Source organism: Streptomyces sp. NPDC094147, from assembly GCF_044764265.1.
In the GTDB taxonomy this organism is placed as follows: Bacteria; Actinomycetota; Actinomycetes; order Streptomycetales; family Streptomycetaceae; genus Streptomyces.
In genome coordinates, this window is the sequence record NZ_JBIWHT010000011.1 from 113761 (window position 1) to 171431 (window position 57671).

At 69.5% G+C, this 57671-nt stretch carries 42 protein-coding genes and 2 pseudogenes (2 of these 44 only partly in view); 23 read left to right on the forward strand and 21 right to left on the reverse strand.

All coding sequences use genetic code 11. The features are described from left to right. Both ACIQ8J_RS18785 and ACIQ8J_RS18790 read right to left on the reverse strand, forming a co-directional pair. Positions 1–6355: the 5' portion of a LamG-like jellyroll fold domain-containing protein gene (locus tag ACIQ8J_RS18785; protein ID WP_403273199.1), read on the reverse strand. 1280 nt of this gene lie to the left of the window's left edge; 6355 of the gene's 7635 nt are visible here — the first part of the coding sequence; the start codon lies at positions 6353–6355; the stop codon falls past the left edge of the window. A gap of 360 nt (positions 6356–6715) precedes the next feature. Continuing rightward, a complete protein-coding gene (locus tag ACIQ8J_RS18790) occupies positions 6716–8101 on the reverse strand; it encodes a cytochrome P450 (protein WP_403273198.1) in 1386 nt (461 codons plus the stop codon). Between the two features lie 349 nt (positions 8102–8450). Here ACIQ8J_RS18790 and ACIQ8J_RS18795 point away from each other — a divergent pair, with 349 nt between their 5' ends. From ACIQ8J_RS18795 to ACIQ8J_RS18805, 3 genes are all read left to right on the forward strand, one after another. Then, positions 8451–8942: a hypothetical protein gene (locus ACIQ8J_RS18795; RefSeq protein ID WP_403273196.1), complete on the forward strand. Its 492-nt coding sequence runs from the start codon at positions 8451–8453 to the stop codon at positions 8940–8942. Beyond that, the gene (locus ACIQ8J_RS18800) at positions 8936–10009 is read left to right on the forward strand and encodes a hypothetical protein (protein ID WP_403273195.1); all 1074 of its coding nucleotides are present in this window, start codon (positions 8936–8938) and stop codon (positions 10007–10009) included. The genes ACIQ8J_RS18795 and ACIQ8J_RS18800 overlap by 7 nt, the downstream gene beginning before the upstream one ends. 76 nt (positions 10010–10085) lie before the next feature. Next, on the forward strand, positions 10086–10517 hold the full coding sequence (locus tag ACIQ8J_RS18805) for a hypothetical protein (RefSeq protein WP_403273193.1): 432 nt from the start codon (positions 10086–10088) through the stop codon (positions 10515–10517). Between the two features lie 487 nt (positions 10518–11004). On the opposite strand, the gene ACIQ8J_RS18810 is transcribed toward ACIQ8J_RS18805, so the two are convergent. Further along, positions 11005–11394, reverse strand: coding sequence for a hypothetical protein (locus tag ACIQ8J_RS18810; RefSeq protein ID WP_403273191.1), 390 nt, complete (start codon positions 11392–11394; stop codon positions 11005–11007). Positions 11395–12109: 715 nt separating this feature from the next. Here ACIQ8J_RS18810 and ACIQ8J_RS18815 point away from each other — a divergent pair. Together ACIQ8J_RS18815 and ACIQ8J_RS18820 are read left to right on the forward strand one after the other, a co-directional pair. Beyond that, entirely contained in the window at positions 12110–12952 is an 843-nt protein-coding gene (locus ACIQ8J_RS18815; RefSeq protein WP_403273190.1) for a class I SAM-dependent methyltransferase, read from the forward strand. Positions 12953–12992: 40 nt separating this feature from the next. Continuing rightward, positions 12993–13145: pseudogene (locus ACIQ8J_RS18820) on the forward strand (IS5/IS1182 family transposase); the annotation flags it as partial. A gap of 54 nt (positions 13146–13199) precedes the next feature. Here the strand turns inward: ACIQ8J_RS18820 and ACIQ8J_RS18825 are convergent. Both ACIQ8J_RS18825 and ACIQ8J_RS18830 read right to left on the reverse strand, forming a co-directional pair. Next, positions 13200–14357: an SMP-30/gluconolactonase/LRE family protein gene (locus ACIQ8J_RS18825; RefSeq protein WP_403273189.1), complete on the reverse strand. Its 1158-nt coding sequence runs from the start codon at positions 14355–14357 to the stop codon at positions 13200–13202. 19 nt (positions 14358–14376) lie between these two features. Then, positions 14377–15441: a gluconolaconase gene (locus ACIQ8J_RS18830; RefSeq protein WP_403273188.1), complete on the reverse strand. Its 1065-nt coding sequence runs from the start codon at positions 15439–15441 to the stop codon at positions 14377–14379. Positions 15442–16197: 756 nt separating this feature from the next. On the opposite strand from ACIQ8J_RS18830, the pseudogene ACIQ8J_RS18835 reads away from it, so the two are divergent. Beyond that, a pseudogene (locus ACIQ8J_RS18835) lies at positions 16198–16341 on the forward strand (IS5/IS1182 family transposase); the annotation flags it as partial. 157 nt (positions 16342–16498) lie between these two features. Here ACIQ8J_RS18835 and ACIQ8J_RS18840 read toward each other — a convergent pair. Beyond that, positions 16499–17587, reverse strand: a complete 1089-nt coding sequence (locus ACIQ8J_RS18840) for an amidohydrolase family protein (RefSeq protein WP_403273187.1) — start codon at positions 17585–17587, stop codon at positions 16499–16501. A 717-nt stretch (positions 17588–18304) separates the two neighbouring features. Between ACIQ8J_RS18840 and ACIQ8J_RS18845 the strand changes: the two genes are divergently transcribed. From ACIQ8J_RS18845 to ACIQ8J_RS18890, 10 genes are all read left to right on the forward strand, one after another. Beyond that, positions 18305–18496, forward strand: coding sequence for a phosphopantetheine-binding protein (locus ACIQ8J_RS18845; RefSeq protein WP_403273185.1), 192 nt, complete (start codon positions 18305–18307; stop codon positions 18494–18496). After that, entirely contained in the window at positions 18493–19683 is a 1191-nt protein-coding gene (locus ACIQ8J_RS18850; protein ID WP_403273184.1) for an enoyl-[acyl-carrier-protein] reductase FabV, read from the forward strand. Before ACIQ8J_RS18845 ends, ACIQ8J_RS18850 begins: the two co-directional genes overlap by 4 nt. A gap of 124 nt (positions 19684–19807) precedes the next feature. After that, entirely contained in the window at positions 19808–19939 is a 132-nt protein-coding gene (locus tag ACIQ8J_RS18855) for a hypothetical protein (protein WP_403273183.1), read from the forward strand. 176 nt (positions 19940–20115) lie between these two features. Further along, complete coding sequence (locus ACIQ8J_RS18860; protein ID WP_403273182.1) at positions 20116–20811, forward strand: hypothetical protein; 696 nt, start codon at positions 20116–20118, stop codon at positions 20809–20811. A gap of 772 nt (positions 20812–21583) precedes the next feature. Next, positions 21584–22969, forward strand: coding sequence for a (2,3-dihydroxybenzoyl)adenylate synthase (locus ACIQ8J_RS18865; protein ID WP_403273181.1), 1386 nt, complete (start codon positions 21584–21586; stop codon positions 22967–22969). 840 nt (positions 22970–23809) lie between these two features. After that, entirely contained in the window at positions 23810–24298 is a 489-nt protein-coding gene (locus tag ACIQ8J_RS18870) for a pyridoxamine 5'-phosphate oxidase family protein (protein ID WP_403273180.1), read from the forward strand. Between the two features lie 62 nt (positions 24299–24360). Further along, on the forward strand, positions 24361–27435 hold the full coding sequence (locus ACIQ8J_RS18875; protein WP_403273179.1) for an amino acid adenylation domain-containing protein: 3075 nt from the start codon (positions 24361–24363) through the stop codon (positions 27433–27435). Continuing rightward, entirely contained in the window at positions 27432–28646 is a 1215-nt protein-coding gene (locus ACIQ8J_RS18880) for a cytochrome P450 (protein ID WP_403273178.1), read from the forward strand. The genes ACIQ8J_RS18875 and ACIQ8J_RS18880 overlap by 4 nt, the downstream gene beginning before the upstream one ends. Before the next feature lie 47 nt (positions 28647–28693). After that, positions 28694–29920, forward strand: a complete 1227-nt coding sequence (locus tag ACIQ8J_RS18885; RefSeq protein ID WP_403273176.1) for a cytochrome P450 — start codon at positions 28694–28696, stop codon at positions 29918–29920. 324 nt (positions 29921–30244) lie between these two features. Then, entirely contained in the window at positions 30245–30802 is a 558-nt protein-coding gene (locus ACIQ8J_RS18890) for a hypothetical protein (RefSeq protein ID WP_403273174.1), read from the forward strand. Between the two features lie 118 nt (positions 30803–30920). Here the strand turns inward: ACIQ8J_RS18890 and ACIQ8J_RS18895 are convergent, their stop codons facing one another. Together ACIQ8J_RS18895 and ACIQ8J_RS18900 are read right to left on the reverse strand one after the other, a co-directional pair. After that, positions 30921–31043 (reverse strand): hypothetical protein, encoded by a 123-nt coding sequence (locus ACIQ8J_RS18895; protein ID WP_403273173.1) that lies wholly within the window; start codon positions 31041–31043, stop codon positions 30921–30923. Further along, positions 31036–31455, reverse strand: a complete 420-nt coding sequence (locus ACIQ8J_RS18900; protein ID WP_403607869.1) for a VOC family protein — start codon at positions 31453–31455, stop codon at positions 31036–31038. Before ACIQ8J_RS18900 ends, ACIQ8J_RS18895 begins: the two co-directional genes overlap by 8 nt. 55 nt (positions 31456–31510) lie before the next feature. On the opposite strand from ACIQ8J_RS18900, the gene ACIQ8J_RS18905 reads away from it, so the two are divergent. Further along, a complete protein-coding gene (locus ACIQ8J_RS18905) occupies positions 31511–32119 on the forward strand; it encodes a TetR/AcrR family transcriptional regulator (protein WP_403273172.1) in 609 nt (202 codons plus the stop codon). Positions 32120–32210: 91 nt separating this feature from the next. On the opposite strand, the gene ACIQ8J_RS18910 is transcribed toward ACIQ8J_RS18905, so the two are convergent. The 6 genes from ACIQ8J_RS18910 to ACIQ8J_RS18935 form a co-directional block, all read right to left on the reverse strand. Further along, on the reverse strand, positions 32211–33383 hold the full coding sequence (locus tag ACIQ8J_RS18910; protein ID WP_403273170.1) for an MFS transporter: 1173 nt from the start codon (positions 33381–33383) through the stop codon (positions 32211–32213). A 44-nt stretch (positions 33384–33427) separates the two neighbouring features. Continuing rightward, positions 33428–34048, reverse strand: a complete 621-nt coding sequence (locus ACIQ8J_RS18915) for an HAD family hydrolase (RefSeq protein WP_403273168.1) — start codon at positions 34046–34048, stop codon at positions 33428–33430. Between the two features lie 56 nt (positions 34049–34104). Further along, on the reverse strand, positions 34105–35868 hold the full coding sequence (locus tag ACIQ8J_RS18920) for a 1-deoxy-D-xylulose-5-phosphate synthase (RefSeq protein WP_403273167.1): 1764 nt from the start codon (positions 35866–35868) through the stop codon (positions 34105–34107). Positions 35869–35872: 4 nt separating this feature from the next. Further along, on the reverse strand, positions 35873–36532 hold the full coding sequence (locus ACIQ8J_RS18925; protein ID WP_403273165.1) for a transaldolase family protein: 660 nt from the start codon (positions 36530–36532) through the stop codon (positions 35873–35875). Position 36533: 1 nt separating this feature from the next. After that, entirely contained in the window at positions 36534–38618 is a 2085-nt protein-coding gene (locus ACIQ8J_RS18930) for a thiamine pyrophosphate-binding protein (RefSeq protein ID WP_403607871.1), read from the reverse strand. 154 nt (positions 38619–38772) lie between these two features. Then, positions 38773–39582: an inositol monophosphatase family protein gene (locus ACIQ8J_RS18935; RefSeq protein WP_403273162.1), complete on the reverse strand. Its 810-nt coding sequence runs from the start codon at positions 39580–39582 to the stop codon at positions 38773–38775. Positions 39583–40125: 543 nt separating this feature from the next. On the opposite strand from ACIQ8J_RS18935, the gene ACIQ8J_RS18940 reads away from it, so the two are divergent. After that, positions 40126–41376 (forward strand): alpha/beta hydrolase family protein, encoded by a 1251-nt coding sequence (locus ACIQ8J_RS18940; protein WP_403273161.1) that lies wholly within the window; start codon positions 40126–40128, stop codon positions 41374–41376. Between the two features lie 70 nt (positions 41377–41446). Here ACIQ8J_RS18940 and ACIQ8J_RS18945 read toward each other — a convergent pair whose 3' ends face one another. Further along, positions 41447–42613 (reverse strand): GNAT family N-acetyltransferase, encoded by a 1167-nt coding sequence (locus ACIQ8J_RS18945; protein ID WP_403273159.1) that lies wholly within the window; start codon positions 42611–42613, stop codon positions 41447–41449. A gap of 715 nt (positions 42614–43328) precedes the next feature. On the opposite strand from ACIQ8J_RS18945, the gene ACIQ8J_RS18950 reads away from it, so the two are divergent. From ACIQ8J_RS18950 to ACIQ8J_RS18960, 3 genes are read left to right on the forward strand one after another with little or no spacing between them, the layout of a single operon-like run. Next, a complete protein-coding gene (locus ACIQ8J_RS18950) occupies positions 43329–45698 on the forward strand; it encodes a lantibiotic dehydratase (protein WP_403273158.1) in 2370 nt (789 codons plus the stop codon). Further along, on the forward strand, positions 45698–47080 hold the full coding sequence (locus ACIQ8J_RS18955) for an MFS transporter (RefSeq protein ID WP_403273156.1): 1383 nt from the start codon (positions 45698–45700) through the stop codon (positions 47078–47080). The genes ACIQ8J_RS18950 and ACIQ8J_RS18955 overlap by 1 nt, the downstream gene beginning before the upstream one ends. 49 nt (positions 47081–47129) lie before the next feature. Next, a complete protein-coding gene (locus ACIQ8J_RS18960) occupies positions 47130–48437 on the forward strand; it encodes a peptide ligase PGM1-related protein (RefSeq protein ID WP_403273155.1) in 1308 nt (435 codons plus the stop codon). A gap of 28 nt (positions 48438–48465) precedes the next feature. Here the strand turns inward: ACIQ8J_RS18960 and ACIQ8J_RS18965 are convergent, their stop codons facing one another. Genes ACIQ8J_RS18965 through ACIQ8J_RS18990 form a run of 6 tightly spaced genes read right to left on the reverse strand, consistent with a single transcriptional unit; the run spans position 48466 to position 55296 of the window. Beyond that, complete coding sequence (locus ACIQ8J_RS18965) at positions 48466–49665, reverse strand: cytochrome P450 (RefSeq protein WP_403273153.1); 1200 nt, start codon at positions 49663–49665, stop codon at positions 48466–48468. Then, on the reverse strand, positions 49662–50957 hold the full coding sequence (locus ACIQ8J_RS18970; RefSeq protein ID WP_403273286.1) for a PLP-dependent aminotransferase family protein: 1296 nt from the start codon (positions 50955–50957) through the stop codon (positions 49662–49664). The genes ACIQ8J_RS18965 and ACIQ8J_RS18970 overlap by 4 nt, the downstream gene beginning before the upstream one ends. A gap of 20 nt (positions 50958–50977) precedes the next feature. Further along, a complete protein-coding gene (gene dpgC, locus ACIQ8J_RS18975; protein WP_403273152.1) occupies positions 50978–52318 on the reverse strand; it encodes a (3,5-dihydroxyphenyl)acetyl-CoA 1,2-dioxygenase DpgC in 1341 nt (446 codons plus the stop codon). After that, entirely contained in the window at positions 52315–53031 is a 717-nt protein-coding gene (gene dpgB / locus ACIQ8J_RS18980; RefSeq protein ID WP_403273150.1) for an enoyl-CoA-hydratase DpgB, read from the reverse strand. The genes dpgC and dpgB overlap by 4 nt, the downstream gene beginning before the upstream one ends. Positions 53032–53053: 22 nt before the next feature. After that, positions 53054–54112: a 3,5-dihydroxyphenylacetyl-CoA synthase DpgA gene (gene dpgA, locus ACIQ8J_RS18985; RefSeq protein WP_403273148.1), complete on the reverse strand. Its 1059-nt coding sequence runs from the start codon at positions 54110–54112 to the stop codon at positions 53054–53056. Positions 54113–54138: 26 nt separating this feature from the next. After that, positions 54139–55296 carry a glycine amidinotransferase gene (locus ACIQ8J_RS18990; protein WP_403273146.1) on the reverse strand — a complete coding sequence of 386 codons (1158 nt, stop codon included), beginning with the start codon at positions 55294–55296 and terminating at the stop codon, positions 54139–54141. 693 nt (positions 55297–55989) lie between these two features. Here ACIQ8J_RS18990 and ACIQ8J_RS18995 point away from each other — a divergent pair. Continuing rightward, positions 55990–56889, forward strand: a complete 900-nt coding sequence (locus ACIQ8J_RS18995; protein WP_403273145.1) for a 2-oxoglutarate and iron-dependent oxygenase domain-containing protein — start codon at positions 55990–55992, stop codon at positions 56887–56889. A gap of 164 nt (positions 56890–57053) precedes the next feature. Next, positions 57054–57671 carry the start of a DUF6002 family protein gene (locus tag ACIQ8J_RS19000; RefSeq protein ID WP_403273143.1) on the forward strand. It continues 735 nt past the right edge of the window, so only the first 618 of its 1353 coding nucleotides appear in the window; it begins with the start codon at positions 57054–57056; the stop codon falls past the right edge of the window.

A 57671-nucleotide genomic window follows, 5' to 3' on the forward strand; every position in this document is an offset into this window, starting at 1 on the left:
CGAGGGCGGGGTTGAGCGGCTTGAGCGGGTCCTCCCAACTGCCCGAGAGGTCGACCTTCATGGCGCGGGTGGTGTTCTCGCCCTGCGAGACGGCCGTTTCCTCGGCCCAGCTGTTGGAGAACTCCAGGCTGCCCCGGACCCCCACCGACACCTTCGCCTTCGCCATGGACTTGGCGATGCCGAAGCCGAGCGGCGCCGTGATCATCCAGACGTCGACGTCGATCTCGTTCGACAGGGCGAAGCCGAACGCCGCGTCGACGCTCCGCTCCTTGGCCGAGGACAGTGAGTGGACGACCTCCTCGGCCTGGGTGAGCTCCACCGACGCGATGCCGTCGTAGGTGGAGCGCTCCGGGTCGACGGTGTTGGGGGTGAGGTTCTCCGAGGGCACGGGCGGCGCGCCCTCCACGTAACCGATCAGCTGCGGGTCGAACTGCACCTGGCTGACCCACTCGCTGACCAGGTCGCCGACCTTGTAGCCGGTCACCAGGTGCCAGCGGCCGTCCCGCAGGTATCCGTACGCCCGCTTCAATACGCCGAACGCCTCGCCCTTCGCGGAGTACTGCATGTCCGCGTACTCCGCGACGGCCGGCGAACCGGTGACCGTCTCATGGAAGGGGGTGCGCATCGCGGCCAGCGCCGAACGCACCTGGGCGGTGTCACTGGAGACGGGCGCGGTGGACAGGACGGCGGCGGGGCGGGCGGTGCCGTCGGGCAGCGCGAGGTGGTTGCCGCGCAGCCCCTCGTCCCGTACGGAGGAAGCCGTCGCGTCGGTGGAGTCGCGGTCGAACGGCCAGTAGGCGACCAGGTCTTCCTTCTCGCCCTTGAGCCGCGTGAAGAGGTTGTCGAGGATCTGCTCCTGGGTGCGGGCGGTGCGCCAGATCCGTACTTCCTCCAGCGTTCCGTGGAACGTCTGGCCGGGCCGACCGTCCTTCAGTCGGGCGCCGAGGGTGAGTTGGGCGTCGCCCTGGTCGGCGAAACCGGCCGAGTCGAGCGGGTCGCAGGCCACGGACACGCCGTTGCGGTAGATCCGCAGGGAGCTGCCTCGCGGGTCGGGGTTGCGCGTCCAACGGGCGCCGCGCAGCCGGGCGGTGTGCGTTCCGGTGGCGTCGGCGGCGGTGTTGCCCGCGTTCTCCTCGAACCTCCAGTGCGCGACCAGCCCGCGGTCGCGCACCGATACGGGCGTGCCGAGCTGCGCGGCGTCGCGCGCGGCGCCCCACAGCCGGACCTCCGCGATGACACCGGTGGCGACGTACGTCTCCAGGCCCTCCCGCGCCCGCCCGATGTCGAGGGTGCCGGTGTTGCCCTTGGGGCCGGGCCCCTCGTAGCGGGCGGTGCCCGCCTCACGCCCGTCGACGTAGAAGCGGATCTCCTGCCACTCCTGCACGTCGACGGACTCGACGAGCTCCACGGTCTGCTTGGCCGGCTTGCCGTCCGCGCCCGTGGCGGTGATCTCCTTGGAGCCCTTGCGCTCCTGCATCGACCTGCCGCCCTTGCGGACGACACCGATCCGGTGGAACGCCCCGGCGCTCAGGGCCTCGGTGGAGGTGAGGCGTACGAGCCTGCCGTCCGGCTCCTCGAAGGCGAACTCCAGCTTGCCGTCGGGCAGGACGAGCAGCCGGTACGGGACGCTGTCGCCGGATCCGTCGGCGGCGCGGCCCTTGGAGAGCAGACCCTGCTTCTCCCCGAGGGCGTCGACGCGGCAGAAGACCTCGATCGTGAGGTCGTCGGGGATGTCGAGGGCGTCGTTGTCGGGGGCCTCCAGATAGGCGCCGTCGGTGAGTTCGACGGCCCACGACTGCTCGTACGCGGCCGCGATATGGGACCACTCGTGCAGGGGGAACGTGGCACGGGTGGCGACGAGGCCGTGGCCGGCTCCGGCGACGACGCGGTACGTGGCCTCCGCGGCCTGGTCGAGGGCGGCGGGCGCGGCCGTGGTGGTGACGCCGCCGCGCAGGTACACGTGCCGGCCCTGACCCGAGCGGTCCAGGACGCCCGGCTTGCCGCCGACCCGGGCGGCCGGGTCGGTGTACGGCCAGTAGCCCATGAGCCCGGACTCCTTGCCGGTCAGCCGGCGGTTCTTCAGCTCCCGGACTTCGGCGGCGGCGCGGGCGGTGCCCCAGAGACGGACCTCGTCCATCTCCACCGCGGCGTAGTCGGGCACCCAACTGGCGAAGTGGCTGCCGAAGCTGAAGAGGCCGTCCCCGTTGTAGGTGCCCGACGCGACGCGCCTGGCCTCCTCGGCGCCGTCCCGGTAGATCACCTGCTCCCGGGTGGCGGCGTTGAACACACAGGCCCAGTGGTGCCAATCGGTGTCCACATAACCGTAGTTGGTGCTGAGGTCGTCGCCGTAGAACGCGAACGTGAAGGACCCGGTGTCACGGAAGCCGATGTGCAGGGCGTTCCGCGTACTGCCCTGCGATGCCCCGTGGCCGACGACGTAGTGCGCGCGGTGCGCCTGCCATCCCACCTTCCGCCGGGCCCAGAACTCCACCGTGAAGCTCTTGTCGGCGAGGCTGAAGCCGCTCTCGGTCATGGCCACGCCGCTCTTGCCGTCGAAGTCCAGCGCGGGCACGACGGGGGCGGCCGGGGCGAGGAGGCCGAGCGTGTACGGGGCCTCCGCCGTGCCGGCGTGCACGATCCTGGCCTCGCCGGACACCCGCTCGGGGTTGATCCACGCCTCCAGGGTGAGGTCCCGGGTGGCGGCCACGCGGTCGAGCCGGTCGGCGGGCAGGGTGAGGTGGTGCTGCTCCCCGTCGAAGGCGTACGCCCGGCCGGGCTTGTCGGCGCGCCAGCGGCAACCGTGCCCGGAGACCAGGTCCGGGGCGTCGCCCAGCGGGACCTCCCCGGCCGTGCCGGGCTCGGCGAACACCAGCCGGGATCCGTTGGACAGCGTCGCCCCGGTGGGTTCGGAGCGGGACCGGCGGTGGTCGTGACGCAGCCGCTGGACCGCGTCGCCCGGCTGCGGCTGCGGGCCGCCCTCGCCGTCCGTCAGCCTGAGCCTGGTGGCGCCGGACGCGTGATCGCCGTCGACGAGGTAGAGGTGACCGCCGACGGTGACGGGGGTGCCGCCGGGCAGCGGGGCCGGGGCGGCCTCGGCGAGCCGGAGGACGCCGCCGACGATGTCTCCGGCCTTGCCGCCGGACAGGAGTCTCGCGGTGGCGTCGAAGTCCTTGACCGCACCCACCGCGGCGGGTTGCTCCGGGGCGCCGTTGACGATGGCGGCGAAGTCGGCGGCCCGGCGCGGCAGCCGTTCCCAGGTCTCGCTCTCCTCGCCCCGCCGGACGGTGAGGTTGCACAGGCCGGGGCCGTCGCCCGCCGTGACCTGGATCCGTACGTCACACAGGTCGGTGCCCGCGTCCCGGGCGGTGAAGGTGAGGGCCTTGCCGTCGCCCGCCGTCAGCCGCCGGGACGAGCGGACCACCGAGGTGTCGTAGTACGAGGCGAAGAACTGGCCGTCGGTGCCCCGGAAGTAGAGCACGACGTTCCCGGTGGCACTGTCCAGCAGATACGGCCGGTCCGCCGAGCGGGCGAAGGCCAGCAGGGCGCCCGAGCAGCTCAGGCCGGTGGGGTCGACGGACAACTGCGGTACGGGCAGCGCGATGTCGTCGGCGCCCTTGAGACCGCCGGTGAGCCGGGCGAGGTCGTCGCGCTTGGCCGCCAGCTCGACCTGATGGTCGGTGATCTCCCGCTGCCGACGCTCCAACAACTCGCGCTGGGGCCGGAGTTCGGCGAGCTGGGCGTCGAGCTTCTCCACCCGCTGACCCGCGTCGCGGATGTCGGAGTGACCGAGGTCGTGGAGGGCGACCCGCTCGAAGGCGATCAGCGCTTCGCCGCTCTCGGTCACCACGGCGGTGTCGTACTGCACCACGCGGTCGCCGAGCCGGTCGGGGGCGCAGACGGCCTTCTCGCTGTACCGGTTGACCAGGGTGGAGTAGCCGTCACCGCGTTCGTAGATGCCGAACAGCGTGTTCCACGCGCCGGACTTCCTCGGGTAGACGATGAGATCGGCGTCGTTGTCCCGGCTCTCACCCGAGACGTTCATGTCCCTGCCGGTGTGCAGATTCTGCAGGTGGTAGAGCATGGAGCCGTTCCAGGAAGACCCGGGCGGCATCACGACGGCCCACAGCGCCGACTTCGCGTCCTTGTCGGCGGTCCGGATCAGCATGGGCCAATCGCCCTGCCCCTGGCCGTCTCCCTTCACCGCGAGGTACTGCGGCTTGCCGTCCCGGGGGTTCTTCAGGCGCAGTCGGCACGCCCAGCCGGTGATGTCCTGCGACCTGTAGTAGAAGCCCTCGCGGAGGCGCTCAAGCTCCGGAATGTCGGCGGTCTTCCGGGTGAGGTCGGCGATCTCGGCCTCCTTGGCCGTGATCTCCCCGACCAACTCCCGGATCCGGCCGTCCAGTTCGCTGATCGCCTCGACGTCCGCACTGCCCTCCGGTGCGGTGAGCACCGGCAGCGCCAGCTCGTCCGGGATCTGGGCGAGGCGTCCGTCGCGGCCCACGCCGAGGTCGAGCGTGGCGAGGTAGGACTCCGCGGTGGCCGCGCCGGTCTTCGGGTCGGGGCCACCGGTCGCGTACGACAGCAGCACACGGGCCTGGCGTTTGGCGGGTTTCGGCTCCTGCCCGTAGCCCGTGCCGGTGTCCTCCTGCTGGTGGTAGAGCACGGCGGAGAGCCCGGAGGCGGTCGTCCGGCCGGTCACCGCGAAGCTGTCGCGGCGCACGCCGGGGTGGTCGCCGACGGGTGCCTCGGAGACCACCCACTTCGGTGCGCCGACGAGGTCGCCGTGCAGCGCGCTGTCGGTCTGGTCGTACAGGCGAGTGCCGGAGCCCTCGTCGAAGCGGTAGTAGGCGACGAGACCGGGGTCGTTGCCGATGAGGCGGATGCCCTTGTCCCGCTCGATCTCGCCCGCGGTGCGGGCGCGGTTCCAGATCCGTACCTCGTCCAGTTCGGCGCGGGCACCCTGGCCGAGGGCGCGGCCCAGCAGCAGGGGGCCGGCGCCGGTGTAGTCGCCGCCGGTGGTGCGGGTGCCGACGGACTCGCCGTCGCGGTAGACGGTCTGGCGGCGGGCCGCGTGGTCGTGGACGCAGGCCCAGTGGTGCCACCCGGTGTCCGCGGTCGTGACGTCGGAGTTGAGGTCGTCGGCGTAGAACGCGAAGGTGAAGCGGTCGTCCTCGCGGAAGCCGATGTGCAGGGACTTGAGGGCGCTGCCGCTCTGGTCACCGTGGCCGACGAGGAACTCCTGACGGCCCGTTCCCGTGCGCCGCGCCCAGAACTCGACGGTGAAGTCGCTGCCCGCGAGTGCCGGTCCCTCGGCGACGCGCACATGCGAGTCTCCCTCGCCGAACGCCAGCGCCGTCTCCGCGTACCCACTGGTGCTGACCACCGGTACGAGCGGCTGTCCGGTGAACGGGCAGGTGCCCGGCCCGCTCTCGTACACCGCGTCGCGGTAGGCCGGGTCCGGGCTCGTCCACGCCTGTGTGCCCTGGAGGTTGAACAGCCCGTCGCGGCCCTGCTCCATGTTGAAGGAGTCGATCCGGCCGGTGGCGTCGTTGTGCGCGAAGATCTGCCAGCGCTGCTGCCCGTGTACGGCGGTGGGCACGAGCAGGGCGGTGAACCGCCCGCCCGACAGGTGCCGCACGAACGCCAACTCCTGCGTCGGTTCGTGGAAGGGGCGCCCTTCCATGTCCGTCGTGCCGAGGCTGTCCTTGGCCGAGTCGGGGCGGGTCCGGTGCCGGCTGCGGCGGTAGCGGGCCTCCAGTACGGGTTTCAGCTCCCCGCCGACCAGCAGGAACCGGTCGCACAACAGCGTGTCCGCGACCAGCGGCACCTTGGCGCCGGAACGGTCCTTGACGTAGTCCGCGCGGTCCGGGTCGCCGGAGGAGCCGCCGCTCGCCAACGTGTGGACGGCGTCCGGGTGGTCCGCGCCCAGCGACTGGCGCAGCACCACGATGTGGGTGCCGTCGGACAGCGCGTGGAAGGGCGCCTCGGCCGTGAGCCGGGCCGTGGTGGACAGGAAGGGGTCCACCTCCTCGTCGTCCAGGCGCTCACCGGGCGCGGCCTCGACCCTGCCGCCGCGTTTGACGACCGGCAGCGCGGTGGCGCCGACGGCTCCGTACCCCACGTCGGACAACTCACCCGGGAAGCGCAACGGCAGCGGATTCTCCGACCAATAGGCCGCGTCCAGCTCGCCCTTGGCCTCGTCGTGCCGCGCGAGGTCGAGCACGGTGTAGACCAGCCGCCGCTGATCGTCCATGGCGAGCGCCACGGTCGTGCCCTGATGGCGCACCGTGGTGGTGTGAACGTAGGCGCGGTCGCTGTAGACCTTTAAGAGGTGCTGCTCGGCGGAGCTGGGCAAGACGTCTCCTCAAGAGAACGACGGGGGCGGGCACGGCGGCCGAACGGCCGCGCTGACCTGCGCCGCTCTCCTGGTGAGCGCGGCCATCACACGATTTACCGGTGCGAAGGCGTCGTCAAGGAGCGGTTTTCGGCACGGCCGGAACGGGTCTGGTCCACGCCGTCGGCCATCACCACCGCCCGTAACCCGGCACCGGATCCCAGGTCTTGACGTCCAGTCGGCAGACATACTGCGGACGGTCCTTGACCACTCTCAGCGCGCTGGGGAACAAGGGCGGCCGCCTCGCCCGGAGAGCACCGGCCCCGCAACACCCCACCCACACAAGGGAAATGCCCCGAACCAGGGCTTCTGCAACACCCTTCAGTTGTCACCTGGACGGTCCGTCGCGGCGCTCCTTCTGCGCAGGGTCGCGTGGAGTGGGGTGGCGGGTTGCAGGAGCAGTCCGGCGCGTGGTGCCACCTCGGTGCCGGGCAGGTCGAGACGGAAGCGCTGGGCGAGGGTGGCGAGTACGAGGACGGCCTCGACTTGGGCGAAGCGCGCACCGAGGCACGTGCGCTGGCCGCCGCCGAAGGGGTACCAGGCGTGGTCGGGTACCGCGTCCGGGGCGTCGGCCGCCCAGCGCTCGGGACGGAATTGTTCGGGGCCGGGGAACCAGCGGGGGTCTCGGTGGGTGGTCCACTGGCTGCACCAGACGATGGTTCCGGCCGGGATGCGGGTGCCGCCCAGCGTGGCGCCTTCGCGGGCGACCGCGGGGATGAGCCACACGGGCGGGTAGAGGCGCATGGCCTCTTTGACGATCTGCTGGGTCCAGGTGAGGCGCTCGTAGTCGTCGATGGTGGGCGGTCGGCCGGCCAGCACGTGCTCCAACTCCGCTTCGAGCCGCGCGCGGGCCTCGGGTGCGCGGGAGAGCAGGTACACGGCCCAGGTCAAGGCCGTGGAGGTGGTTTCGTGGCCGGCGGCCCAAAGGGTGACGGCTTCGTCGCGCACCTCCCTGGGCGAGAGCGGACGGCCCTCTTCGTCGCGGGCCGCGAGGAGCCTGTCGAGCAGGTCGTCGCGCTCTTCGGCGGCGTGGGCCGGGTCTCGCCGTTCCTTGATGAGCCGGTGTACTTCGCCGTCGATCGTGGCAACGGCCGCCAGCAGGCGTCGCCGGGACGGGGTCCGTACCCAGGCGGGCAGAAAGAGGCCGATGCCGCGCAGCTCCGCCCCCACCGCGCGCTCCGCGACGTCCATCGCATCACCCAGGGCCTTCGTCTGTCGCCCGAGGTCGCTGCCGAACAGGGTGCGCAGGACGATCCGCTGGGTGATCAGCGCCATCTCCTGGCGGACGTCGACCCGCGCACCGTCGCGCCATCCGTCGGCCGCCGCTCCGGCGGAGTCGACCATGGCCTCGGCGTACGTGCGGACCTGGCGCGGGCGGACGGTGGGCTGGACCAGGGAGCGTTTGCGCCGCCAGTCGCCGCCCTTGCTGAGAATGACGCTCTGCCCCGTGATCTGTTTGAGCGCCCAGCCGATTTCGAGGATCTCGTAGGTGTTCTCCCGCGCCGCGAGCAGTTCCATGATGTGCCGGGGCTGGGAGATGAACAGGCTGCGCCGGGGGCCCAGGGACCAGGTCACGGCGTCGCCGAAGTCGTCGCGCAGGCGCGTCAGAAAACTCAGGGGGTCCTTCCCGAAAGCGAGGAGGTTACCCAGTGGCGGCAAGCCGCGCGGGCCGTGGACGGGGTTGAGCGGCAGCGTGGATACGGGCATCGGAACTCCCCGGGTATGCCTGTTGGGGCCCAACATAACGGCTCTCTACCCACCGCTCCGGCGCGACAGGCAACCGGCTGGGGCCAGTGCCCGGCGGCTGCGAGCACGGAAGGCCGTGTGGTCCACGCCCCGCGCGGCGCGGCGCTGGCACACCCACCTGAACGCCCCCGCCCTCGCCCCGAAACGGATGCCGAACAACCGGAGCCGGGCCGTAGGGAAGCATGAGTCGCAACCAAAGATCACGAACTCCTGACTTTCGTCCCTGTGGTTCACATGAACACTCGTCCATGACCCTTTGAGCGCCCTGGGCAACTCCCCCTGGCCGTCGACGGAACGACGGAGTGACAGCATGCGAATGACGAAGGCCAGACCGGTTCTGGCCACCCTGGCAGCGGCGTCGGCCCTGACCCTCGCTGCCGGAACGGCGCAGGCCACCCCGGCGAAGGCCGACGGGAATGTGGAGACACGCAACGACGCCAATGTGTCGGCGTACCAGTGCTCCACGGGCAACACGTTCAAGTTCCGGCTGTTCTACAACTCCGGACAGAAGAACGCCTGGATTCGGTTCGGGTACTCCGAGCAGAACTTCGGCGCAGGTGACGGGTCGTCCGGTTACCTCATCTACCACTACTGCAAGGACACCGGTGACGGCTCGGGCCAGAAGGTGAAGAACAATGCCGCGTCCGCCCGGAACTACAAGACCAGCCAGTGCTGGGCCTACACCTACTACAACAGCTGGTACCAGGGCCCGGCCGACCTGATCGACACCAACACCGGACGCAACCTCTACAACACCTACAACGAGAACGCCTCGTTCCAGTGGCAGGGGGCGGGATGCTGACCGACGATGCGAAGAAGGTCGCCCGCGCGGCCGGACGGCGCCTCAAGCGCCCCGCGGTGCGCCGGATGGGCATCACCGTGGCGGTCGCCGCGGCCACGGGCGCGGTGGTGTGGTCCCTCACGCAGGGCCAGCCCGTTCCGGACGGACAGGCCATCGCCCGTGGTGCTGCGGCGGTGACGGGCAAGGACGCCTGGAAGGTGCCCGAAGTGCGATACGTCGCCCACGATCCGTCGACCTGGACGCTGCCGATGGACCCCTACCAGATCTCTGGCACACAGCCCTCGGGGATCCTGGCCCAGGCCGCCATCGACAAGAAGGCCGCCGCGTGCGTCAAGGACCTCGGGCTGAACTACCCGCACCACGTGGCCACTTCCTGGGAAGAGGCCCGCACGAAGCCGACCACCGGACCCAGGAACGCGATGGACGGCCGCCATGGCATCCACGACGCCATGAAGGCCGCGACCTACGGCTACGGCCGGCCCGGCAGCGACCAAAGCAGCGGCGAACGGCGAGTGCTGCGCGAGGAAGCCGACATCACCCCGGAAGTCCAGGCTGCGCTCACCGGCTGGAAGGACCCGGTCACCGGCGAGGCCCTGGCGGCAGCCCCGCGCACCCTCAGCGGCAAGACCGTCCCGGAGTACGGCTGCCTGGGCCAGGCACAGCAGGAGATCCGCGAATACAACGGTGCCGGCACCGACATGACCCAGGACGCGATCTCGCGTCTGGCGGCCGAGGGCTGGAAGAGGTCCCAGGCCGACCCCCGGGTGACGGCCGCCTGGGGCGCATGGTCGGTGTGTATGAAGGGCAAGGGCTACAACTACGCCGATCCCTGGGCCGCCAACAACGACCCCAAGTGGACAGCGTCGGCGGGCCGGTCCAAGGCGGCCATCGCCACCGCCACCGCGGATGTCGCCTGCCGTACGGAGCACAAGGTGGCCGAAACCATGCACCAGGTCGAAGTCGACTGGCAGAACAAGCTCATCGCCCAGAACCCGAAGGCCATCACCGAAGCCAAGGCATTCACCGACCGCGTCACTGAGCGCGTGAACACCACGCTCGGACGCTGACACAGCTGTGGGCGGGCCGCCGTTGACGACTTCCGGCCGCCCGCCCACCCCCAAAGAAGGAGGCAGACGCAGCCGCATGCGCACTCGCCGCATCCTGGGTTACACCACCGTGCTGGTCACCCTCGCCGCCGTGCTCTACCTGGCCCAGCAGGCCACCACGCCCGCCCACACACCGCCCGACTACACCGGCCAGCAGTTGTGCGGCAAGGACTACCCCGTTGTCGACCAACACCGGATCAAAACGGGAGACACCTCAGCCACCGTCTACCTCGGCTACAGCAGCGCCAGTAGGTCCTACTGCGCCGTCACCGTGCGCGCCGACCACAGCGCTGCCGCCCCCATGAGTGTCTTCCTGCAAACCGGGGACCATCCCCAGGACACCGGAACGAGCGCCACCGCCGACCACGCCGGCCCGGTATTCACCTACGCCAAGACCCAGTGCGTCACGTGGGGCGGCCGACTCCAGAACACCGGATGGACCGGCCCGCACCGACACTGCGCCCCCTAGCCGGACCGGCCCCCGGAGTCGGCGGCGCGTCATCCGGTTCAGGCTCCGTGCCCCGTACACGCCGAAGGGACCCAACTCACCGGACCGAGCGGCACCCAGAACCGGGGTGTTGCCCTCACCGTGGTGACGTCCGTAGATCACGTCGTCACCTACCTTCGGAATGTCACGCCGCAGCCTGCGATTGTGCACCGCTTTCCGCCGATGCCCCTCATCGCCGGTGAAACTGGCCCCCCATGGCCCATGGCCAATACCCACCGGCCGCGATTCCGTGACCCAGCGGGCCAACGGCTCGCCTCCCGCGCCCTGTCCCCCAGACGCCAGGAACGACACGTCCACACTCAGCAGGACGCCGCCGCGCTCACGGCCACGCTGTCAGCCCGGTGACATACCCGCACACTTCATGCTGCTGCCCACAACCCCCGGACGCGCTTGTCCCGCAATCCCCTGCGCGGCAGGGGATTGCGGGACAAGGTCAGCAACTGCAGGGTCAGAGCAGCTTCTGCGGGCCCTGGAACTGGTCGACGGGCGCGACGTTGCACGCGGTCTTGGGGCCGCCGAGGAGGTGGCCGCCGATGCCCTCGCCCTCGGGCATCGGCACCGCGCAGCGGAGGTCGACGTTGATGAGCGGGGCGCCGTAGGTGTTGCCGATGCCGCCCGAGTCGCCGGTGATGGCGGTGTTGCCGTTCCGGGTGCCGAAGTCCGTGGCACCGGTGCCGCTCACGGTCGAGCCCGACACGACACGGGCGGCCCGGATCATCTCGTGCGCGTTGGTGGGGGTGTTCTGGGCCTGAGGCCCCGTCGCGGCCGAGGCGGGCACGGCGACGGCCATCGTCGCGGCAGTGGCGAAAACCGCCCCGGCCAGAACCTGCTTGATCACAGTTGTGCTCCCATTCGATGGATCGATGAGGGTGCAAGACCCGCCACGCGGGAAACCTGCCATACCTGCAACGAGAACCATTCACAACACGTCACAAGTTGTACTCATTCAGACCAACTGGGCCAGCGTCGAAGCCCGCAGTACCTACTGCTCGTCAGCCACAGCATCTCGCCAACAAGGTCAGTAACTCGTCGATGAGCTCTCGGGTGAGATGCTTCATCGCGTACTGGTTCACATGGGTCCGTAGCTCTCCACCCCGCATAGAGCGTCTCGCAGGAGCGTGAGTGAGTGAGTACCGGCGAACAATGTCTTCGCCGGGCTGACGGAAGTGGCCGGTCCATGGCGGTACGCCGGAAGGACGGGCGCCTGGTGCTCATCGCGCTCACCATGCACAACACACGACGCCCATCAACCAACAGCGCTCCTGCGTCCGGACGTTGATGAGTGGCATCGCCAACCCGGACGATCAGGAGCCCTGCCTCGTCACGAGCCACCGTCCGGCAGTTGGAACTGATGGAGAAGGTGCAGCTGATGCGCCGACAAGGAACTCGCGCAGCTCGGCGATCTTGCGCGGGAGCAGGCGTTCGGGTGCCATGTCGGCTCTCACCGTCTCATTCAGGCCGATGTCAAGCTGGTGGTCGGCCCAGTCCCCCCACCACCAGGCCGGCGCAGGCGCACCCTGTCGGCCAGGGAACTCGTCGCGTAGCGTGCATCCATGACGTACCGGACTCCGCACGACGCTCTCACGTCGGCGCAGTCGCTCCGCCACATCTTCGGAGACGACGCCGAGCAGTACGACGCCGCCCGGCCCGGTTATCCCAGGCAACTGATCGATGAGGTCCTGGACTTCTCCGCGCTGGATGACGGCGCGCCCGCCCTGGAAATAGGCGCGGGGACAGGCATCGCGACGCTGGCCTTCGCAGAGTGCGGCATACCGGTAACCTGCGTCGAACCCGACGTCCGCATGGCGCGAGTGCTGCAACGCCGCTGCATGGGGCTGCCCCATGTAACCGCCGAGATCGCCGACTTCGAGACATGGCGCCCCGCGCAGCGATACGGCCTGCTGTACTGCGCCCAGGCATGGCACTGGGTCGACCCAGCCGTACGCTGGACCAGAGCCAAAGCCGCGCTGTCCCCGAGCGGAGCGATCGCCCTCTTCTGGAACCACTGGTTTCTGGAATCCGGCGAACTGGCAGCCCAGTTGGCCGACGCCCACGCCCGACACGGCATCGACATACCCGAGCACACCATCCTGGATCCACGCCCCCGCCCCACACACCACGGCACCGACGCGCGCCAGTGGCGCGATATGACGGCTGCCGGCTTCGTCGATCTGGACCACCGCCTGTACGAATCCGTACACGACCGATCCCCGTCCGCACTGATCGACCTGTTCGCCTCCTACTCGGGCTACCGGGCACTTCCGTCCCAGGCACGGGAGCGGATCTTCGGGGACATGGCCCGCATGGTGGACGAACAGGGTGGAAGCATGCGGGTGAGGGTGAAGACAAGCCTCTTTCTCGGGCGGGCGAGTTCCGCCGTCACTCGTCCGGACTGAACGGCCCTGTGACGGCACCGGCCCCTGCTGTCGCGAACGTTCGCGGCGAAACCGCCGCCGCTACCTGCGGAGACGCCGGATCAAGCAGACGATTCCCGAGCCGAAGGGCCAGCGGGCCAACCGCAAACACCGCCGCAGCAACGGAGGTTGGCCCACTGGCTTCGGCCCAGAGATCTACAAGCGCCGCAACGAAGCTCACGTGCGAACTCGCCGGTGACCACGCCCGGAGGTAGCCGCGGTACCTCCTTTAGGCCATGACCTTGCCGACGCCGCCCTGGACCTGGGTGGCACGCTGGTTGATCTGCCACAGCTGACCTTCACGGTTGCTGACGTAGATCCAGCCGTTGACGGTGTCCAGCGCGAGGCCCTCGCACGTCCCCAGACCGGTGGCCACCACGCGCTGCGCGCCGTCCGCGAGAGTGATCTCGTACAGGCGCCCGTTCAAGTGGTCGATGGTGTACGCCCGGCCGGCGCCGTCGAGGGCCACGCGGATCGTGCTCGCCCCGGAAAGGCTGGTCACGACGCGGTTGGTGCCGTTGGCCAGGTCGACCTCGTACAGCTTGCCGCTGCCTTCCTTCTGGCCGATGTACGCCTTGCCCTGCCCGTCCAGCGCCACTCCGCCGATGCCTTTCCCCAGGCCGGTGGCGATCGTGGTCTTCTGCCCGCCCGGCAGGTCGACGACGATCAGCTGCCCGTCGCGCCAGCTGGCGACGTGGGCCTTGCCCGCCGCGTCGAGCGCGACGCCGTACGCGCCCGGCACGTCGGCGATCTTGCGGGAGGAGCCGCTGGACAGGTCCACCGCGAGCAGGCGCCCGCCGTCGCAGTCGGTGGTGTAGGCCGTGCCCTGGCCGTCCAGCTCCACATCGCCGATGTCGCCCAGGGTGCTCGCGGCCGGGCGCTGGGCGCCGGTGCCGACCTTCACCGCGGACAGCTTCTTGCCGCCCCGGTCGGCGACATACGCCGTGTTGAGCGACGGGTCGACCGCCAGGCCTTCGGACGTTCCCAGACCCGTCGCGATGAGGGCGTAGCCCCTGCTGTTGCCGATGAGCTTCGACAGGTCTTCGAGCTTCGGCATGTCGTCGTCGCCGATGCTCACCTTCGGAGGTCCGAACGCCTTAGTGGTCGACGAAGCCATGGTGGACGTCGAACCGGGGTCTTCGGAGACCTGGCGCTGCGCGGCGGCCGCGCCCTGGGCGTTCTGGAAGAGCGGGTTGAGGAAACCCATGACGTCGAACGCCCCGTGCGCGGTCTGGCGCACGAGCCACGGGTCGCGCTCGCTCTCCAGCTTGCGCACGGCGTCCGAGATGTCACCGGCTCCCGGGGTGTCTTTGTTGAGCGCCTCGGCGGACTTGTCGGCGGAACCGGCTTGGTCTCCGCCGTTGTCGAAGATGTTCTTGAAGGACATGGGCTTTCCTCCCGACCCCTTAGAGGGGCTGCTTCTGGTTCTGGTAGTCGAGTACTTCCGGCTGGAAAACCCGGTGTTCTCCGGTACGGACAGCGACGATTTCGGCCGTCCCCTTCTGCAGGAACCGCTTTCCTTGGTCAGCCAGGTCGAAGCGGCTGTTATCGGCGGAGGCCTCGCCGAGTTTCCACGCGATGACCCGGGAGTACTTCGGGTCGGCGCCCTGCTTCGCAGTCTCCTTGACCTCCACCGGCTCGGGATAGTACAAAGCGACCCAGCCGCCGAAAGTGACGGGGAATTCATAGTCGAACTGGCGAATCTGACGCCGCGTCGTGGCCATGACGTCCGCCCGGCTGGCGATTTCGAAGCTGACCGACGACTGGTGCTTCCATTCGGTGGTCAGCGAGCCGCTGACGGAGCCGGTGATCCCGAGCAGCAGCTCTCCCCACAACTCCCCGGTGCCGGTGACGGAACTCGTGGCTTGGGTGTTGCTCGTCGCTTCCGTCTGGGACTCCGTGTTGACGCCCTGGTTGTCCTTGCTGTTGAGCAGGGTGGTCTTCTGGTACTGCTTCATCTCCATGCTCTTCTGGAGCTGCTGCTGGAGCGATGCGGTGGACTTCGCCCCGAAGGTGAGCTTCACCTCCCCTTGGAGCGACCAGCTGATCGTGTTCGAAATCGAGAATTCGACCGTGTCCGTCACAGTGATTTTGATCGGGTCGGTGCCATTGATGTACGTCTGCTTGGAGATCATGTCGGGAGGCGGCTGCTGGATATCGCCGCGTTCTTCGACGACCGGTACGCCGACATTCATGTAGGCGAGCCAGCCCCGCTCGTGCGCGGTCGGCTCTTCCGATGGGAAGTCGCCGTAGCGCACCTTGTTCAGGGAGAACCCGATCGGGTCGATCTGCTTACCCCCCTTCTGGGGGGTCCGCTTGAGTACGTTCCGCAGTTGGTTCCGCTGCAGGATGCCGGCGGCCCTGGCGGCGATTTCGAGTTCCTCTTGATTCCGCGTGGTCAGCGGATGCCGCATGAATACGTCGTTGATGTAGGCCGTTCCCACATCGTTCCTGGCGCTGGCATTTCCCATGCTCTTCAGACCCTCCCTGCGTCGCAGACCGGTGACGCTACGCATCCGGCGGCAAATGATCACCGAGCCGAACTCGCCACCTGGTGAGAACCGGACAGACGCCGCTGACCAGGCGTTTTGATCTCATCCTGGCGGGCGCGTTCCCGGGGCGCCCCACGTCCCCGGGGCACCGTTCCTTGATCTTTGGGGCCAAGATCCACAGGCGCGGTGCCGCGGCCGTCGGCGCGTCCGGGCGCGCGAGGTGTCCGGAACTGCGGTCCCGTGGCCCCCAGCGCCGCCGGGCCCGCCCCTTCCGGCTCGATTTAGCCTCGACCGAATGTTCGACTCTGCCGCGCATTGGCATTCCGGCAGACGCAGGCGCCTGCACGGCGACGCAGCCGGTGTTCCCGGGGCGGGCTTCTACCTTCGTTACCGTTACCCGTTCCCGGCGGCGACAAGACGCTAGAGGTGTTCTAACCAGGGGGTGGAGCGCGTGCTCGGCGCCCCCGCCCCCCTGCCCGCGGTGGATGGTCCTGCCACCGCGCAGTGCTTCGCGGATCTCGGCGGGCTTGGCGGCCCTGATGGGCATGATTGCCTTGAGGTGCTCGGCGAGTAGGCCGGGCGGGCGACGCCACCAGCGCGGCCGCGCTCATCACTACGGCCCGGGGCGCGACTTGCTCCACCGCCCGCCACAGCGAGCGACGCGGTGTCCAGGTCCGTGCCATGCTGTTCGACCACCTCCAGCTCCAGCTCCGAACAGCATCATCCAGGCCCTGCTGGACCAGCGAGCGAAGCATCGGCGGGCTCATGCACCACCGCAGACTCACCCGTTACTACGAGACCCATCCGCACCGCTCCGAGGCCATGACCCGCCTCGCGATGATCGGCCTCATGGCCCGCCGCCTCGCCGGCGAAGCCACCCAAACCGGCCCCGAACCCAACCCTGGACCCAACACGAATCACACGGTGAAGCACTCAGCCAGGTCGGTTGCCGCGCGGCGGAAGGCGTCCATCGCCTCGCCTTCCGCCGATGGCCTTCAACACCCGGCCGCCCAAGGCCAGTTGTCGGTCCCCCGAGTCACCTCGGCCTGCACACCTCCGGCGCGCTCTCCTTCAGGCCGAGCAGGCGGTAGTAGTTCTCCCCGAGGGCAATGTCACGGAAGGCCCGATCGCCCAATGCCTTGTTGATCCGGCTGGTGACCTCAAGCTCTTGCTCATAGACGTGGAAGTCCTTGTCGCGCGAGGCCACGAAGTCCGTCCCGGGAATGGCCCTGGTCGGATACCGGTCGAAGAACTCGGCGTACTTCTGCCTGACTCCCGGCTTGCTGAAGTAGCTGTCTTCCAGCACCCGCCAGCTGAGGTCCAGCGTGAGATCGGGGTCCTCGTCCAGGAGCCTCTTCATGATCCCGATGTGCCGGTCGGGATCCATGGTGGTGAGCTCCTTGGACAGGCCCATATGCGCCCACACGATCTTGTTCCCCGGGTACAGCCGAAGGGTCTCCTCCATCAGATGGAGATACTTCGTCTGGTCCGCATTGCTCCCGAGATCCGAGTGGATGGTGATCGGAATCCCGCGGTCGCGCAGCACCTTCATGAAGGGCGCCCAGTTCTTGATGTTCTCACTCGTCGCGGGCGTGTGGTGGTTGGGGAACAGCGCCTGCTTGACGAGGTTCACCTCCCCCGCCCACCGGAACACCCCCGGGAACTCCTTGTCGTAGAGGGCGATTCCGGGTGGGATGGTCTCCGGGTGGTTCAGGTCCATGAAGGTCATGGAAACCGCGAGTTCGGGGTCCTTGGGCTTGGTCTCCACATAATTCTCGGCGTTGGCGAAGTCGTTCTTCATGCTCGGCACCACAGGAGTGCCGGGACAGTCCAGGTAGTACGTGCAGTTGGAGGTCACCGGCAACATCTGCCCGATGCCGTACATGCTCGCGTGCCGCACACCGCTCTTGTGCAGATACCCGGTGAGTTCCTCGAACGGAATCGCCTGCCCGCCGAACGGGCGGAAGTGCAGATGGCTGTCGACCTGCGAGGTGTAGGGCTCTCTCGCCCGGTCGAAACACCCCGTCCCCGCCAGCGCCGAACCCGCCCCCGCCGGGGACGCGACGACGGCCACCGCCGTCAGTACCGCACCGGCCACGGCGAGGCGCCTGCTGATTCGTGACATACCGATGATGACCTCCGGTTGACACAGTCGTCCGTCGCGCCCCGGAAACCACGGCCACTCTGGTGCGGCCGCAGGGGCCTTGGGAGCGTGCCCAGGGAGCGGACTCCCCAGCCTCGCCCCATGGGCCCGGCGCCGGAGCGAAGTTGTTCGACGAGTCACCCAAATTACGGTCCCCTCCCGGCCGGGTCTTCGGAAACGCCGAGTGTTCGTGGGAAACAACCCGGGCAGCGTCTCCAGAACCCTGGCCTCGGTAGCAGACGACGCACCACCACCTGCCGCGCCGACCTCCGATCCCTCAAGCTCGAACCGCATCGAGCACACACCCGGAAGTCGGCTACAGCCGCTTCGGGTGGACAACACCTCTGATGCACAGGCCTGTTGGAGCCCTGCTCTGTCGACCAGCGTGGACACGACGTCCATGAGCAGCACGCTCGGCAGTTCACTGGCGGGACAAATCGACGAGGAGTTGGAACCGCCGACCACAGTGCCGAGCTCGCGGAGCGGGGGGACACCCGTTGCTCCGCAACCCATCGCGAGCCCATTCACGGGCGGACCGCAGGATGCGCACCTGGCGGTCAGTGAGGTCCGTCATGCGCCCAGCCACGCCCCGACCGCCCACTGACCACGGGGAGCCGTCAATGCCGGATACAACAACCACCGAGCAGATTCTCCGTACCGCGCTCGCAACTGCCACCACCACGAGCGCCCGATACGATCATGGGCAACGGACATCTGGAACGCGACCTCGGTATCGACAGCCTGGCCCTGGCCGAGCTCGTCACCACCCTGGAACAGGGCCTGGCCCTCACCATCCCGGACGAGGAGACCGGCCGCCCGCACACCGTGGCCGACGTACGCCACCTCCTCGCCCGCCTCACCTCCTCCAGCGGAACGGACCCCACCCCGTGAGCCTCCGGCAGATAGACCCGAAGCAGCGCGGCTTTCTGATCGTCAACTCCCACCCCACCGGCTCCGCCACGACGGTCGCCCGGATGTGGGAGCAGATCCCCGCACGCCCCGACGGCAGCAGCCCCGTAGTGCTGCTGCTCGGCCACAGCGCGGGCTACGGCCTGGCCACACTCCTGACCGGGCTGCGCCAGCACGGCATCCGCGGCGTCGGCGTCGCCTACGAGGCCCCTGAGACCGGGCGGCGCACCGCCGGCGCCGGCTGGTACCGCACCGCCGCCGCGGCCCGCCTCGCCGACGAGACCGCACGCGACTTCGTGTTCGTCAACACCGACGCCTTCTCCGACAAGGGCAAGGACGAGGTGCTGGACCTGATGCAGGAGCGGTACGGGAAGGTCGACTACCTCATCTACAGCCTGGCCGCCCCACGCCGTACCGACCCGGCGACCGGCACCGTCCACCACTCGGTGATCAAACCCCTCGGCCGGCCCTACGAGGCACCGGCACTGGACTTCAGCGACGACACCCCCCAGGTCACCAGCGTCCACCTGGAGCCCGCCACCGCACCGGAGAAGCATGCGACCGAGCAGGTCATGGGCGGCGCCGACTGGCAGCTGTGGGTCGAGGCCCTCGCCGAACGGGACCTGCTCGCAGACGGCTTCACCACCGCCGCACTGACCTACATCGGCTCCGAGCTGACCGCCCCGATCTACCGCCAGGGCACCATCGGCGCCGCCAAGGAACACCTGGAGCGCACCGGCCGGGACCTGAATACCGGCGTACTCGCCGACAGGGGCCGGGCCTTCACCGTCGTCGCCGGTGCCGCCGTCACCCAGGCCTCCAGCGCCATCCCCTCCATCGCCCTGTACACCACCTTCCTCCGCACCGTCCTGGGAGAGGACTTCCGCACCACCGCCCAACAGGCGCAGGACCTGTGGGACCAGCTCACCGACACCACCCCTCTCGTCACGGACGACGAGGGCCGAATCCGCCTCGACCGCTGGGAACTCGACCCGCACGTGCAGGACCAAGTCCGCGAACTGTGGTCCGACCCGCAGAACGGGCTCGCACGCTCGGCGGCCGGAGCCAACTGGTTCATCAACCAAATCCGCGAACTGTACGGCTGGGGTATTGAGGGCGTCGACTACGACCAGCCCGCCGAGACCAGCGTTGCCTGGCCGCAGCCGTAGGACCCGGCCGCTGCGCCGAAACCGAGAGAGGCCGTCGCCCGGCATGGCGGCGGCCTCTCACCTTCGACCCCGTGCTTCAGAACCCCAGAACTCACCTGGCAGGGCTGCCCACTCTGGCGTCCGGATGCGCCGTGCGCATGTGCTCGGCACCAGCCTGAAGGACCGGCGCCAGGGGCAGTCCGCGTCCATCGCAGCCCCGGCCCTCCAGCACAGCATGCAGCGCACCGAATACAAGGTGCTCATGACACCCACATGAGCCCAGGCCGCCACCGTTGCCGCGTACGCGAGAACGGGTTCCGGCTCAACAACTGCGGTCCGCGCATGCTGAGCGGAGCAGCACACACCCCTTGACTCGCCTGCTCCGCCCCGGACACTGGCGCATCAGGGGGACGCGCCAACACGCTCTGCCACGCTCTGCGAAAGGACAGCACGATGCCGACCACCGAAACGCCCTCTCTGCCCCGCGTGGGCCTGCTCATCCCGTCCTCGAACACGGTCATGGAGCGAGACCTGCGGAGCAGCCTCGCGGACGTCGCCGACCTGCACTCCGCGCGGATGCACCTCGTCGAGACGAGCAAGGACGCCGAGGCTGCGATGCTCGACACCTATCTGCCCCAGGCCATCGAGGACATCGCGTCGCTGCGGCCGGCCGTCACCGTATTCGGCTGCACCAGCGCCGGTGCGCTGCGCGGGCCGGACTACGACCGGGACCTCTGCGCGAGGATTGCGGATCGCACTCAAAGCCGTGCGGTCAGCACGATCGCGTCGGTGAGCGCCGCGATCTCCGCGACCGGTCGTCACCGTGTCGCGGTGCTGACGCCGTACGTGGACGAGCTCAACGCCAACATTCGGAGCAGCCTGAGCAGCGGTGGCCTGGAGATCCTGGATGTCGAGGGCTTCGGCATCGAGGACTGCTTCCGCCTCGCCGAGCCGACTCCGCGGGAGATCGCTGACCGCGCACTGAAACTGATCGAGCGAGCCCGTCCCGAGGTGCTCTTCATCTCGTGTACGAACTTCCGGGCGCTGGAGGCGGTTGACGAGATCGAATCGGCGGCCCGCATCCCGGTTATCACCAGCAACAAGGCGGTCGCCGCGGCGGTGCGCAAGGCGTTGAGCAAGGCCCAGTAATCCGGATCCCGGCCGCCGACCCCTACAGCCTGCGGCCGGAACCGCGAACCATTCACGCGCCGCTCTCTTCGCGCCGCAACAACCGCAAAAGCGCAGTACAGCGAGATCATCCATCAGGCCATCATCGCCGTGCCCACTGACAACGCCCTGCGCTGCGCGCTCCCCGGGGTGCCCGTCGTGTTCAGTGACGTGTTCGTTGTCTACTCATCATCAGGACACGGGAGCAGGTGGGCAGGCATCCGATGCGTCGCTGCCCACGTGTCATTGACCGACTGCGGGCGGCCACGGGCATGTGCCAGGCCCCGTTCGTCGGGCTCGCTCGTGGCCCTGGGCCACCAAAGCTCTGGGCTGCACCGCAACCGTTCCAGTCGCTGCCGCTGTCCCATGGCGGGAGCGGCGCGCATATCAGGGCCTCCCGAACCCCGTCGTCCAACCCGACGGGTCCAGGGCATGTCCGAGGGGTCGCGTATCCAGACCTCTACCTATGTGACGCGCCCGGTCAGGGCCGCAACGTCAACGAGGTTTCGCCATGGCGCGAGGCCCGGTGGGATTATGCCCGGCCATTCCTCCAGGTCAGCGGCGCTCCTTGGGCCTTCTGCTGAGGGGGATCAGCATTCATGGTTTGGAAAGCGCATTGCGTATAAGGGGTGTTGACAGATTGGGTTGGCCAGGTCGACACGGCGGTCGTTGAGATCAGCGCCACCCCCGCCCCGTCACGGCGAGACACGCCCCGCACGGCTGTCAGTCCAGGAACCGGTACAGAAGGAAGCGAATGACATCCATGCTCGACGGCTGCACTCCCTGGCCCGAGGAGTTCGTCGGCCGCTACTGGGCGGCCGGGCACTGGCGTGGCCATACGCTGGACAATCTGCTGCGCGGCTGGGCCCTGCAGTACGGACCGCGCACCGCGCTCGTGCACGGCGGCACCCGCATCACGTACGCGGCGCTGAACCGGCGCGTGGACCGCACGGCCGCCGGATTCCGGCTGCGCGGCCTCCGGCCAGGGCAACGGGTCGTCGTCCAGCTACCGAACGTCCCCGAGTTCGTCATCACCGTGTTCGCGTTGATGCGCCTCGGCGCGGTCCCCGTGTTCTGCCCCCTCTCGCACCGCGCGTCCGAGGTGTCCGACCTCGTGCGGGTCACCCAGGCCGTCGGCTACGTCGGTCCCTCGGCGTACCAGGGCTTCGACCACATGGCGATGGCCGCGGACATCGCGGCCCAAGGGCCCTTCCTGCGGCGGGTGTTCACCCATGAGGAGCCCGGCGCCTCGTCCCCGTACGGCGGCATGACGACCGACCCGTCGGGCTGCCACTACTTCCCACTGGGCTCCATCGACGCCCCGCCCGTGCCGGCGCTTGCACAGAGCGCCGACCAGGTGGCGTTCCTCCTGCTCTCCGGCCGTACCACCGATGCGCCCAAGCTCATTCCGCGCACCCACAACGACTACGCCTACCAGGCGCGGGCCACCGCCGAGATGGTGTCGCTCACCGAGACCGACGTGTATCTCGCCGCGCTGCCCGCCGAGTTCAACTTCACCTTCGGCTGCCCCGGCATCGTCGGTACCCTCTCCGTCGGCGGCACCGTCGTCCTGGTCGAGGACCCGGGACCCGCCGAATGCCTTCCTGTCATCGAACGGGAGCGGGTCACCATCACATCGGTGGTGCCCGCCGTCGCCCAGCTCTGGCTCGACGTACTTCCCACGGTCCAGGCCGACTTGAGCAGTCTGCGTCTCCTGCAGACCGGCGGCGCACCCTTGCACCGGGTGACCGCCGAACGGATCGGCCCCGAACTCGGCTGTCGTCTGCAACAGGTCTTCGGCGTGGCTGAGGGGTTGCTCACTCTCACCCGGCCCGACGATCCGGACGAGACCGTGCTCACCACGCAGGGCCGCCCGCTCTCGCCCGACGATGAGATCCTCATTGTCGACGTCGACGGCAAGGACGTGCCCGACGGGGAGTCCGGCGAACTCCTCGCCCGTGGTCCGTACACCCCCCGGGGCTACTACCGGGCGCCCGACCACAACGCACGCTCCTTCACCACCGACGGCTACTTCCGCACCGGCGACCTCGCCCGGCGCACCCCGGACGGCAACCTGGTGGTGACCGGCCGCCTCAAGGACGTCCGACGGCGGGCCCACGGAGATCCATCCGGCCGGTGACAGGCAGGGCCGACCCCGGCCTTCACGATCAGGTAACTCCCCGGCTGTCGCAGTTGAACGTCCGCCGTGTGGCGCGCTCGCAGGGAACCCGGTGCGGCTCCACCACGAGTCCGTCACGACTGCATTCGCTCAGCGGCATGAGAGTGCAGGCTGTGGCTTGCCCGCGGTATCGGCCAGGTCCGGCACCCATCGTGTGGGTTCGCACAGTGGTACCGAGACGCGCGGCGACATCGTCGGCAACGCCGGACCAGAAACCCAACCACCCACTGTCCCGGGCAGCGACACGCAGCCGCAGTCCAACAGGTCCACGGAGGACAGTCTCTCGCCGTCGCGGTGCAACCACATGTGTGGTGCGCGGAATTCGGGCGGACCGGTCGGCCGGTACGGGTGTGCAGCACGTGCAGCGTCGGCCGCTGCGGAAGGACACCAGCTCCATTCACCTCCGGCCGGTGAACGGGCTTGCTGGACGCCCCGTCTCCGCTGCGCCACCTCAAGCACCTGAGCCACCTGGTGTGAACCGGCGCACCCTCCCGGCGCACAGCGTCACGCGTACTGACAAGTAGTGATCATCGGCCAGTTGGCGACGGCTCGATCCCCTCCCCCGGCCGCACACCCGCCAACGTTCAGGGACCGCTCCGTTCTTGATCAACCGCCGGTAACCCCTGGCCTCCCACCCACCCAAAGTGGCCGGTCCACACCGGTCGCGCCACCCCCCAAGTCGGCGCAAAACATGGGTTCGTTGGGCATTCCGCCGGGGAGTGATGCCTTCGTTTCCAAGATTGTTCTGCCGGAGACACCTGCGCAACAGCGCCTCATCACCACCCGAACAGGAGCCACCGCATGCTGCCCGCCATGCCGCACGACGAGCGCGAACAATTCCTGGCCGCCCCGCGCATCGGCGTCCTGGGCGTCACCGATCCCCGGCGCGGCGACCGCGCGCCCTTGGTGGTGCCGGTCTGGTACGCCTACGAGCCCGGGGGCGAGATCGTCGTCCAGACCGGCCGCGAGACGGTCAAGGCCCAATTACTGCGCGCCGCAGGGCGGTTCAGCCTCTGCGTGCAGGACGAGCGGCGGCCGTACCGCTACGTCAGCGTCGAGGGCCCGGTCACCGCGATCGAGGACCCCCTCGACCCGGCCGTCCGCGAGGCCCTGGCCCAGCGCTATCTGGACCCCGAGGAGGCCCGCGACTACCTGGCGAGCACCGTGGACCAGCTCAAGGACGACATCGCGTTCCGCATGCGCCCGCAGCGCTGGCGCACCGCCGACTTCGCCGCCTTCGCGGCCGACTTCGCCAACCCCGCGGCGAACGCAGGAGCCGACGCCGGCTGACCGCACGGAGTCGAGAAGCGCAAGCCGCACGCAGCACGAGTCAGAAGGACCTGATGACCGACATGGACGTTTCGTTACAGCCGCTCCCCCGCCCCGTGATCCCGGCGGAGGGCACCGCCGCGGCCGGCTACCCGCGGGACCGGTGCATACCCGAGCTGTTCGCGGCGCAGGCCGCCGCCCGGCCGGCCGCCCTCGCGGCCCGGCACGCGGAGCGCACCCTGACCTACGAACAACTCGACGCCCGCTCCGATGCCTTGGCGGCGCGCCTGCACGCGCGGGGCGTCGAGCCGGGCGAGCTGGTGGGCGTGTGCGGCAGCCGCTCGCTGGAGGCGCTGGTCGCGCTGCTCGGCATCCTCAAGGCCGGTTGCGCGTACGTACCGCTCGACGAGGACCTGCCGCCGGCCCGGCTGCGGGCCATGGCCGAGGACGCCGGTCTGCGTGCCGCCGTCACCCTGCCGGACAGCGCACGCCCGGTGCGCGGGCTGCGCGTGAGCATCGCCCTCGGCGACGAGGGGAGCAGTGCCCCGGCGCGGCGCTCCGCCCCGGTTCACACCCCCTCCGCGACCGACCGCGCCTATGTGGTGTTCACCTCCGGAACCACCGGTCGCCCCAAGCCGGTGGCGTTACCGCACCGGGGTGTGGTCCGCCTCGTGCTGTCCGAGCCGGAGCTGCCGCCGCCGGGGCCGGGCGACCGGGTCCTGCACGCCTACGGGCTGTCATCCGACGCCTCGACGATCGAGATCTGGGGCGCGCTGCTCACCGGTGCGTGCCTGGTCATCGCCGACCGGGAGGAAGTGCTCTCGCCCACCGCCCTGGAGCAACTGCTGAGCGCCCGGGAGGTGACAGTCGCGTACCTGACGACGAGCGTCTTCCACCTCGTCGCCCGCACCCGCCCCGAGGCGCTGTCCGGGCTGCGGTTCGTCTCGGCCGGCGGCGAGGCGATGGACCCGCGGCTGGCAAACGCCGTCCTCGCGGCCTGTCCGGGCACCACGGTGGTCAACTTCTACGGCCCGACCGAGAATTCGGTGGTCTCCACCGCCCATGTGCTGCGCCCGCTGCCCGAGGACGCCGAAGCCGTCCCGCTGGGCCGCCCCTTCGGCGCCTCCACCTGCCATGTCCTGCGGGCCGACGGCTCGGTCGCGGCGCCCGGCGAGGAGGGCGAACTGTACGTCGGCGGTGACGGTCTGGCCCTGGGCTACCTCGGTGACCCGCGACTGACCGCGGAACGGTTCGTCCCGCTGCCCGCGGTGGAGTCCGGCGGGCTGCTGTACCGGACCGGCGACCGCGCGATACGCACGGCGGACGGCCTGCTGGAGTACCGCGGCAGGCTGGACCGCCAGGTGAAGCTGCGTGGCGCACGTATCGAACTGGATGAGGTGGAGGCCAGGTTGCGGTCCCACCCGGAGGTCGGCGAGGCCGTCGTCGAGGCCGAGGAGGGGGCGCTGACCGCGTACGTCACCGCCGCCGAGCCCGGCCGGCCCCTGCAACTGCCGGATCTGCGGGCGTACTGCACTCAGTGGCTGCCGCCGCAGGCCGTCCCGGTGCTCGTGCCGATGGACCACTTCCCGGTGACCAGCGGCGGCAAGGTCGACCGCACCCGGCTCAAAGCGGCGGCCCCGGCCCCAGTTGGAGAAGAGGTCAAGGTGGAGGGCCTGCTCGGCGTCCTCGCCGAGGTGTGGCAGCAGGTGCTGCGCGTCCGGCCCGCGCCGCGGGACGACTTCTTCCACCTCGGCGGCGACTCCCTGCTCGCCTCCGAGGCCGTCACCCGCACCCTCGCCGTCCTGGACCTGGACGCCGCGTTGGGCTCGGGCCTGATCAGGGCGCTGCTGGCCGCGCCCACGCTGGAGGGCTTCGCGGCGGCCGTGCGCGCGGCGCGCCGCGGGGGCGTGGAGCCGGCGGAGCCCGCCGTCGACTTCGTCAAGGAGGCCGAGCTCGGCTTCGACCTCCCGCCCGCCGAGGGTCCGGCCGCGCACCCGGAGGAGCCGCGGCACGTCCTGCTCACGGGCGCCTCGGGGTTCGTCGGCGCCTTCCTCCTGGACCGACTGCTGCGCTCGACACAGGCACGCGTCCACTGCCCGGTGCGGGCGTCGAACCGGGCGCACGCCGAGCGGCGGGTGCGCACCGCGCTCTTACGTTACGGGCTCCGTCCGGACGAGGCCGCGTGGCGGCGGGTGGAGTGCTTCCCCGGCGACCTGACCGAGCCCGCGCTGGGGCTGTCGAGCGGCCACGCCGCCGAACTGTCCCGCACCCTGGACCTCGTCGTCCACAACGGCGCCCGGGTCAACTTCCTCTATCCGTACGAGGAGTTGCGTGCGGCGAACGTGGACGGCACCCGGGAGGTCGTCCGGATCGCCGCACCGCGCCGGGTCCCGGTGCACTTCGTCTCGACCGTCGCCGTCGTCGCCGGGCTGGGCGCGGCCGGGGTCCGCGAGGTGGACGAGGACCGGCCGCTCGCCCACGCCGACGGGCTCACCATGGGTTACGCGGAGAGCAAGTGGGTCGCCGAAGGGGTGCTGCGGCAGGCGGCGGAGCAGGGCCTGCCGGTGGCGGTGTACCGGCCGTACGAGGTGACGGGTGACCGGACGCGCGGCACGTGCAACACGGAGACGGCCATCTGCTCCCTGTTCAAGACGATCGCCGAGACCGGACTGGCCCCCGACATCGAGCTGCCGATGGACTTCGTCCCCGTGGACCACCTCGCCGCCTCGATCGTCCACATCGCCACCCGTCGGCAGGCCGACGGCCGCACCTACCACCTCACCAACCCGCACCCGGCGATGCTGTCGGACGTCCTGGGCCGGATGCGCGCGGCGGGCTTCGCCCTGCGGACGCTGCCGTACGCGCAGTGGGTCGGCGAGCTGGTGCGCCATGTCGCCCGGAATCCGACGAGCGCCACGGCGCCCTTCGTGTCGCTGTGCGTGGACCGCAGCCGTACGGCGGACATGTCCGTCAAGGAGATGTATCTCAAGGACACGTTCCCGGTCCTTGGCCGGCGCAACGCCGAGGCGGCGCTGGCCGGCAGCGGTCTTGACTGCCCGCCGGTCGACTCCGCCCTCCTCGACCGCTACCTGGAGTACTTCTTCACCTCCGGCTACCTGCCCCGTCCCGCTGCCGGCCTCTCGGAGGCGACCGCATGAGCGAGCTCGAAACCGTCATCCAGGTCCCGGCCGTGGAGCCCGGCACCGCCGGACCGCCCTGTGGCTACGCCCGGCTGCGCACCCAACAGCCCGTCGCCAAGGCGCAGTTGCCCAACGGCGAGACGGCCTGGCTGCTCAGCCGGTACGAGGACGCGCGCGCCGCGTTCGCCGATCCCCGCCTTGAGCGGCCGCTGCTGTCGGCCTGGCCGCCCCGCGAGGGGGACGACGCGCCGCCACCGTGCCTGCCGACGTTCCTAGAGATGACCGGGGCGCACCACGAGCGGGTGCGCCGCGCCGTCCTGCCGCTGTTCGGACGGCGGCGGCTGGAATTCATGGCTCCCCGGATCCGGGCCATGGCGGAGGATCTGATCGACGGCATGGTGGCCGGGGCGCGGGACAACACGGCGGACCTCGTCGCCGCGTACGTCGAGCCGCTGCCGCTGCGGGTGCTGTGCGAGACCGTCGGGCTGCCGCACGAGGACCGCGACATCTACCTGCCGCACACCCTCGCCCTGCTCGGCGCCTCGGGGCTGACGATGGAGGACGTGCTGGCCTCCCTGTACGCGCTGCAGGACTACGCCTCGGAGCTCGTCTCCCGCAAGGAGCGGGAGGGCGAGGGCGGCACCGACTACGTACACCTGCTGCTGGCGGAGAGCCGCCGGCCGGGGAGCGAGCTGACCCGGGACGACGTCGTCAGCTTCATCGTCACCATGCTCATGGCCGGCTACAAGACCAACATGCAGCACACCGGCAATGCCTTCCTCGCCCTGCTCACCCACCCCGATCAGCTGCGGCGGCTGCGGGAGGAACCGGCGGGGCTCGGCACCGCGGTGGAGGAGCTGCTGCGCTACGTGCCGTTGATGAACGCCATCAACATCCTCGTTGCCAAGGAGGACTTCACGCTGCACGGGCAGCACATCCGGGCCGGTGACGCCGTCGTCCCCGTACCGGCGTCGGCCAACCGAGACCCGGAGGCGTTCACCGACCCCGACCGGCTCGATCTGACCCGGTCGCCCAACGCGCACGTGGCGTTCGGGCACGGCCCGCACGCCTGCACCGGCGGGCACCTGACGCGGTTGCAGCTCGCCACCGCGATCGAGGTGCTCCTCGATCGGCTGCCCGGCATCGAGCTCGCGGTGCCGGCGGAATCGGTGCCGTGGGACGAGTCGACCCCGCTGCGCGCCCCGGCATGCCTGCCCGTGCGCTGGTGACCACGCCGTTCCGCCGCACCCGACCCCAGGAGAGAGGACCCCACCCCGTGACCTCACCGCAGGCACCCGTGACCGACGACACCCCGCAGGAGGAGCCGCTTCCGCGCTATCCGTTCAGCACCAACGGCGACCGTCTCGCCCCCGAGCTCGCGGAGCTGCGCGGCCGCTGTCCCGTGGCCCGGGTCAGCACCAACTCCGGCGACGAGGCGTGGCTGGTGACCGGCTACGAGCTGGCTCAACACGTGTTGCGCGACCGGGCGTTCGCCCGTTCCGTACTGGGCGAATCCGACAGCCCGGCGCAGGACACGCCGATCCTGGCGCCCGAGCTGCTGGACGCCATGAACCACCTGCAGAAGGCCGGGCTGCGCGACGAGGTGCTCCAGGCGCTCGGCCGCAATCAGCCGGAACTGCCCGACAACTGGGTCGCCGAGGCCACCCGGGAAGGCCTGGACGCCATGGTCCGGGAAGGCGCGCCGGGCGACCTGCAGCGCCACTTCGCGGAGTGGGTCGCCGCGAAGTGCATGTGTCGGCTCCTTGGCCTCCCCTTCGCGGACCGGGCCTGGCTGGCCCACCGGGCCGACGTCGATCTGACGATGGTCACGTACTCACCGGAGGAACTCGCCCGCAACTGGGAGGAGATCCGCCGCTACATGCAGGAGCACATGGCCGCCCGCCGCCCCGGCGAACCGCGCGGTCTGATCGACCGGCTCGCCGACCTCAACGAGCGCCACCAGGGGCTGACGGTGCGTCAGTTGTCGAACATCGTGGCCGTCCTCTTCGTCAGCGGCTACGAGGACTTCGCGAGTTTCCTGGGGGTGGCGGCGTTCAACCTCCTCCAGAAGCCGGAGGTGATGAGCGCGGTGCGGGGGCGTCCGGAGACGATGCCGCAGTGCGTGGAGGAACTGCTGCGGTGCAGCGTCGTGCTGGGCAACGCGATCCCGCGCTACGTCACCCGGGACGCCGAGCTCGGTGAGGCGTCCGTCAAGGAGGGCGAGCTGGTGCTGCTGTCGCTGGACGCGGCCAACTTCGACCCGGCCACGTTCCGCGACCCGGAGGCGTTCGACCCCGCCCGCTCCCCCAATCCGCATCTGCGGTTCGGGTACGGCCGTCACCACTGCCCCGGTGCGCATCTGGTGCGCCGCCACTCCGAGACCGCTTTCCGGGTCCTCCTCGACCGTCTGCCCGGCATCCGGCTCGCGGTTCCGGCGGCGGAGGTGCCCTGGCACCCCCACCGGATGGCGATCATGTCGGCGGGGATTCCCGTCACCTGGTAACTCGCGGGCCGCTGGGGCCCGGCGCACCGTCTTCGGCACGCCGGGCCCCGTCGAGGACCCCGAGGCCGATCGGCGGCAGGCGCCCCGGACATGAACTCGGCCCCGGCACGGGCCGGGCTGCTCATCGGGGAACCCACGAACCGGCTCCACAGCAGCGGGCCGTCATCAATCTGCCCTGCTCAAACCGGCTCCCCCGCGCGGGGGAGCCGGTCCCTCCTCGCGGGGGACGTCCGGACCCGGGCCGACTGCGATCTTTGAGGCAGCGGCAGCGGAGGGAGCACACCCGCCGTCGCCAACCTCCATCGGCCCACCTGAGGAACGACCATGCGAAAGCTCATCGCCGGTATCGCGCTCACCACCGCCGTGACCGCCCTCACCACCACCACAGCCTCAGCGGCCCCGGCCGCCGAAATCACCCGCCATCAGAGCCTGCACGCCTGGACCCTCCTCAACGAGCACGGTCCGGGCCCCAACCCTGGCGAGCGGCTCACCGCCCGGGTCGACGCTCGTACCACCAACGGCCGGCAGGCCCGCGGGCATGCCACCGTCCAGCACGTGTTTCCCGGGGGTCACATCGTGCGGGTCGACATGAGCGTCGACTGCCTCACCACCGACGGCGGCGGCGCCGTCACCGTGACCGGGCCCCTCGGCTCCATCCACTACACCGTCCCCGCAGGCGAGAATCCCCCGCCCACACCGCCAAGCACCTGGCACCCGGAGACCGGTCTCACCTTCTACCCCTCCGACGAACAGGGCGAGCGCCGGGTCGGCTGGGCGGGCGCCAACGCCCAGGACTTCTCCGCCCCGGCCAAAGCCACCAAGTGCGCTCCCACCAAGCCCGATACCTGGGTCATCGAGGGCAGCTTCGCCCTCGGCCGGTGACAGGGTCGTCAGCACCGTCGGCACCTCGGTGAAGTGCTGTCATTTCCTCACCAGTTGATACGGCACTTCGTGCACCAGTTACAGGACAGCGCCGTACAGGGCACAGGGCAGTCACCGCTCAGGACGGAGCGGCGACTGCGAGGGCGTGTTCGAGGGGTTCGCCGATCTGCACGCCGAGCGGCACGAGGTGATCGGCGGCCTCATCATCGCTGCGCGACGGTGCGGCCAGAGGGTCAGTCACCTGACGTTTCGATCAGTTCGAGGAGGTTGCCTTCCGGGTCGGAGACGTACGCGTACCGCATGCCTTCGGTTGCGCCGGGCGCGGGGAACGACACCGGGGCGGCGCCGCATTCACCGGTCAGACGGCCGAATGCGGCGTCGAGGTCCGGGACTTGAAGTGCGAGGTGCGTGAAGGTCTGCACGGCCGTGGCGGCAAAGGGATCAGCGTGTGCGGCAGGGCTCGAACCGGGTCGTTCCACGAGCTCCACACGCAGGCCGGCCGCATCGCTCAGAACGACGGTACGGACGCCCGCCTCGGGCAGCTCCAAGCGCTCGTCCACGTGAATGAGCCCGAAAGCGTTGCCGTACCAGGCTTCCTGAGCAGTCAGGTCGGCGACCGAAAGGCTGACGTGGTGGAAACGGGCAGCGGTCATGGCAACCCCCATGGTTAACACCTCTCACCTGGTAAGTGATGTTAACCTTAGCGCCATGAGTTCTCCCGTCAAGCGGCGACCCAGCGGCCGGCACCACGGGGACCTGCGCAATGTCCTGCTGCGAGCAGCCCTCGAACTGGTCGCCGAACGCGGCCCGCACGGTTTCACCCTGGCCGAGGCGAGCCGCCGGGCGGGTGTGAGCGTCGCGGCGCCGTACAAGCACTTCGCCGACCGGGAGACATTGCTGGCCGAACTCGCCACGAGGGGCTACCGCGAGCAGCGGATCCGCTTCGCGGTGGCTGTGGGCAGCAGCGAGGAGCCCGTGGAGCAACTGGCGTCCTTCGCGTCCGCCTACGTCCGCTTCGCCGCTGAGGAGCCGGCCCTGTTCGACATCACCTTCAACGCGGGCCTCGACAAGTCCAGGTTCGCCGAGCTGGCTTCGGCCGGCGACGAGGTGGCCGGGCTGCTGCTTCCGGTCGCCCGACAGTTGACCTCGGACGCAGACGACGCGTACGACCTGCTGCTCCGCATTGCCGGTGCCGCGCACGGCCTCGCCGTATTCCTTCGCCAGGGCCTGTTCGGAGTGGGAGGCGGCGCCCTCACCGACACGGAGGAGAAGGCTGCACGCACGGCCCGAGCCATTGCCCGGCAGCACGACGTCTGACCTCCCCCCTTCCCCGCAGCGAATTCGCCGCCCGAGGCCGGTGATCCCCGGTTGTCGGCCATCCTGTGGTGGAACCACGCGCCCGCCCCGTTCACCTGGCGGATCGCATCACCGTCGCGCCGAGCAGTGCCGCCACAGCGGCCAGAGCCACCACCGTGGTGAGCGCGTGGGGAAGCCCGAAGGCATCGGCGAGGAGCCCGATGGCCGGTGGACCGAGCAGGAATCCCAGATAGCCGAGTGTGGAGGCGACGGCGACGCCCTGGGCGCCGGACAGGCGTCCGGCGCCGGCCACGGCGATGGGGAAGATGTTCGCGAGCCCGAGCCCCGTGAGGGCGTACCCGCAGGCGACCAGCCAGAGTTCAGGTGCCAGGGCGCCGAGGAGCATGCCGGCGGTCGCGGCGAGACCGCCTGCGCAGACCACGGCGCCGGGTCCCAGCCACTCCAGCACGCGGGCGCCGACGATGCGAGCGGACATCATCGCGAACGAGAACACCGTGTAGCCGGCAGCCGCGGTGGCGGCCCCCGTGCCGAGGTCCTGCCGGATGTGGAGCGCGCCCCAGTCGGCCATGGCTCCCTCACCGTAGGCGGTGCACAGCGCGATGAGGCCGAAGGCACCGACGAGCAGCCGAACTTGTCCGCGCTGCCCGGCGGGGCCGCCGTCGGTCGGTGCCGGGTCCGCGCGCACCACGGTCGGGGGCGCGGTGCGTATCAGCGCGGGTCCGGCCAGGGCCGTGACGGCCAGGCCGAGCAGCGAGAGGACGGCGAGGTGCGGCTGCGGCCCCAAGTGCGGGGCGAGGAGGGCGCCGAGGCCGGAGCCGATCAGTCCGCCCGCGCTGAAGGCGGCGTGGAACGTGGGCATGATGGGGCGGCCGTAGGCAGCGACGATGTCGACGGCGGCGGCGTTGAAGGCCACGGTCAGCCCTCCGTATGCCGCGCCGAAGACGAGCAGGGTGAGGCCGAGCAAGGCGGCCGAGTGCGTCAGCGGGGGCAGGTTGATCGACAGGGCCATGGAGGTGGCGCAGGCGACGGTCACCGAATGGCTTCCGTACCGTCTGCAGAGGCGTCCGGTCAGCAGCATGGTCGTGACCGAGCCGACCGGCACGCCGAGCAGCGCCAGTCCGAGCGCGCTCGCGGACGCCGAGGTCTGGTCCTTGATCGCCGGAATGCGGACCACCCACCCGGCGAAGAGGAAGCCGTCCAGCGCGAAGAAGACGCTGATGGCGATCCGCAGCCGGACGAGAGCGGCCGCGGGTGCGCCCGGCACGCGGACGGGTCCCGTCCCGTCCGCAGCCCTTGCCCGGAAACCCGTCATATGTGCCTGGGCGCGGGCAGGTAGCCGGCGGCTCGCAGAGCGGACCGGACGTCGATCGTGCGCAGTCCGGCGGCCGAGGCTGCCTGGATACCGCCGTCGCTGTCTTCGTAGGCGATGCACGCCTCCGGTCGCACGGACAGACGGGCGCAGGCGGTCAGATAGGGGTCGGGAGCCGGTTTGCTGTTCCGCACATCGCTGGCAGTGATCACAATGTCGAACAGCTCGGCGACGCCGGTGGCCTCCAGCGTGGCGGCGACCAGCTGGGCGGTGCCGCTGGAGGCCACCGCCAGCGGGACCTGGCCGTGGTGGGCGCGCGCCACGGCGATGACGGGGTCAATGCCGCGTACGAGGTGGCGGAGTTCTGTGAACGAGGTGATCTGGCGGGCCAGGACGTCCGGGAAGGTCAATCGCCGGCCCGTTTCCTGTGCCATGTCCGCTACCAGCGCCTCGGCGCTCAGGGCGACGCGGGCCTGGTACCACTCGGGCGTCATCGCGATGCCGAACTCGCTGAACGCCTGCTGCCAGGACATCTGATGCGCCGTCAGCGTGTCGGCGAGCGTTCCGTCACAGTCGAAGATGAGCGCTTCGAAGGGGGCTGGCGGGGTGAGGTCCGGCATGTGCGCTCCTGGCTTTCTCGGGTGGTGTGGCTCGTCCGTGGGCGCCTTCCGCACCATCACCGTCCCACCGCTTCCATCGCGTTCGTCACCCGGCGGACCACTTCGTCCACCCCGGGTCCGAACTCGGCGAGGATCTCCTCCCGTGAACCCCAGGGCAGGAACCGGGGTGGCAGGGCGATCTCGACGACTCGGGGCGCCTGTTGCGGGCGTTGCATGAGGAACGGGTAGATGCCTGCCGCGAGTCCTGATCCGGCGATCAGTTCTTCCACGGTCGCCACGACCTTGTAGCGCGCGGAGTCGGCGAGGATGTCGTCGGGGCAGGGGTGGATCTGCGTGGCCTGCCACACGGAAACGGACAGGTGGTGCTGGTGGTCCAGCAACTCGGCCGCCCGCAGCGCCGTGGTCACCGTGGAGCCGTGTGCCAGCAGGCAGACGTCCGTCCCGCGGCGGCACAGCGTGGCGGCGGGTGTGGCTCGCACCACCGGCAGGGTCGCCGACGGCCCTCCCTTGGGGTAGCGGATCACGACGGGGCCGGACTCCCGCGCGACGGCGTCGCGGAGCAACGACCTCAACTGGTCCTCCGTCACCGGGGAGAAGATCCGGAGTCCGGGCACCAGGCGCAGCAGCCCAACGTCGAAGATCCCGTGGTGCGACGGGCCGTCGGGGCCGGTCACGCCCGCACGGTCCACGACGAAGGTGACGGGCAGCCCGTGCAGCGCTACATCGAAGAGGACCTGGTCGACGGCCCGGGTGAGGAAGGTCGAGACGACCGCGAAAACGGGGCGCATGCCTTCCACGGCGAGGCCGGCCGCAAGGCTGACCGCCAACTGCTCGCAGATGCCGACGTCGTGGTAGCGGTCGGGGAAGCGCTCGCGGAAGCCCAGCAGACCGAGGGTGTCGGGCATGGCCGCGGTGATGGCGTGGATCCTGCCGTCCCGTGCCGCGAGGTCGCAGAGCGCGTCGCCGAACACCGATCCCCATCCGCGTCCGGTCGGGCCGGCCGGGATGGACACGTCGTGCAGGCGCTTCACACCGTCCCGCAGCGCGGGCTGCCAGCCCTGACCCTTGCGGGTCCGCACGTGTACGACGACCGGGCCGCGGATCGCGGCCGCGGCCCCGAACGCGTCGTCGAGTGCGGTGAAATCGTGCCCGTCGACGGGGCCGATGTAGGCGAGCCCGAGTGCGGTGAAGAACATGCCGGGAGCGGTCGACACACAGCCGTCCGCGCCGGATTCGGAACCCGGCTCGCCCAAGGTGAGGCGGCCGGGTGTAGGTGCGTACGAGCGTCCGTTGTCGTTGTAGACGACGGTCACCGGTGCGCGGCGGTCGCCGATCGCGTGCAGCGCCTCGAAGGCGACGCCCCCGGTCAGCGCGCCGTCCCCGACGATCGCGACGGAGCGCCGCGCTCCGCCCAGCACCATGCCGAGCGCCCAGGCCAGTCCGGTGGAGGCGTGGCTGTTCTCGACGGTGTCGTGTTCGGACTCTGCCCGCGAGGGAAATCCGGAGAGCCCGTGGCGCGCGCGGAGGGTGCCGAACCGCGCGGCCCGGCCGGTGAGGATCTTGTGCGTGTACGCCTGGTGCCCGGTGTCGAAGACGATCCGTTCCTGCGGGGAGTCGAAGTGCCGGTGGAGAGCGATGGTGAGCTCGACCGTCCCCAGATTGGCGCCCAGATGGCCGCCGGTCTTCGGCACGGTGTCGATGAGGAACGCACGGACGTCCGCCGCGAGGCGCTGGCAGCCATCCACATCGAGGGCGCGGACGTCCTGGGGCACGACGGTGCCCGGAACGGGGGTGTCCGGGCCGTGGGGGGCTGGAGCCACGTCGTCACCCCACCGTGCCGTCCGGGAGACGCCGGTGCGCGTACTCGCTGTCGAAGGCGAGGGCGGCTTCGGTGCTCATGGGGTGGTCGAGGATGGTGTCGATCACCTCGGCGGGGACGGAGACCGCGTCGGCGCCGTCGGCACGGGCGCGCAGCGCCTGTCCGAGGTTCTTGAGCGACGCCGCCACGATCACCACCGGTCCGGTGCGCAGGCGTACGAGTTCGCGCACCAGATCCGGGCAGCCCCGGATGTCCCGCTCCGAGCGGTCGACGTAGGGAATGAGGTACTTGGCACCCACGGTCTCGGCCAGCATCATGTGCGCGGGGCCGAGCGCGGCGGTCAGTGCGACCGGCACACCCTGGCGGGCCAGCTCCTCGGCCAGAGGAAGAGAGGCCCGTACGGCAGGGATCTTCACGACCACCCTGCGCGGATCGGTCTCGTGGGCCCGCAGTGCTTCGTCCCGGGCCGTGCCGTAGGCGTTGGTCGGCTGGTACATCACCGTCCGGTCGCCGCCCGCCGCCTTCAGCACGCGGATCAGGTGGGCGAGGGGGTCGTCGGTGTGCGGCCGCATGAGGGCCGGGTTCATGGTCACACCGGTGATCGCGCCCGTCTTCGCGAGGTCACTGATCCGGCTGGTGTCCGCCGAGTCGAGGAACAGTGTCACGTCAGTTCCTCTCCGGCGCCTGCTGCTCGAATCCCTGCGTGAGCCAGATGCCCAGCCATGCCTCGGGTTCGGCCGGCAGCAGCAGTTCGACCAGCGCGGGGCCGTCGGTCTGTGCGGCCTCGGCCAGCGCCTTCCCCATGGCCTCGGCCGTCTGGTCGATGGCCGGTTCGTTCGGACCGCAGACGATCCGTACCTTCTGCGAGGGAACGCCCAGTGCCTCCGCGACGAGGGTGTAGTCCATGGTGGGCGGGTTGGTCAGGTACGGTCGTGTGCCACCGCCGAACCAGGTGGGATCCGAGGCCGATGCCTGCTTCTTCAGCGAGACGGATTCGCCGTTGTTGCAGACGACGAAGAGCACACGCGCTTTTTCCTGTACGGCGGCGACGAGTCCCTGGAAGGCGTTGGTGAACCCCTGGTCGCCGAGTGTGCACAGGACTCGGCATCCGGGGTCGGCGACGGCCAGGCCCACGGCGCAGGCCAGTCCGCCACCGACGAAGCCGCCGTGTCCGCCGAAGACTCGCAGCTCCGGCGGGAGGAGGTCGTAGCGTTCGCTGATGAGGCCGCCGAACATCTGGCTGTCGTCGATCAGCACGGGGCGGTCCCAGCCGCGCAGGGTCCGGGCGAGCTCGTCGACCACCCGGGTCCGCATGTGCTCCACGAGTTCGCCGGCCGGCTCCGGGGTCACGCACGAGGCCTTCGCCGTGCTGTCGGCGAACCAACGCCGGCCGTCGCTGCCCCTCTTGAGCCCCTCGGTCAACGAACGCAGCAGCGCGGTGACGTCTCCTTCGACCAGAAGGTCGTCCTCGGTGAGGTATCCGTTCTTGCGCGCCTTGGGCCCGTCACCGGTCAGGGCGATCTTCCGACACGGCGGCAGGTCACCGACGACGCGCCGGTAGATGTTGCGGTCCTCCACGGTGACCAGCAGGTCGCACTCGTTCAGCAGGGCCGCGTGGGCGGTACTGAACTGGTTGTACCACCCGATGAAGTTGGCGACGTGTTCCGGGCGGAGCCGCTCGAACAGCATGGGCCCGCGCCGGTAGCGCAGTTGCAGCACCGGCGCGCCCAGAGCCCTGGTCAGCCCGTCGAGAGCCGGGGCGAACTCCGGGAAGCGCAGAGCGTAGTCGTCGACGAGGAACAGGGGGCGCCGTGCCTGCCGCAGCAGGTCGACCGCCTCGGCCGGTGCGTCCTTCCCAACTCCCTGCACGGGCTGGCCAGTTGGGGCGGAGAGTACCGCGTCGAAGGGTATCCAGCGCCGCTCCGCGACGTCTTGCGGAATGCCGAACATGGCGGGCCGGGCGGGCAACCGGGCGGACGCGGCGAGCGCCTCGGTGAACTTGTTCACGAAGGTGTACGCAGCCCTCGCGCGAGCCTGTCCGTCCTCGGGGACGGCGGGCGCCTGCCACCACCAGTCGGTGAAAGTGCCGATGGCGGGCAACAGCCCGGCCTCGCCGTGCGGGGGCAAGAAGGCCGCCGACCCGGTAGAGGGCAGGCCGACGATGAAGACGGTGCCCGCCTCGTTGCGCCGGGCGTCCGCGACCGCTCCCGCGGCGTTGGTCAGGCCTCGGGCTCCGTGCAGGATCGCCGCGCCTCGACGGGGTTGGAGAAGGGAGGCCCCCGCGGCCATGAACGCCGACTCCTTGTCGCCCCGCCCGTTCATCAGCCGCAAGGCTGCCGCCCGGTCGCAACTGTCGCACAATGCCAGTTCAGAAGTGCCGGCGTAGGCGAAGACCGCGTATGTTCCGGCGTGCTCCAGAAGGAGAGCGACGGATTCAGCTCCGGTCAGCGTGATGGCGGTTCCGGCAATTTCGTCGGCGAGATGTCGAGCGATTCCGGAAAGCTGGTCCCGAGAGGCTGCGAAACCAGCTTCTCCAAGTGAGCGAAGCAGAAATTCGGCAATTTCTTCGCGGCCGGCGTCGGGGCCGACCGAAATCAGTGTCTCCGCACAGGCGATGGCGTCCAGGGAGCCGTCGCTCCGGTGGAAGAGTCCAGCCAGCGGGTTACTTTTGCCGCCACCGCCGACCGACCTCTCCAGGCCGTCGGCATCCAGCTGTTTCAACCGAGTAACGAGCAAGGATTCTCGTACCATGTGCCTTCCTTTGCACGTGGGCGCAGGGCAGGCCTCCGAAACCGGAAGTCGAGGCTCAAGAATCTATGGATCGCTGTCCGCGCGTCGCAAGGGATTTCCATGCCGGGTGCAGGGATCGAGGCATCCTCAGAATGGCGCTTTCACTTCTTGACTCTCAGGCGCCGACCCCCTTCCCGTACGACCGGGGATCCCAGGCCCCTTCACTCAGCGGCAGTCCGGCTTCCGCGGCGGCGCGCACCAGTGGTTCGGGCCCGGCGACCAGCCCGACCTGGCGTGCGTCGAGCGCCACCCGCCGGCATACTGCCCCGCTCTCCTCAAGCAACGGCACCAGCCCGGCGTGATCCCACAGACTCCCCCACGGGTCGAGATTCAGATCGACCGTCCCGGCGGCAACAGCCAGCATCCCCCGGAATCCGCCATGAAGACTCTCGTGAAAGGCGGTATCAGTGATCCTCCCGAGCGGATCGGCCAATCCAATCTCCCGCCATCGCCGCAGCGATGCGAAAGTAACCGTGGCATCTTCAAGGCGATCGGTCCCCGAGCAGCGAAGACGCCTCCCGTCCGGCCCCCATGCGCCTTGCCCGGAAACTGCCCGCCAGACCGCTCCGTCGTGCGGAGTCACCACGACTCCGATCACCGGACGGGATTCCTCGACGAGCCCGACGATGACCGCGTACTCGCTCGAACTCCGCAGGTAGCACGCGGTGTTGTCCAATGGGTCAACCACCCAGCAGCGGCTGCCGCCCCCAACTGACCCGAATTCTTCACCGAGGATGCGGTCATCGGGAAATGCCTCCGAGATCACCGACCGGACGGCCACCTCTGCGGCGGCATCGGCCCGGCTGACCGGAGTGCCGTCTTCCTTGTACCGCACCTCCGCATCCCCTCCGTGTTGCTGGAGCAGCACATCCGCCGCGGCTCCGGCAGCGGCAACGGCGACGTCGAGCGACTTCTCCCAGTCCATTGGCCCTCTCCCACAACCTGCTGACGACACCGGCCAGCCTACGAGGACGACCCGCCTCGCCTGCACGACTCTCCGCGGTGTGCCAACGGGTGTCACGACCGCTGTCTCGCACGACCACCGCTTCGCGGCCCTCCTTTACAAGCGACCGGCCGGAGTTCCACTCCGGGGCTCCGGAGCGCTGACGGCGACGGGCTCCGTGCACGACCGGGCACGGAGGAGCCCCGAGGAGGTGACGAGCCCGCCGAGCACCACCATCACGACGGATACGGCCAACGCAGCGCGATACGCGGCGAGTTGGCCCGCTCCCCCCGCCGGACGCCAGGTCGTATACCACGGTCACCGCCGAGAGATGCCGACCGCCGAGCCGAACTGGGTCGCTGTGTGCAACAGACCGTCCGCATCCGTTCCGTGGAGCGCGCGCACCGCCTCCCCCGAGGATCCGAACCCCGAGTCGGACCCCGGCCTTCGACTCGGGGTCAACTCAGGTGTTTCTCAGGGGTGTTCCCCGATGGCCGGGCGCGGAACGGCGACAGGATGGAGGGCATGCCAATCGATGCCAAGTCCCGTGTCCGCCGCCGATTCATCGTATTCGGCGCGCTGAGCGTCCTCGCCGCCACCACGGCCACCCCAAGCTTCGCTGCCGCCGACCACGGACCGCGGCGCGGCGAGATCGTCTCCGTGGACGTCGTGGACCGGATCGGACGATCCGCCGCGGCCCAGCAGATCCACGATCGCGGCTATACCAGCGGCGCCGCCGCTCCGCGTTACGGAGTGGATCACTACCGGGTGCTCTACCGCACCATCGATCCGCAGGGCCGTCCCACCATCGCCAGCGGCCTGGTCACACTGCCCGAAAACGACCGGCGCGAACTGCGAGTGGTGGTCTACGAGCACGGCACGATGGCCGCCAGGGGGGATGCGCCGTCCGGTGATCCGAATGTCGCGACGGGCCCGTCCGTGCAGGCCGATTCGGTGCTCTTCGCCGGAGCGGGCTACGCCACCGTGGCGCCCGACTACCTGGGTCTGGGCAGCGGACCGGGCCTGCACCCGTACGACGACCTGGCCTCCGAGACCACCGCTTCGGTCGACCTGCTGCGCGCCGCCCGCACCGTGGCCCGCGCCAACGGGCACCGGCTCGGCCGGGGCGTTCAGGTCACCGGCTTCTCGCAGGGCGGCCCCGCCGCCATGGCCCTCGGCCGAGCCCTCCAGCGTGGCGCGGACCCGCACTTCGACCTGGTCTCGCTCGCCCCGGTCAGCGGTCCCTACGACGCCCAGCACGCCGAGGCGCCGGCCGGGCTGGTGGACCGGACCCTGCGAGGCAAGGACACCAACTACCTCTTCGCCTACTGGCTGACCGCGATGAACCGCAAGTACCACCTGTACGCCGACCCGTCCGAGATGTTCCAGACCCCGTACGCCGCGAAGATCGAATCCCTCTACGACGGCACGCACAGCGATGCCGAGATCTTCGCGGTCCTGCCTGACACGCCCCAGCAGTTGCTCACCCCGCACGCCATCGACTGGGCACTGCACCCCACCGGCGGCTTGCTGCGGGCCTACCAGGACAACGACAGCAGTTGCACCGACTGGGTCCCCGAGGTGCCCGTACGCCTCTTCGCCGCCGACGGCGACAAGGACGTGGCGTACCAGAACGCACTCCACTGCGAGCAGGCGCTGCACGACCACGGCGCCGAGGTGACCCTGATCGATGTCGGCACCATGGAGCACTCGCCCTCCCGCCGCGCCGCGCTTCCCCAGGTGGCCACCTGGTTCGAGCAACGCCTGCCGGCCTGACGACCCGTGGACGGTGTCGACGGGCGCCGCCGGGCCGAGTGCCTGCGCAGCATCGGAGAGGCCGGGCGGATCAGTTCTTGTGGACCTCGGCGAGGAACTTGTCGAGGTCCACATGGCGGATGTGCCCGACTCCGGGGGATTCTGCCCGGTAGTCGATGCGCGCGGTCCGTTCGCTGTCGTGGAAGTAGACGGCTTCCAGCGTCCCGTCGGCGCCTTCGGTGAGCATGGGGTTGTCGACGAGGAAGTTCCGCACCTCGGCGTTGTCGCGGCGCACCTGGAGCCACAGCCGTTTTCCGCCGAAGTGGTTCGGGGGGAGGACGACTTGTGTTCCGAAGCGGCGTTTCATCTGGTAGGTACCCTTGCTGAGGAAGGCTTCGGTGCCCTGGAAATCGAGCCGTCTGACATCGTTTCTGGCCGCCCATTCGATCAGGTGGAAATACATCACCTTCAGCGCTCCGGCCGCGTAGTACTCCTCCGCCCCGTCGAGGACGCCCAGCAGACGAGAGGTGAGAACTCCGGAGCGGGGATCCCAGTGACATAGATGTCCGGCTATGCGCTGACCGTCCATGGACAGGTGGAAGAGCACCCCCGACCGAAAGAGGCACTCGTACGCCGACTCTCTGCTCTCGGTGCGAGCCCGCGCCTCGTAGCGCTTGGACATCGTGGCCCGGTACATGCGGTCGTAGAAGTACTCGAACCAGGCCGGGTCGCGCTCGATGCCGAAGGACCAGTCGTGCTGGCGCGACTTCTGCCGGAAGTCACGCCGGGCGCCTTTCGAAGCGCTTGAGTGGATTCGGTCGAAATCCCGGTCGAAGTCCAGCACGAAGTGGACCCGGATGGGAATGATCAATGACGCGTTCACGGGGAGACGCGCAGCCTTCGCGGCACTGGTTCCCACAATGACGATGTCGGCCCCGGGCAACTGCCCCGGACGCGCCAGCTGCCACCCTTTGAGGGTGGTTCTTTCGCGAGCGGCGATCTCTTTCGCGCTGGTTCCCCGGCGCTGCTCCGTGAATTCGAGCGCGTAGGCGAGCCCTTCGGGAACTCCCGAATACGAAATGGACACCCCGCCGATTTCAGACCGGACAGCCGGGAATCGTGCCCAGCCCCTGGTGTCCCAGGCCACGCGCAGCGGGGCCAGCAGTGGATGTCCGCTGTTGCGCCAAGCGTAGTTGGCGTGCAAGCGGATACGCTTCGTCGGCGGAACACGTGACGGCAGGAGGGCCGGACTCGTCATGGTGATGTCACCTTCTGCCCCCGCCATGTCACGGCACTGTGGCCTCGAACATCAAATTCCGCAATGCGTCAAGGAGACAAGACTGCGTTCGAAGTCGGTGTCGGTGGTGCGGCTTTCAAAGCCTCTCCGGAACGCTACACGGCCGATTAAGGGCAGTCCACCGTTCGTGAGCACTTGTCCGAAAGGGCTTGACGGCCAGGCAGCCGTATCACCGCCGGCATACGGGAACTCCCTTGGCCGGCGGGCCTGCGGGCTGGCGGCCACCTCGACCGCCACCGAGAGATCAGTTATCAGAGTGACTGGCGATATCAACGATGCGGACGAGGCCAAACAGCAACACTCCTGTCAGCGCCCATCAGACCACCCAGGACCGCAACAAGTACCTCGATTTCCGGCCTCGTTGGCAACCGGATCATTTAGCACCGATGTCATTCTCCGCGAGCCGCAGGGGCAGGTGAGCGCCGCAGGTGGAGCGGCCGCTGCCACGCTCGGTGGCGAATGCGGATGACTCGAAATCTCCGCGACCGCCCGCTCGTTCATCTGTTCCGTTGACAGGCCAGTCGCACTGACGGCAAGGTCAAAACTGAAATTCTCTCAACTCATTCCCTCCGCGACAAGGCCGGTACGCGCTCCCCGACCTGCTGAAGACGGAGTGTCCTGCCCTGCCCCGCCGCTCGCCGCGTAATCGACTTGCCCCAAACGCTTGGAGGGCTGTGTGACCGAGTCCCCGCTGTCGCCGTGGCTGCCCCTTCCGGCCATGGTTGTACGCAGCGCCGGCTTTCCAGCCTCCTGGCTCACCGAACTGCACTCGGGCGAGACGGTGGCCGCACAGCACCGAAAGGACGACGCCGCCGTCCGAGCCGCGTACGACGCCGAGGTCGTGCAGACCTCCGCCGCCGTCGTACGGCGCTTCCACGAGGAGCCGAAGCTGCGTGACGCGGTGCAGTTCGCCAATCCGGCACTGTGGCAGAGGCTGGGGCCGTGGGTGGATCGGCGGGTTTCCACGCCGGACGGCTGGCGCAGCGCCGATCGCCAGCGCACCGACCTGCTGACACGGATGCTCCAGCGCTACTGCGCCAAGAACGAGACGACGAGTCACGCCGGACCGATCACCACGGCCTTCCTCCGCGCCGACCAGGCGGGTGTGACCTGTGCTCCCGGCCTGCCACGGCGCCACGTCCGCCTCTCGCACTGGGCAGCCGAGCGCTTACAGGTTTCGTTCCTCACGGGCGCCGTCGCCGCGCACCACTGGTGGCGCCCCCGGGCGACTGCCGGCTGCTACGTGTCCGACGGTGAACTGAGCGTCGTCACATACGACTTCACCCAGCGGCACCACCGCTTCTCCGACGCCGTCATCGATGCCGCCTCGCACCGCTTGTCGCAGGACGAGGCGCGGGTGTTGCGGTGGTGCGACGGCAGCCGGTCCGTGGCCGGGATCCGTCACCAGTACGAGAGGGAGTACGGCACGCCGCTTGCGGAAGCCGCGGCCGTGCGGGTCCTGCGTTCGCTTGAGGACTACGGGGCCGTCATGACGGGGCCGGAGCTCCCCTACGGAGTACACGACGCGATTCCGCTGCTGCGCCAACTCACCGCCGAGGTAGGAGACCAGAAGGCGGAGCGGCACGTGGAAGCGGTGGAATCCGCCCTCGCGGCGCTGGAGTCCGCGGCCGACGAGAGGGGCCGGGCAGCGGCGGCCATCGCCGTGCAGACGGCCTACACCACCGCGACAGGCCAATCACCGTACCGGGCGGCCGGAGTCACCAATGGCGATCGCACCGTGTTCAACGAGGACTGCGACAGCGAGTACGGCGTCATGGCCCTGGGACGACCGATCCCCGACCTGGTAGCCCGTGAACTCGCCTTCGTATACGACATTTTCCTGGTGCTTCCCCGTGCCCGGCTGAACGCATCGCGTCGCATGATGCGGGCGTGGTTCGGCGGGGTCTTCGGTGCCGGTGCGAGCGTGCCGGTGGCCGACTTCGTCACCGCCTGCCTGCGTGACGATGCGCAACTGTCCGCAGGATTCGACGCGATCGATTCGGAAATGTCCGCGAAGGCGGCGCACCTCAAGGACCTCTTGACACCCGCCGAGCGCACCGCCCGCGAGCATCACATCACCGAAGAAGCGATCGCGAACGCTCGCGCGCTGGCGGGCGACCCGCTGCCCGCTGTCTGCAACCCCGATCTGATGCTCGCGGCCGACGGCCCGGACGCGGTGGCGCGCGGGGACTTCCTCGCGGTGGTGGGCGACCTGCACGCCGCCGAGGAGGGCCTGTCGCACAGCCTGTTCGCACCGTGGGTGGACGCGGCCGTGGGAGAGGGCACGCTGGGAGAGCGGGTGGCGGCGGCGTACCGGCCCCTTCTGGAGCCCGACGAGGATCTGGCCGACGTGACCCACCGGCACCGCAGCAAGACCTACGCCCGAGCCGACCTGCCGTGCCTGGACATCGAGGCGGCCGACCGCTCGCCGCTGCCCGCCCGGTCGCGGGTACGGCTGCACGAACTGATCGTCAACGACACCGCGCGGGGACTCCGGCTGCACCTCCCCGGCAGTGACCGTGCGCTGAGGCTGACCTCGCCGCCCCTGTACTGGCAGGGGGTGCGTGCCCGCAATCCGTTCGCCGTGTTCTCGTTCCCGCAGCGCGTCGACGGTCTGCCGGTGCCCCTGGAGGACGAGGGATACCTTCCCCGCCTCGTACACGGCAGGGTGGTGCTCCAGCGGGCGATGTGGGGACTGTCGGCGGCCGCCTGCCACGGCAAGGACTGGTACGCGGGATTCCGCGCGGTGCAACGTCTTCGGGAGGAACACGGCCTGCCCCGGCATGTGTTCGTGAAGTTCCCGCAGGAAGTGAAGCCGCTCTACTGCGATCTGGACAGCCCGCTGCTGGTCCGCCAGGTCTCGCGCATGGCCAAGGCGGCGGGGGACGGCAGACTGGTGGTCTCGGAGATGCTGCCCGGCCCCGGCAGCCTGTGGCTCACCAGCACGCTCGGGAAGGTCACTTCGGAGCTCCGTTACGCCGTCTTCAGCTCAGGTGGGACACACGGGCCGCAGGGGCCGCGTCCGGGCGGGGCGGGACAGGAGTGATGGTGAAGGCCTCGGTGCGAAGGCTCGTCATCGATGTCGGGCCGCTCAAGGCCGAGGCGTCGTTCCGGAGGCTCTGGATCGGAGGGGCGCTGTCGTCGGTGGGCAGCAGGATGACCACGTTCGCGGTCGTCCTGCAGGTCTACCAGCTGACCGGATCCTCTGCGGCAGTGGGTGCGGTGGGCCTTGCCACCCTGGTGCCGACCCTCGTCGTGGGTCTGATCGGTGGATCGCTTGCTGATGCGCTGGACCGCCGCAAGCTGGTTCTGGTGACCGGCAGCAGCATGGCCGGAGTGTCCCTGCTCTTCGCGGTGCAGGCCTTCGCAGGCAACGCGCAGGTGTGGCCCCTCTACCTGCTCGTCACCGTGCAATCGCTGCTGTTCGCCGTCGACCTGCCGGCTCGTCGTACGTTCGTCCCCAGGCTGCTGTCGAAGGAACAACTGCCCGCGGGCCTGACGTTGCAGATGCTGGTGTTCCACATGAGCGTGATGGTGGGCCCGAGCCTGGGCGGCGTGCTCGCCGCAGCTGGCGGAGTCAAGGTCTGCTACGTCATCGACGCGCTGAGCTTCTTCGTCGCGCTCTACGGTGTCGTCCGGCTGCCCGCCATGCCGGCCCAGGCGCAGACCAGGCCCGGGGTGAAGTCGATCTACGAGGGGCTGCGCTACGTCGGCCGCAATCGGATCGTGGCGGGGGCCATGCTCTCCGACCTGAGCGCCACGGTACTGGCCATGCCCTTCGCGATTCTCCCCGCCCTCAACACCCTCGACTTCGGTGGTTCGCCCAGCACTCTGGGCCTGCTCACCGCCGCACCGGCGGTCGGGGGCGTTCTGGCGATGTCGCTGTCGGGGCCGGTGGGCCGCGCCACGCGCAAGGGCGTCTGGCTCCTGGGCGCGGGCGCGGTGTGGGGTGTGGCGCTGGCGTGTCTCGGGCTGACCGGACAACTGTGGCTCGCTCTGGGGCTGTTGGCCGCGGCGGGAGCAGCCGATGCGACGGCCGTGGTTCTGCGCGGGTCCATCGTGCAGTCCAGCATTCCCGAGGAGTTCCGCGGTCGCACCACCTCCGTCGACTTCGTCGTCGGGGCGGGCGGACCGCATCTGGGGAACTTCCGCGGCGGTGTCGTCGCCTCGGCCGCGACGCCGTCGGTCAGCGCACTCACCGGCGGACTCTCGTGTGTCGTGGCCATCGGGCTTGTCGCACTGTGTTTCCCCGCGCTGCGGCGCTTCGACTCGGCGGCCGACGGCCCGCCCGCACCGGAGCCCGGTCCTCCGGAGCGGGGCGGCAGCGGGGAGAGCCTGGCCGCCGACGACCGGAAAACGACCAGCGGGCGCTCGGCGGACAGAACCGGTGAGAGGCCGGAACCACTTGGTGGGGGTGCTCATCCATGATCATTTCGCGTACGTGTCTTCCACGTCCCGTCGTTGCCGGGTGGCTGTCATGGTGAAGATCCTGATCGGCAACGACTTCGACGAAGTGCTGCGCACTCGCCCGGCATCGGGCTGGTGGAACCAGCGCGTGGTGTGGTTCGCGGAGGACGGCGACATCGTCATCCTGCCGACGCAGCCGGAGGAGTCCTTCCTCCGCTACGTGACCACGATGACGGGCACGCGGCGTGCGTCGCTGCGCGTCCTGGTCCCGCACACGGACAATGGCGGCTCCGAAGCCTTGTCCGGGCGGTGTCTGACGGACGAGCGGCTGCTCGGCGAGATCCATACGGCGCTGGCGGGCCGGACCATCACGAGCGTTCTCCCGCTGTGGCCCGCCGCGTCGATCGCCCGGTTGGCGCGCGCCCTGGGGGCGCCCGAAGCCCTGGCCGGTCACGGCTTCGCCGAGCAGGGCGGGGGCACTCTGCTCAACAGTAAGACGGCCTTCCGAGCGGTCGCCGCGGGCGCGGGCGTCGGCCTGCCACCCGGGCGAGTCTGTGCCGACCAGGAGGACGCCGCCGAGGCGATTTGGGAGCTGGTGGGCGCGGGCCGCATCGCCATGCTGAAGAAGGACTACATGTCGGGCGGGGCAGGCAACGAAATCGTGAGCCCGCTCCCCGGCCTGTCTCCGGTGGGCGCGAAGAACGTCGTCGTGGCCCACGACGAGAACTCCGTACGACGGTATCTGGCAGGCCGCTGGGGCTGGCTCACCGATGAGGGCAGACACCACTTCGTCGTGGAGCAGTACTTCCCTGACAGTGTCGCCTGCTTCGCGGAGTTCCTGATCACCGATGACGACATCGAGTTCGGGGCCCACGGCGAGATGCTGTCGGAACCGGTGACGACGAAGCAGATCATCCCGTCGACGAGATTCTCGCCCCGGACGCTCGACGATCTGACCCGCCAGGGGCGGCGTCTGTGCGAACCGCTGCAAGCGATGGGGTACCGCGGGAGACTCAGCGCGGACGCGATCGTCACTCCCCACGGCGAACTGCTCTTCACCGAGTACAACGGGCGCGTGACCGGTTCGACGCACGTGTACAGCGTCTTCGGCGAGAAGGTCGTCGGCCGGGACTTCATGGCGGACCGGGTGCTGCTTGAGGGTTTCTGGCCCAAGGGCTGGTCGGTTCCCTCGTTCGACACGGCGGTGCAGCGCCTCACCGACGCCGGACTCGCCTACGCCCCGGACACCCGCACCGGCGTGATCATCAGCAGCGCCTTCGACCGGCGCGACGACACGCTGCTGCACTGCGTCGTCGCGGAGAGCTTGCCGGCGGCGTACGAGGTCGAGGAGAAGCTCGCGCGGCTCTTCGCCGGCTAGACGGACCGACCCGGTGGCCGGGCGGGGCTCATGACCAGCTCACGGGGAGTTGGTGCACACCGTAGAAGCCCGTGTCCTGGCCCAGGAGCACCTGCTGCGGAGACACGGCCAGCCGCAGGCCGGGGAAGCGGCGCAACAGTGCGGGAAAGGCGATCCGCATCTCGGTTCGTGCGAGGTTCTGCCCGATGCACTGGTGGATGCCGTGTCCGAAGGCGAGATGGCCCCCTGGGTGCCGGCCGATGTCGAGACGGTCCGGATCCGTGAACCGCTCGGGGTCCCGGTTGGCCGCGGGCAGTGAGACCGTCACGGACTCGCCTGCCCGCACGATCTCTCCGGCCAGCGGCACGTCTTCCAGAGGGGCGCGAGGAACCCCGAATTGAAAGATCGTCAGGTACCGGAGCAGTTCCTCGACCGCCGTGTCCGCCAAGCCCGGGTCCGCGATGAACCGAGCGAGCTGGTCCGGATGGCTCAGCAGGGTGAACACCCCGAGCCCCAGTGAACCGGCCGTCGTCTCGTGACCCGCTGACAGCAGCAGCGCGGCGACCCCCGCCACCTCGGCGATGGACAGCTCACCGTCGGCTGTGAGCACGCTGAGCAGGTCGTCTTCGGGCTGCCGCCGCTTGTGCACCGCCAGTTCGGTCAGGAAGGCGTCCAGGTCGGCCATGGCGCGCACGGCCTGCTCCGCACTCGCCTTGAGGCTGAACAAAGTGGCGCTGTTGCGCTGGAAGTCGGCTCGCTCGGCATAGGGAACGCCCAGCAGTTCGCAGATGACCAGGGACGGGACGGGCAGCGCGAAGGACGCCACCAGGTCGACCGGGTCCCCGGACTGCGCCATGGCCGCCAGATGATCGGCCACGATCCGCTCGATCCGCGGCCGCAGCGTTTTCATCCGTTGCGCGGTGAACGCCTTCGCCAACCGGCGCCGGATACGGGTGTGGTGCGGCGGGTCCATGTCGACGAGCCAGCCGGGCAGCGCCGGCGCGCCGTAGAACGGGTCCAGGCTGGTGCGTGCCGAGGGAGCCCGCTTGATCTCGGAGCGGGCACTGAAGCGCGGGTCCGACAGGACCTTCCTGGCCAGGTCATGGCTTGTGATCAGCCAGCCGAGGTGCCCGTCGGGATAGCGCAGACGACACAGCGGGGAGCGGGCGCGCAACCTGGCCAACTCGGGTGGTGGGTCGAACGGGTTGGTGCGGGCCGTGGGCAGCGAGATGACATCACGGGCACTCATCCTCGTACCTCTCCGCGCAGGAAGGCACCGAGTCGTTCCACGCCCGTGATGATCTGCCGCGCATCCAGGTAACTGCAGGAGAGCCGTAGGACGTCGGCGCCGCCGGGGCCGAGGTGGAACGGGGCCATCGGAGTCCACAGCACGCCGTAGGAGGCCGCGGAGCGCGCGAGCAGGTCCTCGTCGACGGGTATCGGCAATCGCATGCGCACGAAGAAGCCGCCCGCCGGCCGGTTCCACGTCACCTCCGGCGGCAGTCCCTCGTCCCGCAGCCGGTCCAGGCGGTCCAGCAGGAGCGCGAGGTTGCGTCGGTAGAGCGTGGAGTGCGCGTCGCAGCGCGCGGCGAGCGACCCGCCGTTCTCAAGGAGCATGCCGCCGACGACCGCCTGCGACAGAGGGGACGTGTTGACGGTGACCATGGTCTTGAGCCGGGCGAGTTCGTCGGCCAGCAGTGTGGTGCCGCCGTCGGCGGTACGTACGGTCTGGTCGGCCACCACGTAGCCGACCCGGGCACCGGGGAAGCACACCTTGGCGAAGGTGCCGAGGTGCACGACCCGACGACTGCGGTCCAGGGCCTTGAGCGACGGCAGCTCGTCGCCCGGTGCCGCGGTGAAGCCGTAGACGTTGTCCTCCAGGATGAGGAAGTCCTCTGCCGCGGCCAGCTCCAGCAACCGCTCGCGGCGCTCCATGCTCATGCGGTTGCCGCCCGGGTTGGAGAAATCCGGGGCCACGGAGCACACCCGCACCCGTCGCCCCGTACGTCGGGTCGCTCGGCAGGCCGCGCTCAGTGCTTCCAGGTGCAGCCCTTCCTCGATCTCGGGAATCGGCACCATCTCCACGCCGAGCAGCCGGGCCGCGCCGGTGATGCCCACGTAGCACGGGTCGGCCACCGCGAGCAGATCGTCGTCGGACCGCATCAGGGCGCGCAGGGCCAGCAGCATCGCCTCCTGGGCTCCCACGGTGACCACCACCGCCTGCGGCGGGGCGTCCACCCCGTGGTCGCGTCGGAGGAGATCGGCGATCAGGCCGTCTATCAGCCCGCGGCTCGGCCCGTACTCGTAGAGCATCCGGCGCGCCATGGCCGGTGGGTGTCCCAGCTCGGTGACCAAGTAGTCGAGGAACCGGCCCAGGTGGCGTTCGACGTCGAGGTCCGCGTAGGAGTCCGGATGCGGGGCGCCGGGTGCGAAGGAGATCGCGTCCGGGTAGCGGCGCATCACCTCGTTGAGGAACTCGACGGAACTCAGCACCGGGTCGGAGAGCGAGGCGTGCAGCCGCGACCGGTCCAGCGCGGTCACCATGTGCTGCGCGGACTCCCTCACGGTCGGTCCCAACGGTGCTCGATGCGGGCCAGTACGTCCGCACTGTAGATGCGCTCCGCCTGCACCACCGCGAACTCGGCCAGGTAGCAGCGGAGCAGCTCCCACGGCTCGTCGGCCAGGGCCAGCATGGCGCGGTTGGCCGCCACCGCGGGGCCGGCCAGCTCGGTCACGGCTCGCTCCACGGCGTCCGTCAGCCGGTCAGCGGGAACCACCTCGTCGCAGAGCAGTTCCGCGCCCGCCTCCCCGGCCCGCAGCCGGAGCCCGGAGAGCAGCACCTGCCGCGCCATGCGGGCGCCGGTGAACCGGGGAAGGCGCAGGTTGCTCAGGCCGGGCACGATGCCCTCCTCCGCCGCGGGCAGGCTGAAGTACGCCCCTTCCTCGGCCAGCACCCGGTCCACGACGAGCAGGAGTTGCATGCCGCCGCCGATCGCGAAGGCGTCCACGGCCGCCACCCAGGGCTTGTGCACGGCGGCCGGTTGCCGCCGGCCCGTGTCCGAGGTCAGCAGGCCGTGGGCCAGTTTGTTGACGTACCCGAGTTCCCGGCCGAGAAGGAAGTCCTGATAGGAGATCGAGCCGTTGCGCAGGTCTTTGAGGTTGATTCCGGCGCTGAACACGCGGCGCCCGGCGTAGCGCGGGTGGTCGACCCGGCCGCCACGCAGCACCCCCACACGTACGCGGTCGTCCAGCAGCGTCAGGTCCACCGCGGTTTCCAGGTCGGCGATGAGCTGGTTGTCCTCGGCGTTGAGGCAATGGCTGTTGTGAAAGGTGACATGTGCGGCGGCTCCGCGGCGCTCCACCACCACGGTCTCCAGTTCCAGGAGGTCCTGGCGACGGAAGCTGTCGAGCAGGGCGAGTGAGCCCGGGGCCGGGTGGAGCATGGTCGCGATCAGGTGGGCTCCGGCTGCCGGCGAACGCAGCAGGGCCCCGAAGAAGATACCCAGGTCGATCTCGTGCCCTTCCTTCTCCGCCTGGATGTGTCCGCGGTCCTCGGCGAGCTGGGCCGCGGTCGGCACCAGCCCCGGGAAGTGCGCCTGTGCTTGCCGTACCAGGTCCGGCAGCCGCCGCTGAAGCGTGCCGCCGTCGGTCAGCACGTCGTACACCTGTGGTGCGTGCCGTGCCAGGAAGGAGTGCCGGGCGGTGCGGCGCGCCTCATGGAGCGCCGCGGCCCGGTCCGTCTGCTCGCAGTCGCGGGCCGGACGGGGCGGCAACAGACTCAGGAACCCGTCGGCCTGGTCGGCGTAGTGCTGCAACTCCTTGTGATCCGCGGTGAGTTGACCGGTGGACGTGGGGGGCGGCGGCAGCGGAATGGCCGGGGACACCGGTGCGTCGGACGTCACGCCTCCCCCCTGTCGTGGCTGCGGACCTCGGCCAGCCGACGTAACTCCCGGTCGCAGGCGGCCAGATGGGCACCCAACGCGTCGTGGAACTCGGCCGCGGGCGCTTCGAGGAGCAGTTGCCGCCGCACGGCCAGCTCTCGGTCGGAGATCCGTCCCATCATGACGACGGCGGTGTGGGCCGCCGCCGCCAGGTTGTCGCTGAGCTGGTCGACGAGACCGAGCTCATGCGCCCGGCCGGCGTCCAGGTCATCGCCCCACAGCACGATCTGCCGGGCTCGGGCGGCGCCGAGCTGCTGGGCAAGCCGGTACACCGCCATGCCGGGCCAGAAATGTCCGTCGTTCACGGGCAGCATCAGCAGCAGGCCCGGATCGGCGATCCGGAAGTCACTGGCGAGGAGCAGGTCCAGCGCCGGTCCCCCGCAGACACCGGCGGCGGTGCTGACGATCATCGCCGGCAGCCGTTCGAGGCGGCGCACCGCACGCTCCCAACGGTTGACGTCCTGCACATCGGCCGGTGCGGGCGGCCAGGCCCGGCTGTCGGCCGGTACCGGCAAGAGCTGGAGCCGCAGCACGGTGTGGTCCGCCCGCTGCTCCACCCGATCGCACGCCGCGTTGAGCCTCACGGTCAACTCCGGCAGCGGATGCGTGCCGTCCACATCCACCCGCAGTCCCAGCTCGTCCGACACCTGCTCCTGCTCGCTGCTCGGCGGCATCGCCGCGCCTCCCTACTGGCCGTCACCATCGTGCGAGGGCCATTTCTATGGTCGATCCCGGTCCCATCGTCATCAGGACTCCGATGTCTCCCCGCGTCACCGTCTCCTCGTCGACCAGCCGTTGGTAGGAGAAGAGGAAGGAGCCGCTGGACAGATTGCCGTGGTCGCGCAGCACCGCGGTGGTGTGCCGGACGTCATGCCGGCTCAGGCCGAGGTTGACGCGCACCGAGTCCACGACCTTCTTCCCGCCGGCGTGCACCACCCAGTGACTCACTCCGGAGCGGGCCACTCCTGTCCCCGCCAGGAGCCGTTCCAGAACCTCTTCCGCGTGGGCGCCGACCACGTAAGGGACTTGGGCATCGAGGACGAAGCTGAACTTGTGCTGCTGCTCGTCCCAGACGTAGCGCATGGCCTCCACCGCCTCGGGGATGGTCCGGCTGCCGAAGCGCATCAGTTCAGGTCCACGGGACGAGGGGTCCGGGTCGCCGGTGGTCACCGCGACGGCTGCGGCCCCGTCGCCGAAGAGGCTGTTGACCACGGCGGTGCGCCGGGTGCCGTCGAAGACGTAGGCCGCCGAGCACACCTCGATGCACACCATCAGTGCCAACTCGCCCGGGTGGTACCGGGACCACCCGGCCACCGAGGCCAGCGCGTTGAGCCCGGCGTGGCACCCCATCCCCACGACGTCCAGACGAGAGCAGGTGGTGCTCAGTCCCATGTCCTTGAGCAGGAGCGCGGAGAACCCCGGGGTGAGGAAGCCGGTCGAGGTGACACAGCACAGGTGGCGTACGTCCCTCACGTCCTGCCCGCTGTCGGCCAGACAGGCGAGCACCGCCTCCCGGCCCAGGCGCAGACCCTCGGTCGTGTGCTTGGCCAGGAGTTCGCCTTGGGTTTCGGCCGCGGCGGTGCGGTCGGGGAGCAGCGGCGGCAGGGTCAGGCCGCGCCGCTCAATGGTGCTGTTCAGGAAGATCGAGCGGATCGACGGATCGGTGACACCGAACATCTCCAGGAGTTCCGGCTGGTTGTAGGAGACCGGCGGCACCGCGGTTCCGACGCCGGTGATCCGAGTGTGGGCGGGCATGCGGTCTCCTCCTGGGCGCGCTCCCTTCAGGACAGGTAGTCCTCGGCTCCCCCCTGGCGCACCGTGTCCAACGTGAAGCAGTGGAATCCGCCGCCGAACAGCCGGCGGTGCCGGTGGCGCACCGGGACCACTGTGTACCCGTGCTTCTCCAGCGTCCGCATCAGCTCCGGGCAGGCATCGTTGACGAGTACCGTCTCCGGCGACACCGACAGCACGTTCAAGTCGATGAAGGGGCTGGCGAGGACCAGGTCGTCATCGTCGTACGCCGGGAAGTGGTTGCCTTCCGGGGCCGGCGGAACGATCAGATCCCACGAACGCAGCCGTTCAGGCAGTTTGTCGCGTACGGAAGGCGACCGGACGAGCAAGGTGCCTGGCCGCAGCGCGAGCACCATGCTGTCGATGTGGCTGTCGCTGAGCCGGTGCACCCGGTGGAAGCGGAAGCGGCCCGACAGATGGCGCTCCAGCCAGTCGCAGCCCATCGCGTGGTTGGCCGTGGAAATGTTGACGACCAGATCGCGGCCGAGCCGAAGCACCTGCGCGCCGTCGAACATCATCTCGGTGCCGACGTCGTAGCAGGAGGTCCGGGGATCGGCGATGGGCTCGGTCGGTCCGCCCACGGTGCTGACGCGCGCGTAGGACAGATCGAAGGACGCGTCGGTCATCAGCGGCCGCGGCATCACCGTCCAGCGGGCGCCTTGATCGAAGTACCGCTGGAATACGGGCTTGAGGAACTGGGTCTCGAAGTAGCGGGAGCGGATCATGGGCGGGGTCTCGATGATCTCGTCTCCGAGAATGAGCGTGTTGTCCCGGACGTTGAGCGGGGGCACCACGGACGCGCTCCAGCCGGGAGTGCGCACCTCCACGGTCGTGGCGTCCACGTCCATGGGGCGGTGCACGGTGACGCCCAGCGTGGTGAGCGCGTGGACGATGCCGTCCAGGTCCTCGTTCAGTTCCTCCACATAGCGTTGCTTGATCGGCGCCGTGCCGCTGGGTGCCGGCTCGGCGCTGCCGCCGGAGGTCAAGCGGGGGTAGTACCACTCGGAGCGTGAGGAGTTGTCGCCGGCGATGTTGTCGTGGAAGAAGAGGTCGAAGGACAACTCACGCTGATGTGACGTGTAGTTCATCGCGGAGCCGACCACCACCTCCTTGAGCGGCGACCATTCGTCGAAGCTGTTGAGCATCATCGGGTGCTCCATCGATCGTCGTCATGAGACTCATCGGCAGCCTGACTGAAGGAACGGCCGATGCCGTCGGGCGCTGGGAGTTCACCCCCCGTGCACCGCGCGTACCGTGGCTCGTCCGTCAGGGGCCGGAGAGGACTTCTGATTCTGCCCGGTGTATTTCAGTGTTGGACACGTACCAAACGAAGGGAACACCCGGGCCGTCGGCCCGTACGGCACTTTCGGCCATATCCGGCGCCTCCTCCGGCCGCTCCGGGCTCTCTTGATCTCCTCCCTGGAGTATCAGAGGAGCAGGATGAAATGCGGCTGTCCCACCTGCCGTCATTTCGAGTCGACAATTGACCGATCCCGGGCGCCCGCAAGCTGTCTGAAACTCGTTCCCGGGGGGTTGTGCGTGTTGTGTGACGACCCAGAAGATGAACCGGCTGATTCGCGCGTCGATGCGAATCGCGGCTACGGCCACCACGGTTGTTCTCTGCAAGGTCCTACCCAACGTCGAAGGCTCGAAGCCGGCACGGGTTCGCAGCACAGCGTTGGTTCACGGCACCGAATCGATCTTTCACGCACCTGTCCGCGTCTGCGCGGATCCCTGCCGCGATGCGGGTCGTCGCAGGCGTCAGGCTCCTGGGCGGACCAGTCGGCATACGGTCTGCCAATCGATCACCAGGCGAGAGGACACACGGGGTGGTACCGCACGTGGAACTGCCGGGACACCCGGCCGGCTGGACCTCGAAGGAACGGGAGGCGGTCGCCGACGCGATCGGCGGCATCTGCCGGCGCGAGGGCTACTTCTTCGTTCACAACCACGGTGTGCCCGCGGGACTTGTCAAAGAGGTCTACGACGAGATGCGGCGGTTCTACCAGCTGCCCCTGGAGGAGAAGAGCAAATACGACGCCGCCGAGGAGTCTCAGTTTCTGGGTTATCGCGGGCTCGGCAGAGAGAGAAGCCGCACCCATAGCGGAGCCGAGGCCTGTGAGCAGTACCGGATCGGCAACGTCACCGATGACCTCGCCATGCCGGACTCCGTGGACTTCTATCACGAGCACTTCCCGAAGTCTTTGGAACTCTTCGGCCACCTGACGCAGATGGGCGACGGAATTCTCGCCGCCTGCGCCCTGGACTTGGGGCTGGATGAGGACTCGTTCACGGGATATCTGGGCGCGCCGCTGCACCGCCTCGGCCTCAACTTCTACGGCGCGAGCCATTTGTCCCGCGTCGGTTCGAAGGTGAACTACGCGATGTCGCCGCATATCGACCTGTCCCTGCTGACCATCCTCGACCAGGACGAACCAGGCCTGGACGTACGGGATCCGGACGGGACGTGGCTGCAAGTCCCCGCCATTGAGGGCGCGTTGTTCGTCTTCCTCGCCGACTACGTACAGCGCTGGTCGAACGGTCTGCACCGGGCCGCTCCGCACCGCGTGAGCGCGGTCAGCCGCGACCGTATGTCGATCCAGTACAAGCACCGGCCCGACTACGGCGTCGTCGTCGCCCCGTTGGACACCCTCATCGGTCCGGGCGACCTGCCCAAGTACGGACCACTCGACACCGGTTCCGACTACGTGGCAGTGCTGAGGTCGATTCTCGGCAGGTGACGCACGGCCGTCCGGTGCGAAGTCGCCGATTGCCCACCGCGCCCACGGACAAGTCCCAGGGCACCTCGACGACAGGAGGTTGAGGCCACAGTGAACGGACCACACACGGGTCCCCGGCGGGTTCCCGAGGCACGCCCGTGCTGACGAATCCGAGCGCCGGGGCGGTGACACGCAATCCTGTCCTCGACCATTACCACCGACTCTCCGACATTGTGATGTCCTGCGGCCAGGAACGCACGGGTCGTCCGGACCCGGACGGCTTCCAGCCCGGTTTCGACTTCCCGGAACTGGACGACAGGACCCGCGAGTACTTTTCCGCCGCAACCGTCTCCTGGCGTCCGCTGAGGGATCTGCAAGGGCGGCGGGTACGAATGCTCGACCTGACCGGCAACCCGGCCACGCAGACCACCAAGACTCCGGCGTCCCTGCTCATCGTGGCCCGAGCCGTTGAACACGTGCGCCGCACCGGGGTGCCGGTGGTACTCGTCACCCCGACCTCCGCCAACAAGGGCACGGCACTGCGCGACGCGGTGCTTCGGGCCCTGGACCTCGGCCTCGCGGAGCCGCACCAGCTGCGGGTGGTGACGATCTGTCCGGCCGACTGCCGGGACAAGCTGCGGCGCAGCCGGCTGGCCACCGACCCCGAGCTCCGCTCCCTCAACCCCGTCCTCATCTATACGGGTCGCCAGGCCGAGGACGTCAAGCCGCTGACCCGCACGTTCGTGCACGAGTACGCGGCAGACTGGGCGCGGCGCACCGGCGGCCGGCTGTGGTTCTCGCTG

Coding starts and splice junctions, on each gene's coding strand:
- ACIQ8J_RS18830 (WP_403273188.1), bottom strand. CDS start 15,441: ATGGGAAATGCCAGCGCCAGGAACGATGTGGGAACGGCCTACATCAAC.
- ACIQ8J_RS18990 (WP_403273146.1), bottom strand. CDS start 55,296: ATGATGCTCAACAGCTTCGACGAATGGTCGCCGCTCAAGGAGGTGGTG.
- ACIQ8J_RS18875 (WP_403273179.1), top strand. CDS start 24,361: ATGGACGTTTCGTTACAGCCGCTCCCCCGCCCCGTGATCCCGGCGGAG.
- ACIQ8J_RS18935 (WP_403273162.1), bottom strand. CDS start 39,582: ATGGACTGGGAGAAGTCGCTCGACGTCGCCGTTGCCGCTGCCGGAGCC.
- ACIQ8J_RS18865 (WP_403273181.1), top strand. CDS start 21,584: ATGACATCCATGCTCGACGGCTGCACTCCCTGGCCCGAGGAGTTCGTC.
- ACIQ8J_RS18915 (WP_403273168.1), bottom strand. CDS start 34,048: ATGCCGGACCTCACCCCGCCAGCCCCCTTCGAAGCGCTCATCTTCGAC.
- ACIQ8J_RS18840 (WP_403273187.1), bottom strand. CDS start 17,587: ATGTCACGAATCAGCAGGCGCCTCGCCGTGGCCGGTGCGGTACTGACG.
- ACIQ8J_RS18900 (WP_403607869.1), bottom strand. CDS start 31,455: ATGACCGCTGCCCGTTTCCACCACGTCAGCCTTTCGGTCGCCGACCTG.
- ACIQ8J_RS18790 (WP_403273198.1), bottom strand. CDS start 8,101: ATGCCCGTATCCACGCTGCCGCTCAACCCCGTCCACGGCCCGCGCGGC.
- ACIQ8J_RS18940 (WP_403273161.1), top strand. CDS start 40,126: ATGCCAATCGATGCCAAGTCCCGTGTCCGCCGCCGATTCATCGTATTC.
- ACIQ8J_RS18955 (WP_403273156.1), top strand. CDS start 45,698: ATGGTGAAGGCCTCGGTGCGAAGGCTCGTCATCGATGTCGGGCCGCTC.
- ACIQ8J_RS18860 (WP_403273182.1), top strand. CDS start 20,116: ATGCCGACCACCGAAACGCCCTCTCTGCCCCGCGTGGGCCTGCTCATC.
- ACIQ8J_RS18795 (WP_403273196.1), top strand. CDS start 8,451: ATGCGAATGACGAAGGCCAGACCGGTTCTGGCCACCCTGGCAGCGGCG.
- ACIQ8J_RS18930 (WP_403607871.1), bottom strand. CDS start 38,618: ATGGTACGAGAATCCTTGCTCGTTACTCGGTTGAAACAGCTGGATGCC.
- dpgA (WP_403273148.1), bottom strand. CDS start 54,112: ATGCCCGCCCACACTCGGATCACCGGCGTCGGAACCGCGGTGCCGCCG.
- ACIQ8J_RS18905 (WP_403273172.1), top strand. CDS start 31,511: ATGAGTTCTCCCGTCAAGCGGCGACCCAGCGGCCGGCACCACGGGGAC.
- ACIQ8J_RS18805 (WP_403273193.1), top strand. CDS start 10,086: ATGCGCACTCGCCGCATCCTGGGTTACACCACCGTGCTGGTCACCCTC.
- ACIQ8J_RS18870 (WP_403273180.1), top strand. CDS start 23,810: ATGCTGCCCGCCATGCCGCACGACGAGCGCGAACAATTCCTGGCCGCC.
- ACIQ8J_RS18800 (WP_403273195.1), top strand. CDS start 8,936: ATGCTGACCGACGATGCGAAGAAGGTCGCCCGCGCGGCCGGACGGCGC.
- ACIQ8J_RS18880 (WP_403273178.1), top strand. CDS start 27,432: ATGAGCGAGCTCGAAACCGTCATCCAGGTCCCGGCCGTGGAGCCCGGC.
- ACIQ8J_RS18960 (WP_403273155.1), top strand. CDS start 47,130: ATGGTGAAGATCCTGATCGGCAACGACTTCGACGAAGTGCTGCGCACT.
- dpgB (WP_403273150.1), bottom strand. CDS start 53,031: ATGCCGCCGAGCAGCGAGCAGGAGCAGGTGTCGGACGAGCTGGGACTG.
- ACIQ8J_RS18945 (WP_403273159.1), bottom strand. CDS start 42,613: ATGACGAGTCCGGCCCTCCTGCCGTCACGTGTTCCGCCGACGAAGCGT.
- ACIQ8J_RS18855 (WP_403273183.1), top strand. CDS start 19,808: ATGCGCCGTGCGCATGTGCTCGGCACCAGCCTGAAGGACCGGCGCCAG.
- ACIQ8J_RS18825 (WP_403273189.1), bottom strand. CDS start 14,357: ATGTCCTTCAAGAACATCTTCGACAACGGCGGAGACCAAGCCGGTTCC.
- ACIQ8J_RS18890 (WP_403273174.1), top strand. CDS start 30,245: ATGCGAAAGCTCATCGCCGGTATCGCGCTCACCACCGCCGTGACCGCC.
- ACIQ8J_RS18815 (WP_403273190.1), top strand. CDS start 12,110: ATGACGTACCGGACTCCGCACGACGCTCTCACGTCGGCGCAGTCGCTC.
- ACIQ8J_RS18965 (WP_403273153.1), bottom strand. CDS start 49,665: ATGAGTGCCCGTGATGTCATCTCGCTGCCCACGGCCCGCACCAACCCG.
- ACIQ8J_RS18845 (WP_403273185.1), top strand. CDS start 18,305: ATGGGCAACGGACATCTGGAACGCGACCTCGGTATCGACAGCCTGGCC.